The sequence below is a fragment of the Oceanobacillus sp. GQ8 genome (assembly GCF_059758495.1).
In genome coordinates this window covers 172,895-230,565 of record NZ_JCAXEV010000006.1, presented here as the reverse complement: position 1 = coordinate 230,565, position 57,671 = coordinate 172,895, and the positions used below count along the sequence as shown (strand labels likewise).

The following is a 57,671-nucleotide window of genomic DNA, read 5'->3' as shown; positions in this document are numbered from 1 at the left end:
TAATTTGCGTGTGTCATTTTTTGAAAAGATAGAACCACTCGCACCTGGTATTTTTCAGAAATATCGAAGTGGAGATTTACTTGCAAGGATAGTGGGCGATATAGAAAGCCTGCAAAACTTCTTTCTGCGCGTCTTCTACCCACCTATTGTGCTTGTCTTGGTCTTTTTAAGCACGATATTTTTTACCGCATTCTTTTCAATTTATGCAGCATTTGTCTTATTTTTAGGTCTTGTCATAACAGGATTTGTAGTCCCTGCCATTTTTGCCATAAAACAGCGAAGGATCGATCAGGATATTCGAGAAAATCGGGCAGTACTTTCGACAGATGTGACAGAATACCTCTATGGATTCCGTGATCTAAAAGTATATCAGCAGCTTGAGAGTAGAGAAGAACAGCTGTTACAATCCTCGGATCAGTATATTAAGGAACAAGAGGTAGAAGGAATTAGTAAACTGTTTAGCCAATCATTAAATACACTTGTTTCTCATATCATTACAGCCATTGTGCTTGGGCTTGGTGTCTATTTAGTTGCAAACGGGAGCCTGGAAGGCGTATTACTGGCAATGCTGGTAATGATTTCGATCACTGTTTTTGAGGATGCTTCCCCGATGGCAGCTTTTCCTATCTACTATCATGACAACCAAAGAGCAGCACGTAGGCTGTTTCAAGTTGTAAAAGAAGACAAAACTTCTGCAAATGAAACAAATCTTCCTTCTATTCCTGATGAGGTGCCCTCTGTAAGCATGGATAGTGTGACGTTTACCTTTGAGGACGAATGGAGACCAACGTTGAAAGATATTAGCTTTGAACTGGAAAAGGGAAGTAAAACGGCCATAGTCGGTCCGAGTGGTTCTGGTAAATCAACGATACTTCAGCTTATTTTAAAGTTGTATGAACCCGTGCGGGGAGACATTCAACTAAATAATCTCTCTCTTGCATCATCTAACAAGGAATCCATTTGGAGTATGGCCAATGTTGTGTTACAAGAAAATCACTTTTTCTTTGGTACCATCAAGGAAAATCTATTGTTGGCTGGCGACGATCTAACAGATGAACAATTAACGGAGGCATTACAGAAGGTTAAGTTAGATAGATTTTCCTTATCTGATGATGTACTTGAAAAAGGCGCTAACCTTTCCGGAGGGGAGAAGCAGCGACTCGCTATTGCCAGAGCTTTGCTTAAAAAAGGTAAGTTGTGGCTTCTAGATGAGCCTACATCTTCCGTGGATGCACTTACAGAGAAGTCGATCTATGAATGTATTTTGCGGCAAGCAGAAAAGGATACTCTAATCCTTGTGAGTCACCGCTTGGCTGGGATGGAAAAAATGGACCACATCCTCGTTATGGACCAAGGGGAAATTGTGGAATTCGGCTCTTACGAGGAGCTCATGGATAAAAAGGGATATTTTTATGAAATGAAGGCAATTGAAAGAAATTTGTTATAGAATAACGTAAAGTCCGGGATACCGGGCTTTTTTGCACATTAGGAAAGATAAAATTTTAGCTAGGGAGAAATGACGACGTAGTTAAAATTTTAAGGACCCAAGTATAAGAAAAACTTACACATTCGCTAAAAGACGAGCGAATGCGGTATTTGACTCATTTTTCTAAGTAACCTTTTTAACTATTAATTGAAAATTAGGCTTGAAGGGAAACGCATCTCATGCTAATATATCGTTATACGATACATCGACTATCGATGTAATGAGGTGAATAAATGAAGCAGCTAGAGGATTTCTTACCATTATCCCAAGCAACATACTATATACTTTTATCATTGAGAGTGGAACGACATGGCTATGGCATCATGCAGGATGTAGAGGGAATCAGTCAAGGTGAAGTGAAAATGGGACCGGGTACGTTATATGGTGCCTTAGGTAAATTAGAAAAGCAACAAGTCATACAAAAGGTTACCGTGGAATCAGATGAACGGAGAAAATACTATGCCCTTACAAAACTGGGAAAACAGGTTTTGCAGAAAGAATATATAAGGTTAAGGTCCTTAGTAAACAATGCTACAGATATAATTGAGAGGTTGGAGGTTGAAGAAGATGGCTATTAGGAAATTTCGTCTGTTCCTTGCTTCTGGACTGGAAAAAGAAGAGCAATGGCTCACAGCAATGTCTGCAAAAGGGCTCCATATGAAAAAATACAAACTAGGTTTTTATACGTTTGAAGAAGATAAAAACAAAGCGTTTGTTTACCAAATAGATTTTCAGAGACTTGCAACAGATGACTATATTCAACTTTATGAGGATGCTGGATGGAATTATGTAGATCATTCGATTGGACTGTTCCACTATTTCCGTACAGACGCTTCAAATGAAGCGGTTCCTAAAATTTATTCTGATTATGAGTCGGTAATGGAGGCCTATAAAGGAATGATACGGTTTTACCTAATCATTTTTGCTTTTTTATTACTATCTCAGGTTGGGGCATTAGTCACCTGGAAGGGATATGCTTTACAAATCTTCACCACGGCATTTGCCGGTGTGGTCGTTGTCCTATATATTTATATGCTTATCGCGCTTAAGCGAAAGATTAATTTTTATAAGAGAAATTGAAAGCAGGCATTCATTAAGGATGCCTGCTTTCAATTAATGGAATAAATTCTTTCCATTCGTACAACCGGATTGCTTGGGTGAATTCTCGGTTATAGGATTGGTCTTTGACTACTAATGTTGTTGGTTCTTCATGTAATGTGTTTAAAACTGCAGGCTTATCATCCACATAGTAATCCAGCTGTAGGTTTTGAATAATGTTTAATTTTTCATGGTCATTCATACCATAGAAGAAAGCATCGTCCTCTACAGGGAAACCTTTCTCTTTCATCCAGGATTTTGTGCGTTCACCATGGACCATAGGTCGTGCTGTAATGTAGTAGATCGTATGCCCTTTTTCTTTTAATTCGTTTAGAACCTCAACAGCACCCGCGAATGCGGGGCAATCTGTATAATAAATAGGCTCTAAAGATTGCTCCCACATTGCTTTACCTTCTTTGTCATTTAAGCCAAAAGGCTCGTGGATCTCCACTCGCTTGAGGTCATGAAATGCTTGGAGGGGTATCTGCTTTCCGAGCCTTTTATTATATAGATGAAAGGCATGTGCTCGTAAGTTAATTAAGGTGTCATCAATATCAAAACCAAATTTCATCCATATCCCTCAGTTCTTTTCGCCATGAATAACTGGGTAGCCGGTAATTTTCAGGTCGCTCCCAATTGTCTCCACCTGGAGGTTGTTTAGCTCGATGGCATCCTGCATCTTTTCCGCACCCGTTCCTCCAAGGAAGGAAGGGGCTTGCTGGCCACCAACTAGTTTTGGTGCCATGTACACGACCAGCTTATCGACAAGCTGATCCTCTATAAAGCTTGCATTTATAGTAGCTCCTGCTTCAACTAACAGTGAAGAAATAGCCTTCTTCCCCATATAGTCCAACACTTCTCCGGGATGAATATAATCCCCTTCTAGCATAATGACGTGAACGCCACTTGCCTCTAGTGACTCTTTTTTTTTCTCATTATAAGGGCTTGTAGTAAAAACCCAGGTTTCCGCTTTGTTGTCTTTTACTAGCTGACAGTCTAGCGGGATTTTTAAGGTAGAATCCAGTACAATTCTAATTGGATTCTTTCCATTTGGGATTCGTGCGGTTAGGGCAGGGTTATCCTCTAGTACCGTATTAATTCCAGTAAGAATGGCCATATTTTCATGTCGCAGTCGGTGGACATCTGTGCGAGCTTCCTCTGATGTGATCCATTTACTGCTATTGGTGTGGGTGGCAACCTTTCCATCAAGGGAGGAGCCAACCTTTAGGCTAACAAATGGCCGTTGAGTAACAATATATTTATTAAAAACTTCATTCATTTTAACAGATTCTTGTTCACAAATTCCCGTTATCACCTCAATGCCAGCCCTTTTCAGAATGGCAACTCCATTCCCTGAAACTACTGGATTTGGATCAAGGGTGGCAACCACCACTTTTGCAACGCCTGCCCTAACAACAGCTTCTGCACATGGTCCTGTTCTCCCGTGATGAGAGCAAGGTTCAAGGGTGACGTACATTGTCGCACCTTTCGCATGCTCACCAGCCATACGTAGTGCATGAACTTCTGCATGCGCTTCTCCAGCTTTTAAATGGCTGCCAATTCCTACGATGCGACTTCCATTAACGATGACACAGCCTACTAGTGGGTTGGGGTCTGTTTGTCCCTTCATTGCTTTAGCTTGGTTTAAAGCAAGCTCCATATAATAGCTATGATCAGTCATTCAAACACGTTCCTTCTTCTAAGTGTCCGGATTTAGTTACCTTGGTCTCTAAATATTTTTTGTTGTATTCCGATACATCTCCCCAAAGCGGTGTTCTACCTGAAAGCGGGAGACCAGCCTTTTCTAATGCTTCCATTTTTTTCGGATTGTTTGTAATGAGCGTAACTGCTTTGCTTCGTAGTTGTTTTAATACATGGATGGCATCATCATAATCCCTGGTGTCATTTTCAAACCCGAGCTGTTCATTTGCTTCCACGGTATCATAGCCACTTTCCTGAAGAAGATATGCCATGGCTTTGCTGAACAATCCTATACCCCGGCCTTCGTGATTGGCCAAGTAAAAGAGCGCTCCTGCTCCGTTTTCTTTGATGCGCCTCATAGATTCTTTTAATTGAAATCCACAATCACAGCGTTTGCTACCAAAGATATCTCCTGTGTGGCAGATAGAGTGCATCCGGATAAGTGCTTCATCTGCATTGGCAAAGTCTCCATAAACCAACACACTTGATTGCTGGTATTCGGCTAGATTAGAGGATGCAAGCTTTTCAATGATATGCTCATAGTCTTCTGTTACTTCTTCTTGGCTCAGCCAGCAATACCATTGAAATACTGTCGTTTCGCCATATAAATTAACAGGCAGCTGAATGGGTCCTACTAAGTAGATTGCCTTATCCTTTTGTTTGATAAGCTGTATTTTGTCTTTCAGTATTGAATAAGCATGATGATCATGTTTCATTTCTTCCATTGTTAAATCTCCCTTCACTTTCAATAAGTATAATGAAATTAAGCGGTTGTATCAATTTTCTGTTCTCGTGTAATTGTTATTGTATGTGAATGGAAGGGCGCCCGTATACGCGAGGGTATCAATCAAATCCCCAAACGAAAAGATGGCGGGAAAAAAGATCTAACGAGCAAAAGGCGTACTAATACCCTAATGATTATAGGAAACTCAGGATTTTGAGAACAGTTATTATTGTTTGGTATTTAGAACAAACTTTAGCGAAGGAGAAATGCGAAGACTCCTTGAAAATACATTCGCATTTTCTGCGTGCGATGAATTACTGACGAAGCCTTACTTGTCCAGTGGGAACAGCACGAGTCCGAAGACCCCGGAGGATAGGGGAAGGAACAAAGGCTAAGAGCGCCACGTCCTGTGGCAACGCCTTCGTGACCAACGTCCTGTTGGCCCGAGACTAAGGCCGTGCCCACGGAAAGCGTAGTATTTTCCGTAGCGGAAATTAAGTAGTCCTTTGCTATCTCTTTTATTGTTCTTATTTTTAAAAGGAATGGAATGTTATGTCCTAGTCTCTTTGTTCCCAACTATGCCGTAAAACAATATCTGCATGATATCTTCTGTCAGAGGTAAGATTTTTGTATAGACGTCTTTTTTTTGCATGTATTCGTTCATCATTTGAATATAGAAGAGAATGGCTTCATTAGAGATGGCGGGATCAACAAAACCTTGAGCTTTCCCTTCATTAAATAAATTCATCATCTTTGGAATGGCTTCTTTGGTCATCAGTTTTGCCATATATCCATCCCCTGCTGTATATGCTTTCATGAAATGCTGATAAAAATTTTCATGGATGTTATTGGCAGACTCCTTTTTATTAAAGATTAATCGTTTAAGCTTTTCTGGGAAAGGGAGATCGCTTGTCAGAATAACATCTGCCTCCTGCCACACCTTGTCCACATAGTAGCGGATGACCTCTTCAACTAATCTATCTTTGTTTTTAAAATAGTTATATATCGTCACCTGGGAGACACTAGCTTTTGTGGCAATTTCATTCATGCTTACCTTTTGAACGCCAAACTCTAAAAATAAGCTTAGGGCAGCCTCCAGGATGCTTTGCTTTTTGCGTTCGCGGCGTCGTTCAAATCCGTCCATTTGTTTCACCTCTTTCTAAAGTGTATAAAAAAATATGTAATAAAACAATAAATATATTTCATAAGTTATTGCAAAGCGGATGTTCTTTATATATTATGAACTATATAAGTAATAATATTTCATAATTTAGTGAGGGAAAGGGAGGCCAAGGGACCATGACCATTCTCGAAGCGAAAAATGTAACGAAGTATTTTGGAAAGTTTACAGCGCTGGATGGCGTTGATATGCAAGTGAATGAAGGAGAAGTTTTTGGATTTATTGGACCGAATGGGGCAGGGAAGTCTACCACCATCCGAATCCTGCTCGGTATCTTGAAGGCATCAGAAGGGTCTGTACAGATTTTCGGAAAGGATGCTTGGAAGGATGCAGTGGCCATTCATGAACGTATTGCATATGTTCCTGGTGATGTGAACCTATGGGCAAATTTAACAGGTGGAGAAGTCATTGACCTTTTTACAAAGCTTCGGGGAAGAGTCGATAAAGGGAGAAGGGAAAAACTGATAGAGCGTTTTGAACTAGATCCGACGAAAAAGTGTAGAACGTATTCGAAAGGAAACAGACAAAAGGTGGCACTTGTAGCGGCTTTTGCTTCTGAGGCAGACCTGTATATTCTGGATGAACCAACCTCTGGACTTGATCCATTAATGGAACGTGTTTTTCAGGAGTGCGTCCTAGAAGCGAAAGATGCAGGAAAGAGTGTTTTATTATCAAGCCATATCCTGTCAGAGGTTGAAAGGCTATGCGACCGTGTTGGGATCATTCGCCAGGGTAAAATAATAGAGACTGGCTCGATGGCCGAATTGCGTCACTTAACAAGAACAAACCTTATCGTCCAGACAAAGCAGCCGATGAGCGAATTGGAACAGATGGCGGGAGTGCATGATGTAGAAGAGAAGGAGGGAGTTCTTTCTTTTCAAGTTGATTCAGAAAAACTCGATGAGATGATAAGGTATATCAGTTCGTTTGGCATTTTGAAGTTGGAGAGTGCTCCCCCTAACCTAGAAGACCTGTTCATGAGACATTATGACGGGGGACGGGTAGATACTGAGGGAGGCAATCATAATGCGTAGTACAAGGAAAGGGACGGCTATACTTCTTCGCTTTTTGGTGAAAAGAGATCGGTTGCGAATACCGGTGTTTGTTCTCGCGCTCGTTCTGATAACTTGTATGACTGCGATGGCATTATCAAACTTGTATTCTACTAGTGAAAGTAGACAAATCATGGCTGAAACCATGGTGAATCCAGCAATGACCGCAATGCTTGGAAAAGGTTATGGGTTGGATAACTACACCATTGGGGCGATGATGGCCCACCAAATGCTTCTTTTTACCGCCATTGCGATGGCGATAATGAATATTCTCCTCGTGGCAAGACACACGAGAGCAGACGAAGAGGAAGGGAGAATTGAACTTATTCGTTCGTTGCCTACCGGTCGTTTAGCAAATTTATATGCAACCCTTACCCTTGCCGGTTTTACTAATCTCTTCATTGGAATTCTTACTGGACTAGGGCTTTTTTCACTCGGTATAGAGAGCATTAACCTGGAAGGATCACTACTTTACGGAACAGCATTAGGCGTAACAGGTTTTTTCTTTGCTACTATTACTGCTATTTTTGCTCAGCTTTCAGAGAACGCAAGAGGCACAATTGGATTTTCCTTTACGGTATTAGGCGTTTCCTATTTACTACGGGCGATAGGGGATATCGGCAATGAGGCTCTTTCTATGGCTTCTCCATTGGGTTGGATTCTGAGTTCGGAGGTTTTAGTTACGAATAAATGGCGGCCAATTATCATTACATTCATTGTTTCGCTATTGATAATGATCATTGCTTGCGTCTTGTACAGTAGACGGGATCTTGGGGCAGGTCTGCTTCCAACAAGACCAGGTAAACGAAAAGCCTCAGCTTCCTTATTAAGTCCATTTGGTTTAAGTCTACGCCTGCAACGAACTGGGCTCATCTCTTGGGCAATAGGAATGTTTCTATTAGGAGCTTCTTATGGGTCTGTACTGGGAGACTTGGATTCCTTTTTTGTTGAAAACGATATGTTCCAGCAATTGCTTAATCCAGAAAACGGGCATTCCTTAACAGAGCAGTTTTTAACCATGATAATGTCCATTCTAGCGATGATTAGTACGATACCGGCACTGATGTCTGTTAACAAACTCATTGCGGAAGAGAAAAAAGGGCGTATAGACCATCTGTTGAGTAAGAAGCTATCCCGTAATAGATTACTTGGTAGTACCTTTCTTCTATCTGTTATTACGAGTTTGATCATGGTTTCGGTAACAGCAATTGGGCTAGGGACTGCAGGAAATATGTCGATGGAAAATGGTATGGATTTATGGAATGTTTATAGTGCGGCGCTTGTTTATCTGCCAGCTGTATGGTTTGTGATAGGGTTGGGCATATTGGTGATAGGCATGTTTCCAAAGGCAACCATTGTTGGTTGGATTTATCTCATGTATTCTTTTTTCGTCGTCTATCTAGGAAATCTATTAGAATTTCCCAAGTGGCTTAGCGGAATCTCACCGTATGGCCATATACCTGAACTGTTAATCGAAGAAATGCGTTATCTGCCGGTTTCCATTCTATTTTTACTTGCAATAGTTTTTGTTATTACAGGGTTTATAGGGTATAACAAACGTGATATTCAGGCGTAAGAGGAATTAGGGAGATTTAGTGTGATACTAGCTATTGGCTGTTTGCCTGATCTATAATTGAAATAGTGAGACTAGATGGGCAGGGTGAGGTATATGGACGGTGAAAAAAGTAATATAAAAGACTTTTATTCTTTAATGCGATCAACGAACATACCAAAGATGGCGTTAACGATTGGCTTAATTGGTAGTGTTCTAACAACGCTAGTAGGACTATCCATTCCTATTTTGACAAGAGAGCTGGTTGATGGTTTTTCACTAGCTTCGTTAAGCTGGTTCCTTGTTGTAACAATAGGGGTGGTTTTCATCCTGCAAGCGGTAATAGACGGGGTGTCTACTTATTTGTTAGCAATGGTTGGGCAGCGCATCGTAGCCAGTTTGCGGGAAAGAATGTGGCGCAAGCTAATCCGGATGCCTGTTAGCTATTTTGATAAAACAAAAAGTGGTGAAACAGTCAGTCGAGTAGTAAATGATACTGGTATTGTGAAAGAGTTAATATCAACGCACTTTCCTCAATTTATTACAGGTATCATTTCTATTATTGGTGCGGTTATCATTCTGCTGATCATGGACTGGAAAATGACGTTGATCATGCTTATATCCGTTCCCGTAACGATAGGCATTATGATTCCGCTTGGCAGAAAGATGGCCAAAATATCACGAGCGTTACAGGATGAAACAGCTACATTTACAGGCGATATTCAGCAGACCCTTAGTGAAGTTCGATTAATGAAATCCTCTACAGCAGAGGGGTTTGAGGAGAAAAAAGGGTATGCTGGGATTAGTAAACTGTTTGCCTTCGGACTAAAGGAATCCAAAATCTTTGCTCTAATTGGACCATTAATGTATCTCATCATAATGGTTGTAGTAGTTGTTATTATTGGATATGGTGGGATTCGTGTGGCAGATGGAACGATGTCAACCGGTTCCTTGGTCGCGTTTCTTCTTTATCTATTTCAAATTGTGATGCCGATCACTTCGTTTGCCATGTTTTTTACTCAGCTACAAAAAGCAAAGGGCGCAACAGAACGTATACAACATATTTTGGAGCTTTCTGAAGAAAAAGGTCAGGAAGGGGAACAAGCACAAGTCGCAAATCAGCCGCTATCGGTTGAAAATGTCTCCTTCTCCTATAATGAGAAAGAACCAGTTTTAGAATCTATCAGCTTCACTGCACAGCCAGGGGAAATGATTGCCTTTGCTGGTCCGAGTGGTGGCGGTAAAACGACATTGTTTGGGTTACTGGAACGGTTTTATGAACCTAGTGAGGGTGAAATTAAAATTGGGGAAACACCAATTCAACATTTATCCTTACATACATGGCGTAGTCAAATAGGTTATGTCTCGCAGGAAAGTGCTATGATGGCAGGTACGATTCGAGAAAATTTGACGTACGGGCTGGAAAATCCACAGGGCATTCCGGATGATAAATTATGGGAAGTTGCAAAAATGTCCTATGCAGACCAGTTTATCAAGGGTTTTTCTGAGGGACTTGATACAAAGGTTGGCGAGCGTGGTATAAAGCTCTCAGGCGGGCAGAAGCAACGGATTAATATTGCACGAGCCTTCTTACGTGATCCGAAAATCCTAATGATGGATGAGGCGACAGCTAGTCTTGACAGTCAATCTGAAAGCATTGTGCAACAGGCATTAAGTCGTTTAATGGAAGGGCGAACGACATTTGTGATAGCACATCGCTTATCTACCATTGTAGACGCAGATAAGATTATCTTTATCGAGGATGGCAATATGACTGGAAGTGGAACACATCAAGAATTAATCTCCACCCATAAATTGTACCGGGAATTCGCAGAGCAACAATTATCATAAATTAGGGTTGGGACATAACATTCCTTTCATTCAAGAATATGAACAATAAGAGAGAGAGCAAAGGACTACTTAATTTCCGCTACGGAAAATACTTCGCTTTCCGTGGGCACGGCCTCGGGCCAACAGGATGTTGGTCACAAAGGCGTTGGCACAGGACGTGGCGTTTTTAGCCTTTGTTCCTTTCTCTAACTTCCGGGGCCTTCGAACTCGTGCTGTTCCCACTGGAGTCTACGCATTTTCCTTCGCTGAGTAGTGTGTCAGGCATCCATAGTGTTATAATAAGTTCTGAACGAATGGCGAATCGTATTCAATACGATTCGCCATTCGTTCAGTTTTTGCTTTACCAAATTTTTTTGTCCCACCCTGTTTAAATTTCCATGAATATCGCTTTCCCGTACCTTTGCTGAGAAACAACTTAGTTGCTGTTCGTAGTTATAAAATTAGCTGATAGGACAAATGATAAGTTTAACCTATTTAAAATTTTCTAAAAATATAATATAATCTCTAATTATGCAACTAAGAGGGGGATTAGCTTGAAAGTTTTAGAAAGAATTAGCAGTTTTGTCGGAAATACATTTGCTATTTGGGTGGTATTATTTGCGGTTTTATCCTTTTTCGTACCTTCAGGATTTACTTGGCTGGCGGCCTATATTACACCTTTAATCGGTATCATAATGTTTGGTATGGGGCTTACACTGTCAGCTAAAGATTTCAAAGAAGCATTTAAACGCCCGAAAGATGTTGCGATCGGTGTAGCTGGCCAATTTTTAATCATGCCATTACTTGCCTTCGCACTTGTAACGATTCTGCCTGTTTCCAAAGAGATAGCAGTAGGTGTTATTTTAGTTGGATGCTGTCCTGGTGGTACTTCTTCTAACGTTATGACATTTTTATCTAAAGGAGATACAGCATTGTCTGTTTCGATTACCGCTGTATCTACTATTCTGGCACCTATTTTAACACCTGCTCTAATTTACCTTTTGGCTAGTCAATGGTTAGAAGTATCTGCAGGGGCTTTATTTGTTTCCATTGTACAAATTGTTTTGGTACCTATTTTACTAGGCTTACTCGTTAAAGCATTGTTAAAAGATAAAGTGGAAGCAGGGGTAAAAGCCATTCCCCTAGTATCAGTTATAGGTATTGTAGCAATTGTTACAGCAGTTGTAAGTGTGAACGTAGATCAAATTGCAAAAACTGGACTATTAATTTTTCTAATTGTTGTGCTGCATAATACATTGGGTTATGTAGTTGGCTTAGGACTTGGAAAGGTCATGAGAATGGGTCCTAAGCAACAAAAAGCGGTGTCAATCGAAGTGGGAATGCAAAACTCAGGGCTTGGTGCAACTCTTGCTGCTGCACATTTTAATCCGTTATCTGCAGTGCCAAGTGCAATCTTTAGTGTATGGCACAATATTTCAGGGCCAATTATAGCAACGGTCTATCGTAAATTACAGGAGAAAGAAGAGAATCGGTAGAAAGGTAAAGCCAGAGCTCCCATATGGGGAACCCTGGCTTATTTCATTCTTAATAAAAGTAGCGTATAAAAAGACGAGCGAATCTAAGTCGCTCGACTCTAATCAATCTGAGTTACTTTATTCTGATCCATCAAGCTTTATAATAGTACGTCCTCGTACGCGGCCTTCAAGGATTTCTTGGAGTGTGCCTTCTACTTCTTCTAAAGAGACTTCATTCACAACCTCTTCGTTTAGGTTTGAAGGCTTAAGGTCATCTGCTAATCGTTCCCACACTTTTCTACGAAGTTCCATTGGACATTGAACGGAATCGATCCCAAGCCAGTTCACTCCTCTGCCAATGAAAGGTAGTACGGTTGTATTCACCTCAATGCCACCAACTAACCCTGAAGTAGCGACAGATCCGCTATTTTTTAGGGTGCTGAGAATATATTGCAAGGTTGACCCACCGACAGGATCTACTGCTGCAGCCCAACGTTTTTCTCTTGTTGGTGTATTATCCTGATCAGTAACTTCTTCTCTAGAAATAATCTCTTTCGCGCCAAGCTTCTCCAGATAATTTTTCTCACTAGAGGAACCTGTACTAGCGGTTACGTCATACCCTTTTTTTGCAAGCATATCAACAGCTAGGCTTCCTACACCACCTGTGGCTCCTGCTACTAACACGGGACCTTGAGATGGAGTAAGTCCATTGTCTTCCAACCGTTGCACAGAGAGGGCGGCAGTCAGACCTGCGGTTCCAAGGATCATAGCCTCTCTAAGGGTTAGACCGTCTGGTAAGGGCACGACCCATTCCTTTGGTACTCGTGCTACTTCACTGAAGCCACCATGATGTCCTGTCCCAAGCTCGTAGCTGGTGACAATTACTTTATCCCCAGCCTTGTATGAATCATCACTAGACTCAATGACTGTTCCCGCAAGATCAATTCCTGGGATGTGAGGAAAAGATTTAACCATCTGATGATGCACGCCAACCATGGCGTCTTTATAGTTAACACTGGAGTACGCAACCTTAATTAATACGTCTCCCTTAGGTAGATCTTGAAGCCCTAGTTTTTTGACAGATAATGTTGCTTCATCGTTTTCCTTTGTTAGTACTAATGCTTGAAATTCATTCATCGTAAATCCTTCCTTTCAACTATAATTTACGAAACTATCAAAGTTTATATATTCCCTTCGTAGAAAAATGTAAACGTAGTAATAAAAAAAAGTCCAGTAATATATTGCATTTTGCAACTAACCCTAGTAGTATGAACTATACTGATATATTGCATATTAAAATTTAAAATACAACGTAGAATAAACACAGGGGGATTATATATGAAGGACAAGCTGTCATTTTCATCGTATGCGGTTGTAGGTTTTATGCTTTTCGCACTTTTTTTTGGTGCAGGTAATTTAATTTTCCCTGCGCAACTAGGTCAGAATGCTGGTACTAATTTTTGGCCAGCAGTCCTTGGGTTTTTGCTAACAGGGGTGGGATTGCCATTACTCGGTATATTGGCAATGAGCTATTCTGGCAGTAAAAACTTGCAGGAACTAGCGAGCCGGATCCATCCTGCTTTTGGCATTACCTTTACTGTTATGCTTTATTTAACCATTGGTCCCTTCTTTGCTGCCCCAAGAACGGCAACAGTGGCATATGACGTAGGGTTCTCTTCTTTTATAAATGAAGGGTCGCAGCAAACAGGTTTGCTAATATTTACGCTAATATTTTTCTTGGCAACCCTGTTTTTCTCGTTAAAGCCAGGGAAGCTTATAGACTATATCGGTAAGCTACTGGCTCCGAGTATTGTCGTACTACTTTTAATACTGCTTGGTATGGTAATTGTAAAGCCAATGGGCGACATTCAAGCACCATTAGGAGACTTCCAAGGGAACGCTTTTGTTCAGGGCTTTCTTGAGGGATATAACACGATGGACGCTCTAGCTTCTTTAGTTTTTGGCATTATTGTTATTAAAACCATTCGGTCATTAGGTGTCACTTCAACCAAAGGGGTTCTTGCGGCAACGGCGAGCTCAGGTTTGGTTGCTATTACACTTCTGGGTGTGATCTATGTTGGGATAGCCTATTTAGGTGCTGTGAGTACACAGGAACTTGGTGTTTTCACTACTGGAGGCCCTGTGTTGAGCGGTGGGGCTGCGTATTACTTCGGGAAAACTGGGACGATTTTGTTAGCTGTCATCCTTACGCTTGCTTGTTTAACAACCAGTATCGGGTTAACCACAGCATGTGCAGAATATTTCCAAACCCTTTTCCCGAAAATAGGATACAAAGCTTTTGCGATTTTCTTTACAGGGATTACTTTTATTATAGCTAATTTCGGGCTCGCTAATATTATTACCTATTCTGTTCCTGTTCTAATGCTTCTTTATCCACTAGCAATTGTGTTAATGCTTTTAGCATTCTTATCAGGTTTTTTCCGGCACAAGAGAGTCGTTTATGCTATTACCATCGCTGTAACGTTTCTAATTAGTGTTACAGATGGCCTGAAGTCATTATGTAATTCGTTGGGTATAGAGTATTTTGACTGGTTAACGCCAATTCTATCCTTCTATGAAAAGGTATTGCCATTATACAATCAAGGGCTGGGCTGGTTGCTACCTGCCTTGGTGATTGTACTCATTGCAAGTGTAGCTTTACGAGGTTTCCATGTTAGGGCGAAAGCGTCAGTGAAATAAAGGTTTCAGCTAGTTTTGTTTTACCATACCTATTTTAAAAAAATAAAAAACGCCGGACGATGGCTGAAAATCGTCTGGCGTTTTCCTATTCCTTGTCATGCAGTGCTTGAAATTCATCAATCGCCCGAAGCCAATTTTCTTTCATGATAGGAGCGATAGCGTCGCTTTTACCTTCTCTCATTAATTGGATAATGGCGTGATGCTCCTCAACAGATTTCTCAGTTAAGATAATGGAGTTATGAAAGAATTGCCTTCTAACATGCGCTTGTAGGGAGGAAATAATAGAATGTATATAAGAATTATTTGCTGTATTAACAATAATTTGGTGAAAGTCCTCATCTATTTTAAGTGAAGCATAGTAGTTCTCAGATCGAATAGCATTGGCAAATTGCTCGTTTGTACGCTCCAGCAGTTCTAAGACGTCTTCGGTAATATGGGAAATAGCTAGTTCTGCGGATAAAGCCTGTAATGCGGCAAGTGGTGGCAACAGGTCAAGAATAGCATCCTTTTCAACCTCTGTTACTTGTGTCGCCTTCCCTGGATACATTTTAACAAATCCCCGCATCTCTAACATTTGTAATGACTCCCTAATTGGAGTTCTACTCACACCAAGCGCTTTGGCAAGCTCTGTATCATTCAACTTTTCACCGGGCTGTAAGGTTCCATCAATAATCCATTGTTGAATTTGCGTGAAGGCATTCTCTTTAGCAGTCTGACGGACAGGCTTGGCATGATTAGCTGGAATCGGCATATTGGTTCACCCACCTTTTTTGTTATCGTATACTATTAGTATACATGAAAAAGCTTGCGAATAAAATATCCAATATATCGCTGGGTTAATAGAGAGGGAGGTGTCGTGTTGAATCACTATGAAAGAAAGGCGTATGAGGAATTAATGGAATGGAAATGGGAGCTATTCTCTAAAACAAGCTTGTTTAAAAAGTTCTCAAAAAAAGCCCAAACAAAAATAAACGGTATCATCCCTGAAAAGGTGCACCAAGTTATGACTGACGGGATCCAGCAAATGGTGAAAATGACCTTATTTGGTTCCGATTTAACCACAAAAAAACCAGAGCTTGCCTATGCAAGCCTCCAGGAAAAGGATGAGCTTGTTAGAGAAAAGCTAACTATATATAGAAGGACTGCAACAGTGGAAGGTGCGGGGACAGGAGCAGGCGGTATCTTTTTAGGAATAGCGGATTTTCCTTTGTTACTGTCAATAAAAATAAAATACCTGTTTGAAGTTGCTGCGATTTATGGTTTTGATACAAAGGATTACTCTGAACGATTGTTTATTCTGCACGTGTTCCAGCTTGCTTTCTCAGATGATAGAAAAAAGAGGGAGACATTCCACACGCTTGATAATTGGAATGAAAAAAAGCATGAGATAACAGAAATGGACTGGCGGGAATTTCAGCAGGAGTATCGAGATTATATTGATTTAGTAAAGTTACTGCAACTTATCCCTGGGTTTGGGGCGATTGTCGGGGCATATGCCAATTACAACTTATTGGATCAGCTTGGAACGACAGCTATACATGCTTACCATCTTAGGTTGTTTAAGGAAAGCCCGCTTGATTATGTGGAAGAGTAGGGTATGGAAGCATAAAAACAAGAGCCAATCATAGGAAAGTGTGATTGGCTCTTTGTCTATTCAAAAGAAAACTTACTGCTCAACCTTTTTAATAAGGATCTGCTTCATGTCCCTTTTTAATCGCTTGTTCAGGTGCTTTTTCACTGTCCTTATTACCTAATGGGTTCATGCTAGATCCGTCTTTCTTAGCGTTAGCAAGACCTTCGCGAAGACGACGGCCATATTCTTCATCGGCCTCTTCAGCAAGGGCGACCATTTTATCTTGGATACGCTGGTCACATTCAGCTAGATCACCAACCATATTGCCAATTAATTCGTCTTTCTCCCAATCTTCAAATTGGCGGTAGGTCTCTCCGGCTTGCTTTGTGTTATCATTTCGTTCAATAGACTCCCTGACTAATTTCCCTTGGACTTTAGGAGTATGCTCTTTTCCGGTTTGTTCTGCTTCCTTCAACCCGCCAAGTGTAGAAGGCTCGTAGTTAACATGAGGATTCTGTCCCGGTGCCTTATCATTTTCGTAACGTAGTTGACCACCTTCTTGATTTGTGGCCACGCGTTTTTTAGCTGCGTTAATTGGTAGCTGCAGGTAGTTAGCTCCAACGCGATACCGCTGTGTATCTGAATAGGAGAAGGTACGACCTTGAAGCATTTTATCATCGGAAAAGTCAAGCCCATCGACTAAGACACCAGTTCCAAATGAAGCTTGCTCCACCTCGGTAAAGTAGTTTTCAGGGTTTTTATTTAAGACCATCTTTCCAACTGGAAGCCATGGGAATTGGTCTTCAGGCCAAAGCTTCGTATCGTCGAGTGGGTCAAAATCAAGCTCGGGATGCTCTTCATCGCTCATAATCTGTACAAAAAGCTCCCACTCAGGATAATCGCCCTTTTCGATAGCATCATACAAATCCTGGGTTGCATGATTAAAATTCGTTGCCTGGATTTCAGCAGCCTCTTTCATGGTAAGGTTTTTAATACCCTGTTTCGGCTCCCAATGATACTTAACCAGCACGGCTACACCTTCCTGGTTAACCCACCTGTACGTGTTTACGCCAGAACCTTGCATCATACGGTAATTTGCCGGGATCCCCCAAGGAGAGTAAACAAACGTAACCATATGAAATGATTCAGGAGAGTTGGAACAAAAATCAAAAAAACGCTGGCTGTCTTGAATGTTGGTTACAGGATCTGGGCGAAAAGCGTGAATCATATCCGGGAATTTCATAGCATCGCGGATAAAAAAGATTTTAAGATTGTTTCCTACAAGATCCCAATTGCCATCTTCGGTGTAGAATTTAACTGCAAATCCTCGTGGATCGCGGACGGTTTCAGGCGAGTGATTACCATGTACAACGGTAGAAAAACGTACAAATACTGGTGTTTGCTTGCCTTTATCTTGAAATACCTTTGCACGAGTGTATTTTGAAACAGGATCGTCTCCAGCTGTCCCATAGGTTTCAAAATAGCCGTGCGCTCCTGCACCACGAGCATGTACAATTCGTTCCGGTACTTTTTCTCTGTCAAAGTGACTTATTTTCTCGATGAAGTCATAGTTTTCTAACGTAGCTGGACCGCGGTTCCCTACTGTGCGTATGTTTTGATTATTCGTGACGGGATGACCCTGTCTGGTGGTTAATGTGTCTTCGTTTTCTATGTTCGTTTGTCCAGTCCGTGATTCTTTTTCACTCACAATATCAACCATCCTTTTTAAAATATTTCATTCCCTATTAGCTTTCCCAATATTGCTTGAAAAAACTCCCTTTTTCCGGCGAAAATTTTAAAAATGAATAACCGTCGAAGTAGCTACTACAATCATAAAAATACAAGGGAGCAAAAGGAGGAATTTAGACCATAAATTTTTATTCTAAAACGACTATTTTAGTAATGATGGGAGGAGGTACAAATTAAAAAAAGCACTCCAAAAGTCAGATTTTACTCTAACTTTTGGGGTGCAGTACAAAAAAGGAATGTTTTTAATTTGTTCTTCATATTAAGTTAGATTGCTAATGTTCGTTACTTACTAGTTCGGCTTTTGCTATTAATAGAACCGCTACTATTAATAGGATAATAGAAATAGCGGTGGCAATAATGATCATCATTATATCTGGCTGGCCTAAGAAAAGGCTGCGAATTGCCGTAACTTGGTACGTTATCGGGTTAAACCAAGATATGAATTGAATATACACCGGCGCGCTTTCTATCGCGTAAAATGTTGGAGCTGTAAACAAAATTGGCAATGTCATTAAACCAAGGACAATGTCCCTTTGATGATAATCATTTATTCTTGTCGTTATGATAATACCTAAAGAACACCAAAATATAATCCCTACTATTCCAAGAGATATGGCAAGTATTAAATTCGTCATGGAACAGGTTATTCCATAGAACAAAGAAAGCACGGCAAGCAGCACTCCTTGAATTAAAAACACAAAAAATGGGTAAACCATCAATCCGGTTACATAACTAAGGGGCGATATGCCATTCATAAATTTGTACCCAAGCAGTCCCCACCGCTTATCAATGGTACTTCTGTATACGGTGTGGCTCATTAAGCTGATAACTAACATCATAAGAATACCGGGGAGTGTAAAAGCTAAGAAATCTACTTCCGTACCATTTACAAGTATTCCACCAGTCATTCCTCTTAATCCAGCCATGAAGAATACGAGGTACAAAATAGGGTTTAGAAATGCGTTCACGAGTAAAGGTTTATTGTGCCATACTGCTTTTAGCTCATTCTCTGCCAGAATAAAGGTTTTTGCCCAGTGAAAGCGGGTCCCTTTGCGAAACGTTCTAGTATTTACAAAATTTGTATCACTTCTCAACATCATCCTTCCTCCTTTGCTCTTGCGACTTCTAGATATGCTTCTCGAAGCCCAGGAGAAGTCCGATTTATGTCCATTACGAATACAAGTGTATCCAGTGTATTTATTATCTGGCCAATTGCTGTATTCCTTTTAATTTCTATAGCTAAAGGCTTTAAATCGTTAATCGTAACGACACCTTCAATTTCTTCTAACTTCAATTTATCTAGCTCTGCTAGCTCTCCCTCATATTCAATCGTGAGTATCTCTTTATCACGATAATGAGAAATGAATTTCGTTTTAGGCTCATAAGCTACAATACTTCCTTGCTTTAAAAGCAGCACGCTATCACAATAACTGTCCAATAGATTTAGATCATGTGAAGATACGATTACTAGGCCACCTTTATTTGCTTTATCTTTTAAATGGGACAGTAATTTCTCTGATGATTCAGCATCAAGTCCGGTAGTAGGTTCATCCAATATCATAATGTCTGGATGGTGGACGAGGGCTCTAGCAATTTGAACTCTTTGTTGCTGACCACCTGATAATGCATCCACATCTCGATCTTTATATTCTAATAAACCAACTAAATCAAGCGCTGCAAGTGTATCTATTTTTGAGACTTTCCTATTTTTCCCTGCTAATCTTGCGCTAACGATAACATTGTCAAATACAATTAAATACCAATCTATTGCATGTGTCTGCTTACTCCAACCAATGTTATGGAAAGGGGAGTTACGATTTATGAGATTTTTATTGAAAAATACGTCACCTAGTGTGGGCATCATTAGTCCGCAAAGTGCGTTCAAAAAGGTAGACTTACCAGCACCATTTGCACCGACAAGCGCTATTAATTCACCTTTTTTAAATGTCACATTAATATCTTTAATTCCCCAAACTTTATTACCATATTGAACACCAAGTTGAGATACTTCAATTACATTATCGTCTGATTTTGCCACTTAATAATTCACTCCTTATTTTATAATGTTATAAAATAAGGTTTGGTACAATTTCCCTAATTCCCATATAAATGCTCCTCACATTAGTAAATCGTTTCCAATTTCATCTTCAGTATAACGTACTCTTTAGCATTCAAGCAATTAATAGTCTGATTAATAGGAATAATATGAAAAGAGCGTGGACGTTTGCATATATAACCCGGAGCTTTTCTTAAATAAATTTGCCTTTTTATGACTATTCTTCCAGGACAGGCTATATACATAGTAATAGAAAAACTATCGGGGGTAGCTATAAATGTTTTGGGAGCTTGTACAACAATATGAAAACCAATTAAATATTGCACTGTCTATTGTTATCCTTGCAGTGTTTTTATTACTTAGAATTCGATTCACAACAACGATTTTTCGTTTGTTGCTGAAAGTAAGCAAGAATACATGGAATGGCTTTTTTGCGCAACTGCGTACCTCTTTTGAGAAGCCTTTACAATTATTAATAGCCGTGATTGGCATTTACTTCGCAGTCGATGTGTTTCCTTATTTTAATGAAAGCAATGCACTATTTAACCATTTAGTTCGTTCATCGGTAATTTTTGCGGTGGGATGGGGGTTGTATAACCTTTCTTCATCATCCTCTTTGTTATTTTCCAAGATTAATCATAAGTACAATGTAAAAATTGATCACATCTTAATTCCGTTTTTTTCTAAAGCACTGCGGCTCATTATCGTAGCCATCGGTATTAGCGTTATTGCTCAGGAATTTGAGTATGATATTAACGGCTTTGTTGCTGGTCTCGGCATTGGGGGACTTGCCTTCGCTTTAGCGGCAAAGGATGCTTTAGCAAACTTATTCGGTGGGATCATTATTATTACAGAAAAGCCATTTACCATTGGAGATTGGATTAAAACACCAAGCGTTGAAGGAACAATTGAAGATATAAGCTTTCGCAGTACGAAAGTACGAACCTTTGCCCAAGCGCTTGTCACTGTACCCAATGCCACACTTTCAAATGAGGCAATAACAAATTGGAGCAAAATGGGGAAGCGCCAAATCACATTTAAATTGGCCTTAATGTATGGGGCAAAAAGAGAACAATTGGAAGGAATAGTAAAAGAGATTCAAGTTCTCCTAAGGCATCATGACGCCATAAACAAGGAAACAATTCTAGTAAACGTGGATGCATACGGCGAAAATGGCTGGGAAATCTTTCTTTATTTCTTCACAAATACTACAGATTGGGAAGAACACTTGAAGGTAAAGCAAGAAATTAACCTTGCTATTCTAGCTATTATTGAAAGAGAAAAACTTGAAATTGCCATCCCTACAAGGAAGTTATATGTAGAGCCGGAAATGGTGCAGGGGAAGCAGAGAGAGACGTTATTAGGACAGGAAAGCTAACAGATTCTAGCTTTCCTGTTTTTCTTTAATTTGAATAGTGGTTTGTTTAAATGGTGCTTCTGCATAACTGTTAAGCAGGCCATTTTTACGTATCTGGTATTTGGGGATTTGTTTATAATCGTATGTGACGGAGAAGGGATTGTTAAATGGAAATTCCTTTATTACCATTGTTTTATCATTTACCCATGTTACGGCCATCTTCTCCTGGGAAAAATGAGGAAGCGTACTGGAAAGCGGTATTCCCTTGGTGAAGAAGGGATGGCTGTTTTCACCAGGCTCATTTAGGCATAGAAACAATGATAAATTATCGCAAAACTGAAGTAATGCATAGTGGTAGGAAAAAAGTTTCTCATCAAAGGAAGCGAGTGATGAATGGATTATCTCCTGCCTTTTCTTTTCCTGCGCTACAAAATTCCTACCTGACTCCGTATCGTCCTGTTGGAGGAAACGGACATAATGCTCACTACATAATAACGCGGCGTATAAATCAGTTGTTTGAACCTGATCAATTCCATGCGAATAGAGTAATGTTTTCATTGGCGCAGGAAAGTCAATAAAGCTATACGGCATTTCTTTGGCGTCATTCCAAAATGGTTGTTTATCTGCTGGGATCCAACCAGCATCATGTTGCTCAATGGCAAAAATAACAGCCGCTTGTAAAGGTGAATTAATGAATGGCTCCATCTTCCACTGTTTGATAAGCTCCCCCGCGACAAGCGCATGATTATGCTGTTCGATAAAGATAAAGTCATGCTCGCGTTCTCGAATGATCACATTTAGGCATCCTCTCTTAACAAAGAAGTTTTATAATTCCATTATATCATTTTGGATGTTTCACGACACAACTCGAGTGATAGTAGCTCCGTTAGTTGTTGTGCTAAGGTGATGTTGTTGTTCTGTTGTCAGTGGTCTTCGGCTTATATGGCTGATAATTTCCGGAACAAAAGCGATATTCTCTCTATTACGGCTGATATTCGCCGAGATAAAGGCGATATTCTTGGCTATGCGGCTGATGCTCTCCAAATCAAAGGTGATATTCTCATCCAAAGGGCTGATGTACTCTGATCAAGGCTGATAACCTAGCTTAGATGGCCAATAACATAACCTAAGTCATTTCAAGTATGCTATACTAATTAGGTTACGAAAAGTAATCTAGTTTTATAAAGTTCCTCTTTTATAAAAGAAGATATATAGGAGTGATTTCGTGGAAAAGAAGTTTTTTACTGAACCGGCAACATATGTTGGGGAGCTCTCCCTCAATGTGACAGACCTTCATCAAGCTATAGATTTTTATCAAACCGTTATAGGATTTCAGGTTTTGGAGAAGACTGAACGAGCAGCAAGGCTTTCTGCTAATGGAAAAACAGCCATGTTAACGCTTGAAATGCCAGAAAATGTAACGGAGAAAGAGCGGAGAACGACCGGACTTTACCATTTTGCTATCCTATTACCGAACAGAGCTGCACTGTCTTCCTTTCTGGAGCATGCTCTCAAACGAGGAGTACAGCTTGGTGCTGCTGATCATGAGGTGAGTGAAGCACTCTATCTCTCAGATCCCGATGGCAACGGGATTGAAGTTTATTGTGATAGGGACTCAAGTATGTGGAATTGGACTGGTGATCAGGTTAAAATGGGAACAGACCCACTAGATGGTGACGGTCTTTTAGCGGAAAAACATAGAGTATGGAGCGGATTACCAGAGGAAACAATTCTCGGTCATGTCCATCTACATGTTGCTCATTTAGAAGCATCAGAGGCTTTTTATTCTCAAGGGTTAAACTTCTCCGTGGTAACGCGATACTCAGGAGCACTATTTATTTCAACAGGCGGTTACCATCATCATATAGGGTTAAATATCTGGAATGGAGAGGGGGCTAAAGCGCCACGGTCAAACGGGGTTGGACTAAATTGGTTTACTCTTGTGTTTCCTAACGAAATCGCTAGAACCGAGGCAGTTAACCGGCTTATAGAAGCACAAGTAAAAGTGAAGACATACCCTGAATATAGCGAGGTGAAAGATCCTGCAGGAAACACGATTCGCCTCACGCTATAGTCACTAACAAATAGCAGGGGGGCTCATATTTTCAAGTTGAAATAAAATCGAAAACTTTCAAAGACGGGAATTGGGGTATGGTTTTCTAGGGGGAAAATTCTCATTTCAGAAAAAGGACGTGGAAGAGCTTGGCTTATTTACTTTTACTGGTAGGATTTGTATTACTAATTAAAGGAGCGGATTTGTTTGTTGATGGCTCCTCCAATATTGCAAGGCTTCTTAGAGTGCCACCCATCCTTATTGGTCTAACCATAGTTGCTTTTGGAACAAGTTCTCCAGAAGCAACCGTAAGTATTATTGCAGCAATGGAGGGGAGCTCCGATGTTTCTTTGGGTAATGTAATCGGAAGCAATATATTCAATCTCACACTTGTCGTAGGGATAGCGGCTATTATTTTCCCTTTAAAGGTGGAAAACGAAACGATACGTAAGGAGATTCCCTTTACATTACTAGCAGGCGGTACACTTTTAGTAGTCATAAATGATATCTTTTTACAGGACCATAGCAATAATCTGATAACCCGTAGTGATGGTCTGATTTTCCTCTTATTTTTATCTGTTTTTATGTACTACGTTATTGAAGTGGCGCTTAAAAGTCGCCAAGACAGTCAAACAGAGGCTATTCCAGATGAGATTAAGTGGGGTAAAAATATTGGGCTGACTATTTTGGGGCTTGCTGGAATCGTTTTTGGTGGGGAGCTTGTTGTTAGTAATGGTACAGAAATTGCTTATGCAGTCGGGATGAGTGAAACGTTGGTCGGCCTCACGATCATTGCGATAGGTACCTCGCTTCCTGAGCTTGTAACATCCATCACGGCAGCCTTGAAAAAGCAAAGCGATATTGCGCTTGGAAATATTGTCGGTAGTAATATCTTCAATATTTTGTTTGTGCTTGGTGCTTCGTCTGTTATCACACCACTTTCTGTTAGCAGTAAAGTAGGGATAGACGTTGTGATCATGCTTCTTTTAACGATATTATTGCTCGTGTTTTCGCGGACGAATTTCCGTGTTGGAAAGCGGGAGGGCGCTGTACTAGCAATTTTCTATGTAGTGTACCTCGTCTATATTATACTGCGAAATTAAAAAGCCACATAGGAGGGCCCTATAGGTAAGGAGCCTCTTATGCGGCTAGCACTTTTTTAGAATCTCTTAACGGTCGCTTGAGCTTTTGTTTTGATACCAAGCTGCTGCGGCTTCTACTTCGCTGAATGTTAGCTGGTGTCCGTGGTTTTCCCAGTGTACTTCTACATCTGCGGAAGCCTCTTGTAATAGTTGTTGTAAATCTATTGATTCTTGCGACGGGCATATTGGATCATTGGTTCCTGCTGTAATCAAGATCCTCTTGCCACTTAAGTCAGGTAGACTAATTCCTCTGCGTGGCACCATAGGATGGTGCAGAATTGCAGCGTTTAATGCGTCCTTATAATGAAACATTAAACTTGCGGCAATGTTAGCACCGTTGGAATACCCAACTGCGGTAATTGCGCTTCGGTCAAATTCATATTTCTCGGATGCTTCATTCAGAAATTGATTTAATTCTTCTGTACGAAAAATGAGATCCTCTTCATCAAATACGCCTTCAGCTAAGCGTCTAAAGAATCTAGGCATTCCATTTTCTGAAACGTTTCCTCTTACACTTAATACATTCGCTTCAGGATCAATTTTATCAGCTAATGGCAGCAAATCCTGCTCAGTACCTCCAGTACCGTGTAGCAGTAGTAGAGTAGGTCTTCGCGGATCACTGCCCTTCTTAAAGATATGTTTCATTCCCCATGCTCCTTTCCGTGTTTTAGGCTTTGAGGCCCACCTTTTTCAATGTTTCTATTACAACGCGCATATCCTCTTTACTAACTCCTTCGAATAAATCCTCAATCACTTGTTGATGCTTTGGAAAAATTTCCTGCATTAACTGCGTTCCTTTGTTGGTAATCTGGATATAGACAACACGGCGGTCTTCCTTACAATGCTCTCTTTCTAGTAAGCCTTTTGTCTCCAGTTTATCAATAACGTAGGTGATGGAACCGGTGTTAATTAGGACTGCTTCAGATATTTGCCTAACCGTTTGGCGCCCCTTGTGAAAGAGTGTCTCCAGGATGGCAAATTCAGATGTTTTCATACCATAACTCTGGATATCTTGTTTTACTCGCTCTTGTATTGTTTTAGAGGATTTCATTAATACAACGAATGCTTTTAATGAAAGGTTATCGGCCACTATGCTCATCCTCCTTATATATATTTAATTAATGTATTATTAATTAAATATATATAACAATCTCTTCAAAGTCAATGGAAAGCAAAACACAGCTATCTTTATACCGGCTTAACTGGCAATAAAACGCCGACTTAAAGAATGTGAGAAGTTAAGCACCCTAAGTGGGGGATCAACTGCCAGTATCGGCCCGATTCGTTCAACTAACATTTGATGGGGAAGAGGGAACCCCCACCAAATGAAATTTCACTTTATTGGAGCTTTTTTTGCAGCGCTCTTTTTTGCTGTAAAAGGTTTTGGAAGGTACTGTCCAATTCCTCGGAAGGTTCTATACTTAGCCTGCTTAATGTCTCCGTTATTCTTGTTTCAATGACGAAAAGCTCTTCTTCAACTTGGCTTGGCGATTCTGAAGCACTGTCATTTTTATAGGTTTGATAATCTCCTTCTACAATGTGAAGGGTACTGTCTTCAATGGAAAAGACGCGACTGGCAAGATGCTCTATAAAGCGTCTATCATGGGATACCACAATGATAGTACCTTCATAATCTGACAGCAAATTTTCTAATGCTTCTACAGCTTCAATATCTAAATAGTTAGTTGGTTCGTCCAAGACTAACGTATTAATATCATTTAGGAGTAGTTTCGCGAGTGCCACTTTAATGCGCTCACCACCACTTAAGATATCCACTTTCTTATACACATCATCACGAAAAAAACGTAGCCTTGCAAGAACAGTACGGATGATTGTTTCCTCTTGATTGGATGTTTCACTAACATTTTCTAAAATGCTTTTTTCCTTGTCTAGAATATCAAGGTTTTGGCTAAAGTAACCAATTTTTATGGCAGGGGAGTGTGTGACTCCTGGAGCTTCCTTAACAAGCTTTTTTATAAGTGTTGTCTTTCCACTGCCATTTGGCCCAATAATGGCTACTTTATCACCACCAGATATTGTAAAGCTCACATCCTTCCACAGTGTACGTTTCCCTGCTTTTGCGGAAAGTTCTTCGACACGTAGAATGATGCGGTTTCGTATGCGATCTACATTCGGTATTTGCATTTTAATTGGAGCCTTTTCCTTAACCTTATCAACCTTTTCTAATTTATCTAATCTGGTTTCGATGGCTTTTGCAGTTTTGCGTAGTTTCTTTTGTTTGTTTGCAAAATACGGCTTTGCACCCGTAATCCTCGCCTCTGAATTACTTGTGTGTTTCGGCTTCTTTGTTGCTCGCTGGGCTTTTTGTTCTTTAATCTCAAGCGCTTCTTCCAGTTGTTTCTTCTTTTTTTCATACTGTGCGTGAGCCTGTCGCTTTTGTTCTACTTCTTGTTCCTTCTGTCTTGCATAATCAGAATAATTTCCTTTGTATTCTGTTATGGTTCCTCCATCTAGCTCCCAAATTTTATTGCAAAGTGCATCAAGGAAGGCCCTGTCATGCGAAATAACCACCATGGCCCCTTGTCGTTTTTTTAGTTGTGTTTCCAGCTTCTCGATATGGGTTGTATCAAGATTTGTTGTAGGCTCATCAGCAAAGATTAGTCCAGCGTTTTGGGAAAAAGCATCGTTAATATATTCCTGGGTCACTTCACCACCACTCTTTACCGTATCTGTTCGTTTTAATTGTGGGATGTGAGCGATAGATGTGTGGGCTGTTACGAGCCCATTATCAGGTGCTTTTTTACCCGCGAGGACCTCAAGTAATGTTGTCTTTCCACTTCCGTTCTTCCCTACAAGGCCAATACGATCCTGTGCATGTATGGCAAGGTATTCTAGCTGGACTAAACGACGATCCCGGGCATCAATGTTTATATCGCGTGCTTCTATTAAGCGCATAATATCCTCTCCGTTCCAATTGAGATTGGAGACAAAAAAGCCTCCTATTCGTTTTTAGAATAGAAGGCAGCATGCAAGTGTAGCACAAAAAAGGATACTTTCCCCTTGTGCAGCTATCCAAATACATGAAACAATCCTATTCTAAAAACATTCATAAGTGGCATGTTAGAAAAACTCGCATTCGCTTGTCTTTTAGAGAATATGCACGTTTTTCTTATACTTGGGTCTTCAAAATTTTAACTAAGTCGTTATTGCTTCCTAGCTAAAATTTTATACTTCCCAACGTGCAAAAAAGACAGACCTTGTCTGTTTTTCTTCTCATACCTATGCAGATGTTTTTTTGTGAAATAGGATTATAACTTCATGTACCCGGGTCACCCTTTCGTTTTAAGTTAGTGCTATTATATAAGAAACAAGGTTTGCTGTCTAGATTGAAAGGGGGAATGTTCCATGCTTATATGGATTAATGGAACGTTTGGTTCAGGGAAGACAAGCACTGCTTACGAATTAAAGCGGAGGTTGAAACAAGCCTGTGTCTATGATCCAGAGCGATTCGGATTCGCTTTAATGAAAAATGTTCCTAAAAAACTTGCAAAAAGTGATTTTCAGGATTATCCGCTATGGCGGGAGGCAAACAGAACGTTACTAAGAGAGCTTGCTTCTGACTATAAGGGTATTATAATCATTCCAATGACGCTAACAAACAAGGCTTACTTTGAAGAAATCGTCGGAAATTTAAGAGAAGATGGCATTGAGGTAAAGCATTTTACCCTTATGGCGTCTAAAGATACAGTAGCCAAAAGACTGCGAAAAAGATTTGAAGGAAGAAAGTCATGGGCGTATCAGCAAATGAAAGAAAGAATGAGGGAGTTGGAAGATAATATGTTTGCTACACATCTTGATACAGATAACTTGTCCATTGAAGGTGTAGTAGAGACAATTGCTAAACGGGCTGACATTTCACTTTTACCTGACAAGCGCTCACGGATAAGAAAAAAGATGGACCGGTTAAAAATTATGTTCCAGGAATTGAGATAAATGCTTTACAAACAGAAAATAATTTTATATAGTGAACATACCTAATAATTCTAGGTAGGTGAAAAAATGTTTAATCGGGAGCTAGTGAAAGGCAGTACCTCTTTGCTTGTATTACAGTTGTTGGATGAACGGGATATGTACGGTTATGAACTTGTAAAGGAAATGGATCAGCGTAGTGAGCATAACCTGCAAATTAAGGAAGGTACCTTGTATCCGGCGTTACATAAGCTGGAGAAGCAGGAGTATATTGAATGCTATTGGCAAAACCAGGAGAAGGGGCCTGCTCGTAAATATTATCGGATTACCGATCAGGGGAAGGCAATGCTTGAGGAAAAGACGAGTGAATGGCATCGTTATGTTCAAGTAATGAATAACCTGATTCGGAGAAACGAAACATGAATGAGGCAGCAAAAACCTTCCAAGAGAAATTAGCAGATGAGCTTGATGACCATCCGGATAAAGAGTCGATTCTGGCTGAATACCAGGCCCATATTTATGAATTAGAACAAGAAACGGGAAAAAGCTCTTATCCCATATTAGTGGAAAGACTTGGGGAGCCGGAGGAAATAGCCTCGTTATGGAAACAGGAGGCAGCGATTACGCCTAAGAAAACACAGTGGCTTTTTGTAATCTTAAATGTGGCAATTTTTTTAGGTGGCGCTACCTTAACTATTATTTATCATCTATTTGATTGGAATTGGACAGATATTCTTTGGGAGGGTCTCACGAAAGCAGCGTCCCTCATAATGGTGATCTACACTTTTTTCTGGGGATTGCTTGGCTATGAGATAGGCAAGGAATTTGGTGAAGCAGGAAGAAAACTGTTGAAAAAAACATTTCTTATCTGTTTGATCCCCAATCTGGTCTTAATGTATTTGGTCATATTTAAATTTATTCCACATAAATGGTTTGAACCATTGATAAGTTTGCCGTTTATTATGGCGTGTATCGGATTTACGATCGTATTATATCCCGTCAGTCGACTTGGGTATAAATGGGGACGGAAGAAATCTGTGTAAGGTATTTCCTTCCTTCTGTCCCAAAACGGATATTTTTTTACCTATATACATAGAATTACTATGCATATAGAATTACAAAGTATGCTTGGAGGAAATTCCATGAAAGTAGAAGTAACAAGAAAAGATTTTCTGTTTTTAGTTGTGTGCATAGGGTTAGGGGTGTTAGCGGAAATTAGCTTTTTCCATGGTCGTATCGGCGTCTCGTATTTATTGTTTGTTGCCGGATTTTACAGCGTTCTTTTTTATCGCACTGGCTTTGCATTTTATCATAGGAGAATTGGCTTGCTCTTAATGCTTATGATTTGGATATTGGCAGGGAGTTACCTCTATTATGATTCGATTTTGTTCTATAGTCTAAACTTAATTGTTATCCCTTTATTGATGTACTTACATGTCATTTTAATTACAACACCAGAAAACTATAACTGGGCATCGAGTTATTTTATCGCGATATTAAAATCAAAACTAGAGCAACTGTATCAGTATATTTCTGCCTTTTTTCGAAGTATCTTCAACCGAGTGTTTAAGAATGTGGAGGATGGAACATCTAAAGTAATGATTCGCATTTTGATTGGGATTGGTTTTAGCTTACCGCTTCTGTTTGTTGTTGGCGCTCTTTTAATGTCAGCTGATTCGGTATTTGAGGAGATGCTCGTTTCCTTGCCAGCGTTTCTGTTGCAATTAAACTTTCTTGAAGGCTTCTTCCGAACGTTATTTGTCATTATAGCTGCACTCTTGTTTTTCGGTCTTTTTCAGGCGATTCGCATGAAGCGGTTCCCGAAACAGTCTTATGATCCCTATAAAAAAGTGACCGAATGGGAAGGCGTTACATCGGTTACCATTCTTTCAATTTTAAATCTCTTGTACGGCCTTTTTGCAGCTGTTCAGTTTACCTATTTCTTTGGGGGTAGCTTGGAGGAAGGATTCACTTATGCAGAGTATGCAAGAAGAGGGTTCTTTGAATTAAGCATGGTCACATTAATCAACTGGACGTTGTTAATCAGCTTTTTGACCTTTGTTAAAGCATCCGTAAAGGTTAACCGTGTACTAAAGATCCTTTATACTTTGTTAATTGTATTCAGCGCCATTTTGCTCGCATCTGCTTACCAGCGATTAAGCATGTATGAAGCAGCCTATGGTTACACCATTGATCGAGTATTGGCGCATGGGTTTATGATACTGCTTATGGTCATTTTTGCGTATACCTTAATAAAAGTATGGCTTGAAAAAGTCTCTCTGTTACATTTTTATTTGATAGGAGCCATTCTGTTTTATACAGGGCTGAATGCAGTCAATGTAGAGCAGGTTGTAACCAAACAAAATATAGACAGATATGAAATGACAAAGAAAATAGATATTGATTATTTAAATTCACTATCTTATACAGGCTGGGATGGATTATTGGAAATTTATAAATCAGACCCGAATTACTTGGGATTGAAACCAATGCTGACGCAAATAGGGGAAAGGCTACGCCAGAAAGAAGAAGCACCGTGGCAATCGTATAATTTTAAACGACAGGAAGTCATGCAAAAGTTTAAGGAAATGGGTTTTTAATAAAATGAAAGGTAAGGAGATGTTTTCGATGGGTAAAAGTGTCCCAAAGCATGTAGCGATTATGATGGATGGAAACGGAAGATGGGGAAAACAACGAGGCCTGACGCGAAGTGAGGGCCATTATGCCGGCGCGAAAACGATGGAAAAAATTATTGATGCCAGCATTGACTTGGGTGTTGAAGTTTTAACACTCTATGCCTTTTCTTCTGAAAACTGGTCAAGGCCAATGGAGGAAGTAAACTACTTAATGCATTTGCCTGTTAAGTTTTTTAAACAGAAGCTTCCTGAGTTTCAAAGACGTAATATTGTTGTGCGTATATCCGGTAATTTAGAAGCACTCCCTATTCGTACAAAAACGGCCTTAAAGAATGCGGTAAACGAAACAGCGGACAATACAGGATTGATCGTAAATTTCGCTTTTAACTATGGCGGGAGGGACGATATTTTGCAGGCGGTACGACATATTGTTAAGGAATTGCAAGACGAAAAAATGGATCTCACGCAGCTAAATGAACAAGTTCTCCAGCAATGTTTATACACAAAAGAACTTCCAGATCCAGAGTTGGTTATACGAACTGGCGGAGAAAAGCGGATGAGTAATTTTCTGTTATGGCAGTCTTCTAGTGCGGAGCTTTACTTTACAGACGTCTATTTCCCTGACTTTGATGGTCCATTATTAGAAAAAGCAGTTCGTTTTTATCAAGGGAAAAACTCCGAGCTTATTGTTTAAGTCGTATAGTAAATAAAAATACCGTTAGTGGCGGATAATGCCACTAACGGTAAAATAACGGAAGTCTCCCTTTAAGGGGAGCAAAGATTACAATAATCTACCAGAGTGCATGGCACTAGGGTGGATTATTTTTGTTTAGCAGCCTCTGTCATTTGATGCCAAATCGATCCTTTGGCACGCTCTCCGCCTTGGATTCGAGCCAATGCTATTTTAACTTGCATTCTTACCTCGAACTCCGGATCCTGTAACGCGTCATTCAGGGCGGGGATTACTGTTTCATCACCGAGTTCGTAAAGGAACATGGCTGCCCGCCAACGGACAAGGCGACTTTTGTCGGTCAAGGAGTTGACCATTTCTGGCATCGCTTCTTTAAAGCCAAGATCAGACAGACAATCTCCAGCCGTTCTTCTAACGTTAACTGCCTTGTCTCTCAATGCTTTGTATAAATATGGCAATACCTTTTTCTCTTCAATCATACCGAGATAGGCGGTGGCTAGTCTTCTAATTGAGGCCTTTTCATCATCCAAAGCTCTATCTAGCACAGGTAAGTCAGCTTCAGTAGGATCCATTCTATCTAGCGCTGCATAACGATCCTTCCAGTTAGGAGCTTCCATCATTTCTAAAGTTACCTCGTGATAAAATGTTCGATTTCCCGTTGCTTCATTATTTAAAGCAAAGTGTACGAGTTGATCGAGGCGTGTCTCATCATAGCTGGCGTTTATTTCCTCCACCACCTCTGAACCAATCTCTTTGAGGTCGCCATAGCGAGGCGATTGTTCAACCCACTTTCGTTCCATCAACATATTATCAGTAGCTTCAGAAGCCTTCATGGCAGCGTTCATGAAACGTTCTGGAAGCCCAAACCGTTCCTCTGTATCGCCTTCTTCCAGTTTTACCTGCATAGGAATATAGCGGAACATTTGAATATAGACTTGTACCTCTCCAAAAGCCTCTTCCTGTTGCTCGCTGTTTGCTTCTTGCTGTTCTTCAGTTGGCTGCTCAGAAGAACCTAATGTTTGCCGAACTGCTGGAAGAATCTCCTCCCATGGCGTTCGAGGGTTTCTTTCCAGTGCAATAAAATCAACAACACGGTAAAGCCCTTTAACCCCATCTATTTGAAATAAACTACGGACATAATCTGGAGCATCAACCATTATATCTTCGCGCTTATAATTCTCTGTTTGGCCATCAGGCATTTTTTCATCCACATTTATTTTCATAGAGTAGGGGCTTGGTGTCGGTTCGATCGAAATAATTTTCATGTACTAACTTCCTCCTCTGCACGTCCTTATACTGTCTATATTTTAACAAAGGACGGGAGCATTATCCAATCGGTCAGTCCATCTTTTGGTTGCCTATATCCCGAGCATTGCAATATTTGGGTTTAAGTCACTATTACCTATTGGAGTAGGAATGGGCAGCGCAAGGTTACAGATTTTGAAATCCTTTTATGGGGGTGGAATCTTATCCGTTGCGGTTGTGGTATTTAATTTGAATGTGCTCCAATTCAGTCTTGTCACACTAAGTGATTGGAAGCTCCATTTCAGGGGAGTTTTACATACTGGAGAAATCTTTTATGAAGACTATCATTTCTTGTGCAATCTATGGATCGATATGATGACAGTTCTCTTTCTATTTGGAATGGCCTTTCTCTTATTTAACCTATTATACCGATTAGGATTGGTAAGATTAACTCTATGCTTTATGGCTATCGTTATTCCTGTTAGTTTCTATATTATGGTGGCGTGCTAGATCCTCTTATAGAATAGCTGACATCGTTTGAATTGCGCGGGAGTGTTGTTGCCATTATATTTGGCGCATTTGGAGCTGTCGGGCTAGCTATCACATACCCAATGATGCGAATCGCACCACTAATACCAAGATACCAAGATCAGCAAAAACTTAAATACGTGTTTTAAAAAAAAGGGCTGGAATTCCTATGACGGGTCTTCCAGTTCCCTCATTTTTTGCGTGAAAAGGGTAGCAAATTTTTCTCTATCCTCATGCGTAAATGGCTTTGGCCCTTTTGTCCGTTTTCCGCTTTTTCTTTCCATCGCACTAAGATACCGTGTCTGGAGAAGCTGATCAATATTATCATTGGTATAAGCAAATCCTTTATGATGAAGAACATGGCACTTTTTGGCAAGTGCAAGGGAAGCAAGTCCGTAATCTTGTGTGACAAGTACATCTCCGTGATCTGCTAGTTTCATGATCCGGTAATCCGCTGACTCAGCTCCGGTATCAACATAAATATTTTCGACTCCTTCAGGGTGTTGTTCATTCGAATAATGTGCAAAGCTAGAGACGAGGATAACGGGAGTCCCTTTTTCTAATGAAATGTTAATAATGGTATCTTTTACTGGACAAGCATCTGCGTCTACAATCACTTTCATATAATCACCTCCTATGTAACCAAAATTATAGCACATCAAAGAACAGCTGAACTATTCTGAAAAAAACACTTGCAATTTTAGGGTATGTTTATATATGATGTTTTATAATCATGCGCCTAAAGGGGGGATTTGATGAGGTTAGTACGCCCGTCAAATGAATGGAAAGAAGAGCATCGGCAATATGTGAAAGAATGGGGTCCATCTCGCATGATCCCCAGTAGTTTTAACCTCACGGGGCACGATACATACGAAGATTATTTAAATGCCCTGCATGTGAGGGAAAGCGGGCAAGGGAAGTGGGTACCAAGCTCTAATTACTTCCTAATTAACGAAAATGATAGGATAGTTGCAATGGTGGATATCCGGCATGAACTGACAGAGTATTTATGCAATGTGGGTGGACATATTGGCTATAGTGTAAGACCCATCGAAAGACGTAAGGGTTATGCGACACGTATTCTCGCGGAGGCTTTGTTGAAATGTAAAGATCTAAAAATTCCGCGCGTCCTTGTTACTTGTGATGAGGATAATATTGGGTCTGCCAAAACCATTCTAAACAATGGTGGCATAGAAGATGAAAGCATTCTTGATACAGATGGCACGATAAAACGGAGGTTTTGGATTGTTAATGAGTAGGGATGTAAATGACATCGTTATGGATCAAATGGTCACATCAGATTGGCCAGAAGTAAGATCCATATATTTAGAAGGAATTGAAACAGGAAATGCAACATTCGACACAGAGGTCCCAAGCTGGGAAGAGTGGGATCAGAAGTATTTACAGGATTGCAGATTGGTCGCGAAAATTGGAAAAGATGTTATTGGTTGGGCAGCGCTTCTCCCCACTTCAAGTAAAAAAGCATACGCAGGAGCTGCAGAACTAAGTATTTATTTGAGTAAAGCAAGTACTGGAAAAGGAATTGGTACAAAGCTAATGACCTATATGATTGCTGAAAGTGAATTAAAAGGGTTTTGGACATTGCAGTCGGGGATTTTTCCAGAAAATAAGGGAAGTATTCGGCTCCATGAAAATGCTGGGTTTGTAGAAGTGGGGGTTCGTGAGCGTATTGGTAAATTGAATGGTGTTTGGCGCGATGTAGTTCTTTTGGAAAGAAGAAGCCGCGTTGTTGGATTAGATTAATAGAGGTATTTAAATTAATGTCTGCTATGCAGGCATTTTTTTAATTGTTAAAAAAAGGGGGATTTGCTCTTGTTTTTTTATTGAGAAAATTATATACTACATTACACGACTAATGCACTAAGTTAGCTGAAGGAGGTTGCTGGTTTGCATTTACTTTCAGATGGCACGAAGCCCATCTATATCCAAATTGCTGAATGGATTGAAACAGAAATACTCAATGGAAATTTTCAAACAGATGACAAGGTTTATTCCCAATACAAGCTTGCAGAAATATTTACAATCAATCCGGCAACTGCAGCAAAAGGGCTAACGATCCTTTCTGATGAAAAGATTCTATACAGCAAGCGTGGCTTGGGGAAGTTTGTTACCCCAAAGGCGAGACAGTTAATTTTAGATAAACGAAAAAACCATACATTAAAAGGATTATTGGATGAGGTGGCATTAGAGGCAGCACGATTAAGTGTAGGGGAATCGGAGCTACAAGAAATGCTTCGGGAGAGCATGGAAAAGATAGAGGGGGAAGAGAAATGAATGTAGTGGAATGCGAAAAGGTCACAAAGAAGCAGGGCAGTGTAGTTGCATTAAATGAACTGAACATCCAAATAAAGAAAAATACCATTACTGGGCTGATTGGCCGAAACGGAGCTGGAAAAACAACCTTATTAAAGATTCTCGCTGGTCTTTGGAGGCCAACATCCGGCCATGTAGAGGTTTTAAATGTAAACCCGTTTAATAGTCTGACTGTTTCTGCCAACGTTGCCTATATTGATGATTCAATGGACTTTCCGAATACTCTTACCTTGTCAGAGATATTGCAGGCGGGTAAACGTTTTTACGGCAATTGGGACAGTCAGCTGGCAGAACGCTTATTCGAGTATTTTTCCTTCCATCCAAATCAATTACATACCCATCTTTCAAAGGGAAAAGCGAGCACCTTCAATATGATCTTTGGATTGGCTGCACGTTGTGAAATTACCTTGTTTGATGAACCAACTAATGGGATGGATGCTTCAGTAAGAAAGGACTTTAACAGGGCCTTACTAAAGGATTATCTTGCACACCCAAGAACGATGATTATTTCCAGCCACCATTTGGAAGAACTGGAGGAGTTATTAGAAGACATACTTGTAATAAAAAACGGCAAGGCATTACTTCATGAGCCAATTGATGAGATTCGTAATTATGCAATAGGCTTAACTGGCAGATCCGAATTGGTTAGACAATGGGTAACAGATAAGCAAGTATTGTATACAGAAGAGGTTGGGGCAAATACCTGTTATGCAGTAGTGAAAAGTGAAGGGATACCCTTGGAAAAAGCGAAGCAACTCGGTATGAAAGTCACACCAGTATCAGCAAGTGATGTCTGTGTCTATCTAACAAACCGCACAACAGGGGGGATCGATGATGTCTTTAAATAATATGTCACTTGGTACATTGGTTGGAAAGCAATACCTCTTTAAATGGAAGGCATTTGCAGGTGTGTTTAATTCAATGGTAGCCTTACAGTTGCTTGCGATTGTTTTTACGTGGGGTGGGAATGGCCAATCGGGTACAAGTATGGGTAATGTTTCATTAAGCATGAACTTTTACTCTACAGATGGGACCATCGGGCTAACCTTAGTATGGGCCTTCTTCAGTTCTATTTTAATTACAACCAAATCTTATCGAAACGATGATTATCTATTTATTACGAACAGACTTAGTAGCAACTTAGCTAATATGGCCTTCTTGCTGACAGCCAGTGTGGTTGCAGGGCTAACTGCTATTTGTTCGCAGTATTTGATTCAAATGATTCAATATGTAAGGGGGAACACCCTCTTGACAGAAGCATTGCCTTTAACGTTAGGTGAATGGGCCAGTGGCGCAGTAGCAACTATACTATATGTTTTATTTATAGCTGCAATTGGTTACTTGATCGGATGCGTTGTGCAGTTGCATCGTACTTTGGTAGTCATTATCCCTGTTGCACTTATAGGATTTCTTTTTATTTATGATTTTGATGAACCTGGTTTCATATCATTGTTTGAATTTTACTTTCAGGAAAATAGTTTTTGGTTATTTTCCGTTAAGATTCTAGGAACCGTTTTATTACTATTTGCAGCAAGTATTCTTGTTTCCAATCGTCAGGAGGTTAGGAAATGATGGTTTTCGGGGATATACTTTTTCAATTTTTATTGCTGGCTATTCTTATTGGTGGAACGATCTTTTTAGTAAGATTAATAAGTAAACATTTTCCTGCGATGCAACGAAAAGAAAGATGGCTGTTACCTCTGTATGGATCCGTTTTGATTATTTGTGGAATTATTCTTTCTATTTTGCAGCCGTTTGAAGAGCGCCAAGAAAGTGGAAAAGAAGAAAGATCTAGCATTCCATCACTTTATAGTTATATGAATTCTGGAAATACAGAGGAAATTGATCCGGAGTTCCTTCGCAAGGAATGGGGGTTTACCTATTCAGAAGGGGAGCTGCAGATCACTTCAAGTCCAAGTGATGAATTAATGGCTTCCATCTTTGTGGAAAAGGTGGCGGGAATGGGAGACGAAGTCGAGGCCTTTTACTATGAAACTCCCCTATATATGGATGGAGAGGATATGAGCGAGTATATTACCCCGCCAGACGTAACGCTATCCGAGGGTATTTTGAATATCATAAACCCAGGTGGAAATGGGTATCAGGAAGTTGAAGTGAATACCTTTAAAGATCCATTTACATTTAACCAATTTACAGGAAGATCGTTTATGGGGGATGAAAATGAGTCAACCATACAGCACGGCGAAAATATCATCTTAATCCGGGTAGGGGAAGAAAAGACACTTGATCTTGATCCAGACTCTTATATCGAATACGTAAACTAATAAGCCAAGCTTTATAGGATTAAAGCTCCTTACAGAAAGAAAGTTAAAAAACCCGAGCGACGTCACGTTGAGTCTGCTCGGATTTTTGCCATATTTTTAGCTTTAAAATAGATACTTAGAACCCTAGTTTCCCTGCATACTCTCCCATTTCAACTAACAATCAGTGGGGGAAGAACGAAAACCCCCACTGATTGAAGTTTCACTTTATAAATCCCATCATACCACACTCCCTAACCGTTATTTGCAGAAAAGTGATTTTTTTCCACAGGGGATAGGGAATAATGAAATAATGAGAGATAATCGGTCTTTACTTTCGCTTTTATAGACCACATGCGATAATAAGAAAAAAAGAGTTAAGGATGTCGAGATGCAAAAAACGATTGAACTAAAAGTCAAAGAACCATTTATACAGGATTTTCAAAAGGGTGTTCCATTAGTTAGTAAGGAAGCGATCGCGAACGAATCTGCCTTGAAAGAAGAGGGGGCCATTATTGATTTATTCGACTCCACTCACAGCTTTCTGGGTAGAGGCTATTATGGGCGGCAAAACAAGGGAATTGGCTGGGTGTTAACAAATAAGCAGGATGAAGCAATTGACTTCTCCTTCTTCCAGCGAAAAATTCTTAAGGCGATAAATAAGCGCCAAGGCTTCTATCAGGATGAAGAAACGACCGCATTTCGTTTGTTTAATGGCGAAGGAGACGGAATCGGCGGACTTACTATCGATTACTTTGATGGCTATTACCTGATCAATTGGTATAGCGATGGAATTTACACGTTTAAAGAACAAGTTATCCAAGTACTGGACAACCTCGGTGATTATAAAGCTATTTATGAAAAGAAGCGTTTTGACACAAAGGGAAAATATATGGAAGATGATGACTTTGTTAAAGGTGAACGTGGTGAATTTCCACTTATCATTAAAGAAAATGGCATGAGTTATGCTGTCTATTTAAATGACGGGGCCATGGTAGGGATATTCCTGGATCAAAGAGAAGTCAGAAAAGCCATTCGTGATAACTACGCAAAGGGCAAGCGTGTGTTAAATACATTTTCTTATACAGGAGCCTTTTCTATAGCAGCAGCATTAGGTGGAGCAGATAAGACGACGAGTGTTGACCTTGCTAAACGTTCTAAAGCAAAAACGATTGAACAATTTAGCGTTAACGACATTGACTTTGAACAGCATGATATCCGGGTTATGGACGTATTTGATTATTTCCAGTATGCACAACGTCATCAATTGAAATTTGATATGGTGGTGCTTGACCCACCAAGCTTCGCAAGGTCAAAAAAACGTACGTTTAGTACCGCAAAGGATTACCCAAAGCTTCTAATGGATACCATATCTATTACAGAGAAAAATGGCGTTATTGTCGCATCGACAAACAATGCCAGTTTTGGAATGAAAAAGTTCAAGGGCTTTGTGGAGAAGGCCTTTAAGCAAATGAATACAGGCTACAAAATTTTAGAAGAATACCATCTTCCGGCTGACTTTCAGGTAGATCGTAAATTCCAACAAGGAAACTACTTAAAGGTGCTGTTTATACAGGTAAAATAGTATTAATCGCTTTGCTAGCAAAATTAGCAAGGCGGTTTTTTTACACGTTAGGGAAGTATAAAATTTCAGCAAGGAAGCAAAATCGACGTAGTTAAAATTTCGAGGTGCCAAGTATAAGAAGAACTTTCACATACGCTTAAAGGACGAGCGAATGCGAATTTTTCTAAACAAAGTTATTGTATATTTATTCTAAATAATGCATAATAATTCATATACATTCTGAAGGGTGGAGATGGATGGTGACGATGCATTTAAAAGAAGCGCCAAATAGTATGAAGTCTTTAAAAGGCCGTGATTTCTTAACATTAGGCGATTTTAAACAGGAAGAAATCAACTACTTACTTGAATTAGCAGAACAGCTTAAGGCCAAAAGGAAGGCTGGACAGGAGGAATCCACTCTAAAAGGGAAAACGCTTGGTATGATTTTTGAAAAAGCATCGACTCGAACTAGGGTTTCTTTTGAGGCCGGGATCTATCAGCTCGGAGGAAATGGAATATTTTTAAGCACAAAGGATTTACAAATTGGCAGGGGTGAGCCAATTGCTGATACTGCCAAGGTGTTATCAGGATATCTTGATGGAATTATGATTCGTACTTATTCTCAAGAGAAGGTCCAAGAGCTTGCTGCAAATGCCAGTGTTCCTGTTATAAATGGACTTACTGACCTTTATCATCCCTGTCAGGTGCTTGCAGACCTGTTAACAATCAAAGAGCAAAAAAATGTACTTGAAGGAGTCAACATTACATACATTGGCGACGGGAATAATATGGCGAATTCACTCATGATTGGGGCAGGTTTAATGGGGATGAATCTTACAGTTTGTGCTCCAGGCGGCTATCTCCCAATGAAGGAAGAAATAGACAAGGCAAAAAAGCTTGCAGCAATCTCGGGTGGAAAGATTGTGGTGGAGGCTAATCCGAATGAAGCTGTGCAAGATACGGATATCGTATATACAGACGTGTGGGCGAGCATGGGGCAGGAAAAGGAGCAAAAACAAAGAATAGAGGCATTCCAGCATTACCAGGTTACATCCGAGCTTCTCTCCTTAGCAAAGCCGGACGTTTCATTTATGCATTGCCTTCCAGCACACAGAGGAGAAGAGGTAGATGCAGCGGTCATCGATGGAAAACAATCTGTTGTATTTCAGCAAGCTGAAAATAGACTTCACGCGCAAAAAGCATTGATGAGTTCGATTATGAAATAACTAAAAAACGCTGAGCTCGCTACAGTAATCTGTAGCTGGTCTCAGCGTTTTTTGTCCAGTCTTAATGGCAATAAGATCCCACTAAATGAGTTTCAGTTTATTTGAATGCCCTCCTGATCGATCTGGGCAACTTTCACTTGAAAGTCGGGGAATAGTTCTTGCAGGTGTCGAGCTAAGGAGCGGCCAGTCCCTTTTTGCGCAAATGAGATCATAGAGGGACCTGCCCCGCTTATAACAGTGCCATAGCTCCCAGCCAACTTTGCTTCTCGCTTAATTATCTCGTAATGGGGGAGTAACCCGGCTCGGTATGGCTCGTGAAACAAGTCCCTCTCCATCATTTCTCCCGCTAGCTTAACGTTTCCTGAGGCTAATGCAGCAATTAGTACATTGCTAAGACTGCTTGCTGTTGCTGCTTGTTTTCGAGTGAAGTGGTCTGGCAATACATTTCTGGCTTCCTCTGTTTTTAACTCAAAGGAGGGGATACTTATAACAACCTCTAGTTCGGAAAGGGGAAGCTTGACGTAATGTACCTCCTCCTCTTCTAAGGTGGAGATGACTAATCCTCCCAATAAGGAAGCAGCTATATTATCTGGGTGGCCTTCCAATGCAGTGCCAAACTTCAGTATGGCTTCACTGGGCAGATTGAGATTGCAAAGTTGGTTTGCTATTTCGACTCCAGCGAGGGCCGCTGCAGCACTGCTGCCAAGGCCACGAGCTAATGGAATGTCACTCGTGACCCTCACCTTACAAGGCGGTAGTGCCAAGTTAAATTGGTCTGCCGTTTGCTTGGCAATTTGGTAGATAAAATGCTCCTCGTAGGTTGTAATAGTTGGAAGCAGGTCGGAAACGTGGATAAATTCCCATTCATCCTGTGTTTCAACTTCCAGTGTTAAATATAAGTTCAGCGCAATTCCTGCTGAATCAAATGCCGGCCCTAAGTTTGCGGAGCTGGCAGGAACGCTAATACGAAAAGCTGTCATACTGTCACCGTACTTCCAATATAGCGTAGCAGGGAGTCTGAATTATTCGGAAGGGCAACAGGCTTAACCTCCATCTGTTCAATAGCAGTCTGTGGATCCTTTAGACCATTTCCTGTTAGAACGGTAACCACCTTGCTGCCCTTAGGAATAACGCCTTGCTCACATTGCTGGATGACACCTGCAACAGAGGCGCAGGAGCCTGGTTCAGCAAATATTCCCTCTTGCTGGGCTAATAGCTTAAAAGCTTTTGTAATTTCCTTATCCGTAACAGAACCAATTATTCCAGCCGATTCGTCTCTTGCGGCAACCGCGAGTTTCCAGCTTGCTGGATTACCAATTCGAATTGCTGTTGCAATTGTTTCAGGATCTTTAATAATTTGATCCTTTACGATAGCTGCTGCTCCCTCAGCTTCAAATCCGAACATTTGTGGCAGGCCGCTATCTGTCTTTTCGTTATACTCCTTAAACCCTTTCCAGTAGGCACTAATATTCCCTGCATTCCCCACAGGTATAGCAAGAATGTCAGGGGAGGTCCCTAATTGTTCGCACACTTCAAAAGCAGCTGTCTTTTGTCCTTCTAGTCGGTACGGATTGACGGAGTTAACCAGGGTGACATCTGCTTTTTCACTAATTTCCCTCACCATTGAAAGGGCTTCGTCAAAATTCCCGTCAATCTCTACAATTTCTGCTCCGTACATAATAGCCTGCGCGAGTTTCCCCATTGCTACCTTCCCTTTTGGGATAACAATAATAGCCCGGATGCCAGCTTTAGCCGCATATGCCGCAGCGGAAGCCGAAGTATTACCTGTAGACGCGCATACAATGGCATTACTTCCTTCCTCTACCGCTTTTGCCACAGCCATCACCATTCCTCTATCTTTAAAAGAACCAGTCGGATTTGCGCCTTCTATTTTTCCATATAATTCGATCCCAAGCTGTTTGGATAAATTTTTAAAATGGACAAACGGAGTGTTTCCTTCCCCTAGACTGATATCTGGTGTGTTTTCGGTTACAGGTAAATATTCTTTATAGTGTTTTAGTAACCCCTGCCATTTCACGCTCAACATCTCCCTCAACTTTGTAGTAGCTTTTTACTTCCATAACCACATCTAAATTCTTTAAATCATGTAAGGAATGATTAAATGTTTCTAAAGACGTTTGGTGTGTGACTAAAATAATTTCTGCAACTTCATGTTTCTTAACCGGGGTCTGTAAAATCCGCTTGAAACTAATATTAAACGTATTAAAAAGAGAAGAGATAGTGGAAAAAGCTCCTACTTCGTCTTTTACATGCAAACGGATATAATATTGGCCGAGTCGCTTATCTGCTGTTTTCAACTCTTTTTTAAAGCGTGGTTTAACGGCACTGTGACCGCTCACTCCTAGCTTCATGTTTTTAATAACTGTTACAAGGTCAGACACAACAGCAGTGGCTGTTGGTAAGCTACCAGCCCCTGGACCATAAAACATCGTTTCGCCGACTGCTTCTCCATATACATAGACTGCGTTATATTCATTCTTCACATCTGCTAGTGGATGGTCTTTGGATAGCAAGGTCGGTTGGACATTTACTTCGACTTGGCCATCCTCACAGCTTGCAAAGCCAATGAGCTTCATGGTATAACCTAGGCGCTCTCCGTATTTCAAATCTTCTAGATCGAGATTTTTAATCCCTGCTACCTCCACCTCTGACAATTCGATGTCCGTGGAAAAAGCTAGTCTACCAAGGATCGCCATTTTTCTTGCTGCATCAAGTCCTTCTACATCAGCGGTGGGATCTGATTCAGCGAATCCCAGTTCCTGTGCTTCCTTTAAGGCATTCTCATAAGAGACTCCTTCGTTATTCATTTTGGTTAAAATATAATTTGTCGTACCGTTTACAATCCCCATTACTTGTTGAATGCGATCGGAAGAAAGGCCATCGGTGATTCCCCTTAAGATAGGGATACCGCCAGCAACACTTGCCTCATAATAAAAGTCGCAATGATTTTTATCGGCAGCTTGTTGAAGCTCTGGACCATGTAAAGCTACAAGATCCTTATTTGCCGTAACAACATGTTTCTTAGCTGAAAATGCGTCCAAAATGTGCTGGAAGGATTCCTCGATACCCCCCATTACCTCCACCACAACGTCCACTTCGGGGTCTTGTAATATATCATTTGGATCTGTGGTGAGAAGTGTCTGGTCAATCGAAACATCACGCACTTTTTCAATATCCCGTACTAAGATACTTTTTACCTGTACGCTACAACCTAACCGATGTGCTAATTCTTCTTGATGGTTCTCTATGAGCTTTACAACACCTGAGCCAACTACCCCTAAACCAAGTAGACTGACAGAAACTTGCTCTCCCACACAATCACCTCTTCGATTTTTTTGGTTACTAGATATTTAAACACGTATAAAGAAGTATAGCAATAAGGAATTTTCCGAATATAACGTGAAGCGATTACATATATATTTCATTTTGTAGTGCTTTGGTCCTTGAATTAACCAAACGAAAGGATGCTTAATACACTACATTATAGATTGGAATACGGAGGTGTCTTAAATGAGTGAAGCGGGTGTAGGATTAACCTTTATTACTTGCTTATTAGTGGGCTCGGGCGGTGGATTGCTGTTGGGGAATCTGGAAGCCGGCGGAGCGGTTGGTTTATTAACAGGGGTATCATGTATTGTTTTGTTTCGAAAGAATAAAAAGTGAAAAGGCAGGCTGTTGTTAATTTAGTAGGTCCAATTTATCTGAAAGAGTATTGCTTTTTTGAGAATCCATAAAAAAGAAAAAACTTTTCGAGAAATAGGTTTTCTCCATTTAGTAACAAGTAACAAAACAATGCGATTTTATTTTAATTGATACTCTAAAATTAGCCAATTAGGGAGGCAAAATTTCTGAGTTTGAGGTTCCATTGACAAAAGAGGATCAACTATAGAATAATAAGTAATAAATTATTTTTCAATCATAATATGAAGAATATAGACACAAGTAAACTGATATCTCGTTCAATCTGATTATTCCAATTTTTTTAGGTGTTATTGGGGCACAACTGCCTTTTCCCTTTTTGATAAACTATTACTAATTCCCTATAGTAGCTAATATATCTTTTTCCCATTTAAAAATTAAATGCCATGTAATTCAGCGTGCCTATATAACAAGGAGTATAACTAAATACGTAATTAAACTACGTGCGCCGTGCTACCTAAACTAGTTATTAGTGTACTTTTTAAGTTGTAAGTTTTGGGACAATAAGTAAGGGGTATAGATAAGAATGAGTCTTAGTTAGAATTCATTCCTAATACAATAGAAAAGTTAGTTTGGTAATTTAGGAACCTCTCTTAGGTGCTATCTTTAATATTAAAAAACAACCTGCTTAGAATTACAAATACTGCTACACTGCACAGCCTATATTCTGTTCCATCTCTTCAATGGCAATATGTAAAGCTGGCTACCTTATAATACGTTATTTACAACTAGGTAGTTCTTTGTGACTCGTTAAGTAAAGTCCTATGTAAATGAAGATGTTTATTTATACGTTTTTAGCTGAAGTCTATATCATCCCAAGGTATGTTAGACAATGGAATATTTAAAGCCTGAGCAATTAATAAGATGCTACGAATAGAAGGCACTGATTTCCCTTGCTCCCATTCACTAATGGAGGCTAGTGAAATACTAGTTAATTTAGATAGATGTACCTGAGATAGGTTATGTATTTCTCGTTGTTTCTTTAACCATTCAGCAAAGGAGAATAGATACGGCATTTTATCACCTCCATATTGGAAACATTTTATCAGAATTCTGATATTAGTCAACGAAATAATTGTATAATTTTCAAACAACTATTTATTTCCCTTACACAGGGGTTATTTGTGTATGTTAGGGTATTAAAATCCATAATATACAAAGAATAAGTTTAAGCCTAATAAATTAGAAATTATATATATGCAATGAAATGATATTGCAGTTTATAGCATGAGATTCTTATATTTAAACATGATTACTGTACGTTTTAAAGGAGATCAATCTAATGGATATTAATGAATCACTATCGCGGAGAATGAAGCAACTTGCTGAAGAAAGAAATGTAACCATTAATCAAATTGTTAAACGTGGAGGCATTAATCAATCTACCATATCTGAAATTATGAGTGGTCGATCCAAGCATCCTCGAGTAAGTACAATACAGGATTTTTGTAAAGGTTGTGGCATTTCCTTAAGTGAATTTTTTTCAAGTGAATTGTTTGACATGAATTATGATGAAGAGGTTAGGGAAAATTCATTATAAGTCTTTTCCACTGAATTGTTTCAGAAATTCTAATACTACTATTTTAAATTTACTTTCTTAGTCTTGGTAGACCAAAGAAAGTGTGATTTGTTTACCTGCATAAGTAATCCTCATTTTAGTTTTATTATCCCATAGTGAATATTCCTTAATTTAGAAAGTGGTTTAACCCTCTCCTTATAGGTTTCCTGATTTGCAGAGCTTGAACTTTTTGGTGATTCCTTCATCTTGTACAACACTTCTTTAAGTATTTATATTGGGTGATTTTAAGTCCGAGGGGAGAATGTTATGCATTCTCTTTACATAGAGATAATTTAAATTTCATTTGGTTGCAAATAAGATTTGATTATATACAGCTTTTAGTAGTCCCTCTAATATACTTGATAAAAGCGTTTGATAAATTTAAAATCCAAAAAATAGGCTGTTGAAAAAACTTTTAGACAGCCTATTTTTTTGTGTGCTTGTAAGCTTTCAAATATAGGGGGAGAGTTTAGCAAGGAAAGCATAGATAACTTAACGAAATAGAGTCTTGGGGACACGAAATCTTAGTAAGTGATCGACAAACCTTAGGCCGAGAATTACGAATCTCACCAAACTCGATCCCTCTAAATTAATATGCGGGTGCAAGTCTATATTCTAATACTAAATATATGTAGCAAAAGGGAAAAACTGCATCTATACCAAGGAAGAGGTACTTATAAAGATTAGGTCTCTTGGTAACTGTTAAGGGGACATTGCTGTGTCAAGAAGTGGTCTGCTAAATATAGTTATTGGCTAGTTTCATAGTGAGATTGATTTACAAATATAAATTGCAAAGAAATCCATCATTTGAAGGTAGGGATCAAAAAGATAATCTCTGAACGAAACGGATTTTAAAGGAAGAGTGTGTGGTTATTATAACCACAATCAAAGTATTGAATATTGGAAGGGATGGGGAATGTGCGTTCTTGGGTAGTCTAGTTTAAACTTTAGTTCATCTATAATTAGTTAGTCCCCCGACTAAAGTTGTGTTTATTAGAATCTATATAATTATTCTAAAATTCCTCTTTTATCCATATCAGAATTCTGATATATTTAAGTGGAAAATGTAGAGTTAAGGTGAAAATTGCCGAAAAAGGGAGATGTTAAATAGATTAACAATACTTAATTTTAAATCATCAGGAGGTCATAAATAAATTTTTAGTAGATTTTAAGTAATGGCGTTTTTGTAATAGTTTTCTACCTTTTGCTCGAAGTCTATTTAGATTGTTAAGGACACGAGGATTTCACAAATAGTTGATGGGCTTATCTAAAGGGTCGCGAAAAAGCAATTACCTGTAAATGTTGTAAAGGTAGTAGAAGGCTATAAAGATTTATATATTTATAATCCTGACAATCATTTAGCTGACCGGGATACAAAAGTGTTAATCCATGAAAGTGTAATCAGCATTTATTAACTAGAAGTGTAAGTCGAAAGTTCCTTCACGTGAATAAAGCTTACTGGAAAATACTAAGGCTAAAGTTTACAACAAAAATAAACGGTAAACCTATAATATCCAAAATATTCCCAAAATTATTGATTGTGTTAATTATCAATTAAAGGTGGATACTGCTATCTTACCAATTTTTAAAAAGCATATATCAGTAGAGGATGAAAGTCAGAACATAAAGTCCCATGAATTTGAGAAAGGAGTGGAAAGGGGAAAAGGAAGCGAGTACATTATATAAATAAATTTAGAGCATACAAATTTGATTTTTGTACTTTATCTTAAATTTTAATTGGGAGGAACGATAAGTGAAGTCTAAGCCTAAGCGTTTTATTAATAAGAAAATAAAATCCAGATTACAGAAACCCTTCATTCTATTCATGGCCACACTAGTAATCTTAAGTGGTGCCTCACCATATATGACACCTCTAGCGTCTGCAGAGGGTGCTGATATTCCGGAACCAGTTGTGTCAAAAAATATTGATGGGGAAGAGAGTAAAGAGGTAATCATAGGAGAAGAACACCTATATAATATAGACGTTGTCTTGCCGAAGGATCTATCTAATTATGAAACGATGAAGATCTCTGATGAGCTTGATACACGATTAGATGTTCAGGAAACATCGGTCCTTATCGACGGTGAATTCAATGAGACATATCCTGTAGAGGTAGATGGGCAGAATGTATCCTTGGAATTGACAGCGGAACAAGTAAGAGAACTTCCACAAAAGGAAGTAAGATTACAAATTACAACAGTGATAAAAGAGGAAGCAACACCCGAAGAGAAAATTGAAAACATTGCTCAAATTATAATTAATGATGATACTCTTCTAGAAACGAACGCTGCCATTGTTATACCTGTTGATGCGGAGAAAGAGGATGTATTAAAGCCGAACGAATCAAAAGAGGAAGACGGTGAGACCGGAAACGACGAAGGCGGTTATTCAGATAGGGAGAGCGATGGCCAACTCGTTAATAAAAACGATAGTTCTGTTTCTAGTGAAAACTCAGATGTATCAATAGATCAAGATGAAATATCCGCGCAGTCAATTACCCTTAATGAAGTTGATTCATATGGTAGTGCTTCTAATGGAAAAATATACCAAATAGATAGTAACGATCCAACCGTTGTAAAAGGAACCGTTACAATTACAGGTATACCTTACACGTCTTTTAATGGATTAGCTATATCGGAGAATGAAGATTTTTTGTATGCAGCTAGGGCTACAAGCCTTTATAGAATTAGTCCTGATGGATCGGCTGAACCTGTGGATACGCTAGCTGGGAGCGCTACAAATGCGGTAATTTACAAAGATAAATATTTTCATTCGTATTTAAATAACGATGACGGGAAGTACTACCTAGGCACTTATGATTTAACCACAGGGGAAAAATCATCTAAGGAAATTATTGGTTATGATCCTGGTAGTAGTGTTGGTGGGGACCTGGTAGTTGATAGTGATGGTTATTTATGGTTTGCTGCAAATCAATCTGATTCTCAAGATACCTATATTGCACAGATGAATCCTGAAACTGCTGAAGTTATACGTGTTATTCCTATAACACAGGCAGATGGTACACCACTAGAGGGGGGGGTCAGAGGAATTAGTTTCTTACCTAGTGGTGAGATGTTACTTAATTCTGGTCCTACTAATACCTATTTTACATTATTCATACTTGATCCTGTAACTCTTAGTACAACTTACTTGACGTCTGTGAATGATGGAGGTCTATCTGTCGACTTAGCTTCACGAGTTACACCACAATTCGATCCATTTCCACCCGTACTAGAATCAGAGAAACAAGTGGAAATTTTCGAAAAATCGTTAGGTAATACGGATGTAAATAATCCTGAAGAAGGAGATATCCTGACTTATACGATTCAAACGAGAAACACTGTAGAAGAATACAGCATTGTAAAGAATCTAGTTATTTCTGACACAATACCAGAAGGATTGGAATATGTGACAGGAACACTATTGGTAGATGGAGAAGCTGTCACTGATGAAGAAGATGAAGATAAAGGACAATTTGTCGATAATGAAATTGTTGGAGAATTAGGAGACATAATTGATAACGACTGGCATACGCTTGAGTTCCAAGTAACTGTACAGCCAGGTCAAGCTGGTGAAACAATCGAAAACATTGCAACTGTCGATGCATCGAATGCGGAACCAGATAATCCAGAGGCAGAAGTCGATATTTATCCACGTCTTCCTGTTCCTAATGCTTGTGAAGCACCGGTAGCGTTAATTAATGGTAGTTTTGAGGAAGGGCCAGAAAGAGGTTCTTATCAATCTTCAGGAATCTTCTTTTATGAAAATGAGGTTCCGGGATGGTCAACAACAGACGATTCTCAAGGAGTAAAGCTTATAGAGCAATGGAATTATAAATTGGGAATGCCTGCAGGTGTAACCAATTTCCCACCTCCACCCGATGGTGACAGATGGGCAGAATTAAATGCTTTTGATAATGGGTTACTATATCAGGATGTAGCGACTACCCCAGGACAAACCATCTATTGGCGCTTGTCTCATATGGGACGTCAAGGTGTCGACAAGATGCAGGTTCGAATAGGATCAGCTACAGATGACCCTTATGATACAACGGTACAAACGCAAATGTCTTCAGGAAATTCGGCATGGGAAACATATACTGGCTCCTATACAGTGCCTGCAGGGCAAACCATAACACGGTTTGGTTTTGAAGCAACAAGTACTGGTGGTGGTAGTTTAGGTGCTGGAAACTTCTTAGACGAAATCTTTTTAGGAACAGAGCCATGTGTGGTTGCAGAGAAAAGTGTTTCTCCAGAAGGAGAGGTAGTAGCTGGGGATGAACTAACGTATGAAGTAACCGTGAAAAACAATGGCGGGGATGTTGCTGCCAACACGGTATTTGAGGATGCCATTCCAGAAGGTACCGAATACGTTCCAGGCTCATTAAAAATTATCGATGGCCCTGATACGGGAGACTTGACCGATGAAGAAGGCGATGATGTGGGTCATTTTGATGGGGAAAAGGTCATCGTGGAGTTAGGCAATCTGCCAAACATTAATGATTTGCCAAATGGAGTTACCGTTCAGTTTAAAGTAAAGGCTTTAGTAAGTAACGAAATTAATGAGATTGTCAATCAGGCTCAAGTAGGTTATGACAATCTGTTAACGAATGAAAGAAAAGAGACAGAATCGAATGAGACAAATACACCACTAAGATATCAAAATCCAGTATTAGAGTCGGATAAAACGTCGGAAATCCATGAAAAGGCAGAAGGGAATACCGATACAGAACATCCGGAAGTAGGCGATATTCTAACGTATACGATTCAAACACGCAATACGGTAGAAGATAGCTTAGTAGAAAACCTGACGATTCGTGATGAGATCCCAGAAGGATTAGAATATGTCGAAGGTACGTTAACCGTTGATGGAGAAGCCGTCACGGATGAAGAAGGCGATGATGCCGGACATAATGTAGATGGCGACATCTTCGGAGAATTTGGAGATATTACCGATACCGAGTGGCACACGTTAATCTTCCAGGTCGTAGTCGGAGAAGGTCAGGCGAGTAAAGATATTAAAAACATCGCAACAGTAGATGGAGACAATATCGGCGACCCGGATAAGCCGAGTGAAGAAGTGCTCGTTTATCCACGAAATCCATTACTAGACTCCGATAAGTTTTCTAGCATTGCTGAAAAAGGTGAAGGAAATACCGATCCGGACAAATTTCAAGTCGGTGATACGATTAAATACACCATCCAATCCCGTAATACGGTAAAGGAGAGTGTTGTAGAGAACTTCGTTATTTCTGACGTACTACCAGAAGGCCTTTCCTATGTAAAAGATAGCTTAGAAGTAAGCCATGAAGGAACAGGAACGATGGAAGCTGGAACACTAATGGCAAGTTTTGGAGATGTCACCGATAACGAATGGCGAATCGTAACGTTCCTAGCAACCATTGATTCTGGTCAGTCTGGTCAGACCATCGAAAATACGGCAACCGTGGATGGAGATAATATCAATGATCCAGATAAGCCAAGTGAAGAAGTTTTAGTTGAACCACGTGAACCAAAATTAGAATCGGGGAAAACGTCTAATATTACAGAAAAATTAGAAGGGAATACCGATGCGGAACATCCGGAAGTTGGTGATATTCTAACGTATACGATTCAAACACGTAATACGATAGAAGATAGCCTGGTGACCAATCTTACGATTCGTGACACCCTTCCAGAAGGATTGGAATATGTGTCAGGAACGCTCACCGTAGACGGGGAAGCCGTTACGGATGAGGAAGGTGACGATGCCGGACATAGTGTAGAAGGTGACATCTTCGGAGAATTTGGAGATATCACCGATACCGAGTGGCACACGTTAACCTTCCAAGTCGTAGTCGGAGAAGGCCAGGCGAGTAAAGATATTGAAAACATCGCAACAGTAGATGGAGACAATATCGGCGACCCGGATAAGCCGAGTGAAGAAGTGCTCGTTTATCCACGAAATCCATTACTAGACTCCGATAAGTTTTCTAGCATTGCCGAAAAAGCTGAAGGAAATACAGACACGAAAAAATACCAAGTCGGTGATACGATTGAATATACGATCCAATCTCGAAATACAATAAGGGAAAGTGTCGTGGAAAACTTCGTGATTTCCGATGTGTTGCCAGAAGGATTGGCATATGTAGAGGGAAGCATGGAAACAAGCCATGAAGGAACAGCCGACATGGAGGAGGGAACGATAACCGCAGTTTTTGGAGATGTTAAGGATACTGAATGGCGTTTGGTAACGTTCCAAGTTGTCATCGAATCCGGCCAATCCGGCAAGACAATTGAAAACATGGCAACGGTAGGTGGAGATAATATCGATGACCCGGATACACCAGAGAATGAAATTATCGTGGATCCGAAGGAACCGAAACTAGAGTCGGAGAAATCATCAGAAATCCATGAAAAAGCCGAAGGAAACACGAATGCCAACCATCCGGAAGTGGGAGACATTTTAACGTATACGATTCAAACACGTAACACGATAGAAGATAGCCTTGTGACCAATCTTACGATCCGTGACACCCTTCCAGAAGGATTGGAATATGTGGCAGGAACGCTCACCGTAGACGGGGAAGCCGTTACGGATGAAGAAGGTGACGATGCCGGACATAGTCTAGATGGGGACATTTTCGGACAGTTTGGAGATGTCACAGATACCGAATGGCATTCATTAACCTTCCAAGTGGTAGTCGGAGAAGGCCAGACAAGTAAAGATATTGAAAACATTGCAACCGTCGATGGAAATAATATTGATGATCCGGATAAACCGAGTGAAGAAGTGCAGATTTATCCACGTAAACCAAACTTGGAATCCGAAAAAACATCGAGCATCGTAGAAAAAGGAGAGGGTAACACGGACGCGGAAAAATTCCAGGTTGGGGATACGATTGAGTATAGAATCGAATCCCGTAATACGGTAAGTGAAAGTGTCGTGGAGAACTTCGAGATTTCTGATGAATTACCAGAAGGGCTGACGTATATAGAGGGAAGTCTCGAATTAAGTCATGAAGGAATAGCCGATATGGAGGAAGGTACGATAACCGCAACCTTTGGGGATGTTACGGATACAAAATGGCGTACGATAATATTTCAAGTAACTATTGCTCCCGGTCAATCCGGCAAGACAATTGAAAACATGGCAACGGTAGGTGGAGATAATATTGATGACCCGGACACACCAGAGAATGAAATTATCGTGGAACCGAAGGAACCGAAACTAGAGTCGGAGAAATCATCAGAAATCCATGAAAAAGCCGAAGGAAATACGAATGCCAACCATCCGGAAGTGGGCGACATTTTAACGTATACGATTCAAACACGAAATACGATAGAAGATAGTCTGGTGGCCAATCTTACGATCCGTGACACCCTCCCAGAAGGATTAGAATACGTGACAGGAACGCTCACCGTAGACGGGGAAGCCGTTACGGATGAAGAAGGTGACGATGCCGGACATAGTGTAGATGGGGACATCTTCGGAGAATTTGGAGATATCACCGATACCGAATGGCATTCATTAACCTTCCAGGTGGTAGTCGGAGAAGGCCAGACAAGTAAAGATATTGAAAACATCGCAACAGTAAATGGAGACAATATCGACGACCCGGATAAGCCAAATGAAATAGTGCTAGTCTATCCACGTCAGCCCAAAATAGGGTCTGAAAAAACGGCTAAGAATTTAGAAGATAATAAAGAGATTTATGAGGTTGAAGATACGGTTGTTTATACGATACGGGCACGTAATACAGTGAAGGAAAGTGTACTAGAAAACCTAGTCATTTCCGATGTATTGCCAGAAGGATTGACGTATGTAGAGGGAAGCCTTGAATCAAGTCATGGAGGAACAGCCGATATCGAGGATGGGACGATAACCGCAGCCTTTGGACATGTCACAGATACGGAATGGCGTACGGTAACGTTCCAAGCAACAGTACAATCTGGTCAGTTTAGCCAAACGATTGAGAATGTGGCAACAGTAGAATCGGATAATTTGGAAAAGCCAGAAAAGCCGACAGCGGAAATTGTCATTGAGAAAGAAAAAGCTTCCACACCAGAGAAAGTTGGGGAGGATCAGCCAAAGCAGCCAAATCCAGAAAATCCAAAACAAGTAAACGACGAACCAGTAGAGGGTAAAGAATTACCTAAAACAGCTACGAATAATATGAATTTAATATTGGCGGGTCTCTTGTTATTAATGGTTGGGTCTATAATCTTATATTGGAGAAGAAAAGAGAGAGCGTAAAGTAATTGATATTAAAAGAAAACCTTTCCTTGCTGAAGTGATCCCTAAAGCTTCATCAGGCAACTTGGATAAAATGAGTTCGGTATTGCACCGGACTCATTTTAAATTTTGCCTTCATCCATTTCGTATTGTAGTATTCAATATATTTTTCTTACTCCTTTTTAAACGGCAAAACTATTGTCGTTGATGGAACCTATATTAGTTTCGAAGCAAGTCCTTTTGGATTTCTAGATTTTTCCAACGTATTCATACGGAGGTGGGCCAAGTCCTCCCATGTTTAATGATAAATTCCCCGTTACGGGCAGTCATCTTTTTGTTAACCTACAGTAAATTGTTAGCAGACGTGTCAATCCACAGCAGGCTGCCGCTTTAACAGTAGGTTCTTTTGTGAGTGGAGAAGCAACCAATGTTATCCCGGATACTGCTGTAATCAAAGGGACAGTACGAACCTATGACGAGGAAGCGCGGACTATAATGGAACAAGCTATGAAACAAATGACAAAATCAACATGCGAAGGACAGGGATATGTGAAAGATTGTCCTTCCATTTGGATAGAGATATTTGGCAATGACTATTCCATTCAGCATAACCCGATGATGGGGAGTGAGAATTTTTCGTTCTAGCAAAAAGAAGTTCCTGGTGTTTATTTTACTGTAGGGGGGAGGAAATCCTGAACTTCAAGCTACGTATCCAAATTATCACCTGCAATTTGATGTGAATGAGCGCGCAATGCTTGATTGGAAGAATGTTTATTCGGCTTGTGTCTCGAAAATGGTAACTAAATAAATGAGGAGCAGGCTCCTAGATTGCATTCTTTTATGCATCGATCTAGGGTCTTTTTCGTTCGTTTCTGTAAAGGCTGGGCTCAAACACGCCATTTCTTAAAAAGATTAGCATAAGCCAAAAATTGGGCACTTTCTCCTATGGATAGTTGAATTTTTAGTATAATTAGCATAGTATCATAATGAGAGAGGTGGGGACGTGAAAGCGAGATTCCGATTAAAACTATTTGTTACTATGATCACCTTTGCTCTGATTATTTCCTTCAGTATTGCCATTATTGATTACATAAAGCTGAAGGGGGAAGCTATCACCAATAACCAGGTGCAAATTCAACAGACAGAGGATATTGTAATGGACTCTCTGAGTAACCTAGATAAAGCTTATAGCATTTTTGATGATGATACGACAGAGGAAATGAAGGAACGAACAGAAGAATTGGTAGAACGCTATCAAACTAATCCTTCTTTCAAGAATTGGGATTTTGCTGCGATTAAAGAAGAAATAGGAATGGATCTCTATATTATCAATGAACATAATGTCATCATACATACAAGTTTTCCAGAAGATCAAGGTCTGGATTTTTCAGCGTGCTGTAGTGATTTTTCAAGCCTGTTGGACGAGCGAAGGCAAGCTGGTGAATTTGCTGTGGACGAATTGGATGTGCAACAGAAGACTGGGGATTTAAAAAAGTTTAGTTATATGCCGACTCCAGACAAGAAGTACATCATTGAATTGGGGTATTCGTTAGCTGACAAACGTATTTTTAATGAGTTTAATTTTCTTGAAGTAATACGGGAATTGGAGGATAAGTATGAGGCAATTAATGAGATAAATGTATTAAATATAGATGGGTATAAGCTTGGGGCGCCAACAGACAAGAACCTGCTCACTGGGGATAGACAAGAGGCATTTAATCAGGTTATTCGTTCGGGAAGCACAGCTGAAGTGGAAGGGGAATGGGGTGGAAACCCCGCTTTATTTCGATTTATCTACTATTCAGCTGATAATACGCAAGGTATTTCTACCAATCGGGTAGTGGAAATTAGTTATAATCATGAAGGACTAGGGGCGATTTTAGAAAGAAACCGAACGATTTTTATTTGGCAGCTGGCGATCGTATTTGTAGTGACCATCATTCTCGCTCTGCTCATTTCAAAATGGGTGGCAAGGCCAATGTATATGGCGTTTCACGATCAATTGACAGGATTAAAAAACCGTACTGCATTTGAGGAGATTATGGAAAAGAGAATAAAGGATAGACAAGAAACGGCAATTCTAATGGTTGATTTGGATCATTTTAAAAATGTAAATGACATATTGGGCCATGACAAAGGAGATGAATTGCTGATTAAACTAGCGTCCTGCATTCGCAATAACTGTCGTCAGGAAGACACAGCAATTCGTATGGGTGGAGATGAATTTATTATTGTATTGCCTAATACAAATGTGAATGATGCAAGCAATGTTGCTGAAAGACTACTTCAATCAATTTCAAACCTATTTCAGTCTGTTACAGAAGAAAGCGGTATTTCTCTGACAGCAAGTATCGGGATTAGCGTGACGCCGCAGGATGGGATTGATATTGAAACATTATATAAAAAGGCAGATATTGCCTTATATGGTTCAAAAGAAAAAGGGAAAAACCAATACTGTGTGTATGATGCCACGAAATCATATGCGAAAAATATGTAGAGCTGTCAGAAGACTATTCCCCTTTTGACAGCTTTTTTCATGCGGGCACGCTGCGCTTTTCTTTACTTCTGGGTAAAGTAGTCAAAGGTGTCCATTGCTAGGGTCACGCCTTGAGAAAATGCAGCTCCGCCACCTACTGCCGCACTTACGGCAATGGCTTCCATAAATTCTTCTTCTGAGGCGCCATTTTCCACGCATCCTTTTGTATGGTACATAATGCAATATTCATCTTGGGCATAAATACTAATGCCAAGCGCTATTAGCTGCTTTTCTTTCTTTGCAATAGCTCCTTTATCAAAGCATGCTTCTGTAAATTCGAAGTATCCCTTTGTCACTTTAGGAAGTTTTGCTTCAAAGCGACTGGTTCCTTCTTTAAACTCTAAAATTGATTGATCAAAATAATTTACGATTTCTTCTTCGCGTGAATCCATGTGATTCCCTCCATCTCAAATGGCAATATTGCTAACTAAAAGCTTAATGGTAAAAGAATTGTTCAAACATAATAAGCCAGTTGCAAAAGGCCCCGTTTTTTTATAGC

General features: G+C 40.0%; 52 protein-coding genes and 1 pseudogene (1 of these 53 cut by a window edge). 32 read left to right on the top strand and 21 right to left on the bottom strand.

What is annotated here, in order from left to right:
* The 3 genes from cydC to AC6CHS_RS18250 form a co-directional block, all read left to right on the top strand.
* A protein-coding gene (gene cydC / locus AC6CHS_RS18260) for a thiol reductant ABC exporter subunit CydC (RefSeq protein ID WP_498238149.1) crosses the window boundary here: on the top strand, positions 1-1,447 show its 3' portion. 266 nt of this gene lie to the left of the window's left edge; the window shows 1,447 of its 1,713 coding nt (coding positions 267-1,713); its start codon lies off the left edge, out of view; its stop codon occupies positions 1,445-1,447.
* 272 nt (positions 1,448-1,719) lie between these two features.
* A complete protein-coding gene (locus tag AC6CHS_RS18255; RefSeq protein WP_498238148.1) occupies positions 1,720-2,064 on the top strand; it encodes a PadR family transcriptional regulator in 345 nt (114 codons plus the stop codon).
* Positions 2,054-2,566, top strand: coding sequence for a DUF2812 domain-containing protein (locus AC6CHS_RS18250; RefSeq protein WP_498238147.1), 513 nt, complete (start codon positions 2,054-2,056; stop codon positions 2,564-2,566). The genes AC6CHS_RS18255 and AC6CHS_RS18250 overlap by 11 nt, the downstream gene beginning before the upstream one ends.
* Positions 2,567-2,579: 13 nt before the next feature.
* Here the strand turns inward: AC6CHS_RS18250 and AC6CHS_RS18245 are convergent, their stop codons facing one another.
* The 4 genes from AC6CHS_RS18245 to AC6CHS_RS18230 form a co-directional block, all read right to left on the bottom strand.
* Positions 2,580-3,155, bottom strand: coding sequence for a 5' nucleotidase, NT5C type (locus tag AC6CHS_RS18245; protein WP_498238146.1), 576 nt, complete (start codon positions 3,153-3,155; stop codon positions 2,580-2,582).
* Positions 3,156-3,164: 9 nt separating this feature from the next.
* Entirely contained in the window at positions 3,165-4,265 is a 1,101-nt protein-coding gene (ribD, locus tag AC6CHS_RS18240) for a bifunctional diaminohydroxyphosphoribosylaminopyrimidine deaminase/5-amino-6-(5-phosphoribosylamino)uracil reductase RibD (RefSeq protein WP_498238145.1), read from the bottom strand.
* Positions 4,258-5,010 carry a GTP cyclohydrolase II gene (locus tag AC6CHS_RS18235; protein WP_036576971.1) on the bottom strand — a complete coding sequence of 251 codons (753 nt, stop codon included), beginning with the start codon at positions 5,008-5,010 and terminating at the stop codon, positions 4,258-4,260. Before AC6CHS_RS18235 ends, ribD begins: the two co-directional genes overlap by 8 nt.
* 549 nt (positions 5,011-5,559) lie before the next feature.
* On the bottom strand, positions 5,560-6,153 hold the full coding sequence (locus AC6CHS_RS18230) for a TetR/AcrR family transcriptional regulator (protein ID WP_498238144.1): 594 nt from the start codon (positions 6,151-6,153) through the stop codon (positions 5,560-5,562).
* Between the two features lie 155 nt (positions 6,154-6,308).
* On the opposite strand from AC6CHS_RS18230, the gene AC6CHS_RS18225 reads away from it, so the two are divergent.
* The 4 genes from AC6CHS_RS18225 to AC6CHS_RS18210 all read left to right on the top strand — a co-directional run bounded on the left by AC6CHS_RS18225 (position 6,309) and on the right by AC6CHS_RS18210 (position 12,119).
* Positions 6,309-7,223 carry an ABC transporter ATP-binding protein gene (locus tag AC6CHS_RS18225; RefSeq protein ID WP_498238143.1) on the top strand — a complete coding sequence of 305 codons (915 nt, stop codon included), beginning with the start codon at positions 6,309-6,311 and terminating at the stop codon, positions 7,221-7,223.
* Positions 7,216-8,817, top strand: coding sequence for an ABC transporter permease (locus AC6CHS_RS18220; RefSeq protein WP_498238142.1), 1,602 nt, complete (start codon positions 7,216-7,218; stop codon positions 8,815-8,817). Before AC6CHS_RS18225 ends, AC6CHS_RS18220 begins: the two co-directional genes overlap by 8 nt.
* A 135-nt stretch (positions 8,818-8,952) precedes the next feature.
* On the top strand, positions 8,953-10,644 hold the full coding sequence (locus AC6CHS_RS18215) for an ABC transporter ATP-binding protein (protein WP_498238141.1): 1,692 nt from the start codon (positions 8,953-8,955) through the stop codon (positions 10,642-10,644).
* Between the two features lie 533 nt (positions 10,645-11,177).
* Positions 11,178-12,119 (top strand): bile acid:sodium symporter family protein, encoded by a 942-nt coding sequence (locus AC6CHS_RS18210; RefSeq protein ID WP_498238140.1) that lies wholly within the window; start codon positions 11,178-11,180, stop codon positions 12,117-12,119.
* Between the two features lie 117 nt (positions 12,120-12,236).
* Here AC6CHS_RS18210 and AC6CHS_RS18205 read toward each other — a convergent pair whose 3' ends face one another.
* A complete protein-coding gene (locus tag AC6CHS_RS18205; RefSeq protein WP_498238139.1) occupies positions 12,237-13,235 on the bottom strand; it encodes an acrylyl-CoA reductase family protein in 999 nt (332 codons plus the stop codon).
* Positions 13,236-13,436: 201 nt separating this feature from the next.
* Here AC6CHS_RS18205 and brnQ point away from each other — a divergent pair, with 201 nt between their 5' ends.
* Positions 13,437-14,798 carry a branched-chain amino acid transport system II carrier protein gene (gene brnQ / locus AC6CHS_RS18200; RefSeq protein ID WP_498238138.1) on the top strand — a complete coding sequence of 454 codons (1,362 nt, stop codon included), beginning with the start codon at positions 13,437-13,439 and terminating at the stop codon, positions 14,796-14,798.
* 85 nt (positions 14,799-14,883) lie between these two features.
* Here brnQ and AC6CHS_RS18195 read toward each other — a convergent pair whose 3' ends face one another.
* Entirely contained in the window at positions 14,884-15,549 is a 666-nt protein-coding gene (locus AC6CHS_RS18195; protein ID WP_498238137.1) for a GntR family transcriptional regulator, read from the bottom strand.
* Positions 15,550-15,657: 108 nt separating this feature from the next.
* On the opposite strand from AC6CHS_RS18195, the gene AC6CHS_RS18190 reads away from it, so the two are divergent.
* Positions 15,658-16,392 (top strand): EcsC family protein, encoded by a 735-nt coding sequence (locus AC6CHS_RS18190; protein ID WP_498238136.1) that lies wholly within the window; start codon positions 15,658-15,660, stop codon positions 16,390-16,392.
* 88 nt (positions 16,393-16,480) lie between these two features.
* On the opposite strand, the gene AC6CHS_RS18185 is transcribed toward AC6CHS_RS18190, so the two are convergent.
* The 3 genes from AC6CHS_RS18185 to AC6CHS_RS18175 all read right to left on the bottom strand — a co-directional run bounded on the left by AC6CHS_RS18185 (position 16,481) and on the right by AC6CHS_RS18175 (position 20,158).
* Positions 16,481-18,091 (bottom strand): catalase, encoded by a 1,611-nt coding sequence (locus tag AC6CHS_RS18185; protein WP_498238135.1) that lies wholly within the window; start codon positions 18,089-18,091, stop codon positions 16,481-16,483.
* A gap of 301 nt (positions 18,092-18,392) precedes the next feature.
* On the bottom strand, positions 18,393-19,217 hold the full coding sequence (locus tag AC6CHS_RS18180; protein WP_498238134.1) for an ABC transporter permease: 825 nt from the start codon (positions 19,215-19,217) through the stop codon (positions 18,393-18,395).
* Entirely contained in the window at positions 19,217-20,158 is a 942-nt protein-coding gene (locus AC6CHS_RS18175) for a metal ABC transporter ATP-binding protein (protein WP_498238133.1), read from the bottom strand. The genes AC6CHS_RS18180 and AC6CHS_RS18175 overlap by 1 nt, the downstream gene beginning before the upstream one ends.
* Positions 20,159-20,453: 295 nt before the next feature.
* On the opposite strand from AC6CHS_RS18175, the gene AC6CHS_RS18170 reads away from it, so the two are divergent.
* Complete coding sequence (locus AC6CHS_RS18170; protein WP_498238132.1) at positions 20,454-21,554, top strand: mechanosensitive ion channel family protein; 1,101 nt, start codon at positions 20,454-20,456, stop codon at positions 21,552-21,554.
* A 6-nt stretch (positions 21,555-21,560) separates the two neighbouring features.
* Here the strand turns inward: AC6CHS_RS18170 and AC6CHS_RS18165 are convergent, their stop codons facing one another.
* The gene (locus AC6CHS_RS18165) at positions 21,561-22,328 is read right to left on the bottom strand and encodes a DUF3891 family protein (protein ID WP_498238131.1); all 768 of its coding nucleotides are present in this window, start codon (positions 22,326-22,328) and stop codon (positions 21,561-21,563) included.
* A 147-nt stretch (positions 22,329-22,475) separates the two neighbouring features.
* On the opposite strand from AC6CHS_RS18165, the gene AC6CHS_RS18160 reads away from it, so the two are divergent.
* The 3 genes from AC6CHS_RS18160 (at position 22,476) to AC6CHS_RS18150 (ending at position 24,689) form a co-directional block, all read left to right on the top strand.
* Positions 22,476-22,619: a hypothetical protein gene (locus AC6CHS_RS18160; RefSeq protein ID WP_498238130.1), complete on the top strand. Its 144-nt coding sequence runs from the start codon at positions 22,476-22,478 to the stop codon at positions 22,617-22,619.
* A 139-nt stretch (positions 22,620-22,758) separates the two neighbouring features.
* Complete coding sequence (locus tag AC6CHS_RS18155; protein ID WP_498238129.1) at positions 22,759-23,607, top strand: VOC family protein; 849 nt, start codon at positions 22,759-22,761, stop codon at positions 23,605-23,607.
* 128 nt (positions 23,608-23,735) lie between these two features.
* On the top strand, positions 23,736-24,689 hold the full coding sequence (locus tag AC6CHS_RS18150; protein WP_498238128.1) for a calcium/sodium antiporter: 954 nt from the start codon (positions 23,736-23,738) through the stop codon (positions 24,687-24,689).
* A gap of 66 nt (positions 24,690-24,755) precedes the next feature.
* Here the strand turns inward: AC6CHS_RS18150 and AC6CHS_RS18145 are convergent, their stop codons facing one another.
* From AC6CHS_RS18145 to AC6CHS_RS18135, 3 genes are all read right to left on the bottom strand, one after another.
* Positions 24,756-25,373 (bottom strand): alpha/beta hydrolase, encoded by a 618-nt coding sequence (locus AC6CHS_RS18145; RefSeq protein WP_498238127.1) that lies wholly within the window; start codon positions 25,371-25,373, stop codon positions 24,756-24,758.
* A 22-nt stretch (positions 25,374-25,395) separates the two neighbouring features.
* On the bottom strand, positions 25,396-25,818 hold the full coding sequence (locus AC6CHS_RS18140) for a MarR family winged helix-turn-helix transcriptional regulator (RefSeq protein ID WP_058949233.1): 423 nt from the start codon (positions 25,816-25,818) through the stop codon (positions 25,396-25,398).
* 248 nt (positions 25,819-26,066) lie between these two features.
* Positions 26,067-27,644: a Vga family ABC-F type ribosomal protection protein gene (locus AC6CHS_RS18135; protein ID WP_498238126.1), complete on the bottom strand. Its 1,578-nt coding sequence runs from the start codon at positions 27,642-27,644 to the stop codon at positions 26,067-26,069.
* Between the two features lie 450 nt (positions 27,645-28,094).
* Between AC6CHS_RS18135 and AC6CHS_RS18130 the strand changes: the two genes are divergently transcribed.
* The 5 genes from AC6CHS_RS18130 (at position 28,095) to uppS (ending at position 31,988) form a co-directional block, all read left to right on the top strand.
* Complete coding sequence (locus AC6CHS_RS18130) at positions 28,095-28,682, top strand: AAA family ATPase (protein WP_498238125.1); 588 nt, start codon at positions 28,095-28,097, stop codon at positions 28,680-28,682.
* Between the two features lie 66 nt (positions 28,683-28,748).
* Entirely contained in the window at positions 28,749-29,081 is a 333-nt protein-coding gene (locus AC6CHS_RS18125) for a PadR family transcriptional regulator (protein WP_036576991.1), read from the top strand.
* Entirely contained in the window at positions 29,078-29,701 is a 624-nt protein-coding gene (locus AC6CHS_RS18120; protein ID WP_058949237.1) for an HAAS signaling domain-containing protein, read from the top strand. The genes AC6CHS_RS18125 and AC6CHS_RS18120 overlap by 4 nt, the downstream gene beginning before the upstream one ends.
* Positions 29,702-29,800: 99 nt before the next feature.
* A complete protein-coding gene (locus AC6CHS_RS18115) occupies positions 29,801-31,258 on the top strand; it encodes a DUF4153 domain-containing protein (RefSeq protein WP_498238124.1) in 1,458 nt (485 codons plus the stop codon).
* Positions 31,259-31,286: 28 nt separating this feature from the next.
* Positions 31,287-31,988, top strand: a complete 702-nt coding sequence (gene uppS, locus AC6CHS_RS18110) for an undecaprenyl pyrophosphate synthase (protein ID WP_498238123.1) — start codon at positions 31,287-31,289, stop codon at positions 31,986-31,988.
* A gap of 125 nt (positions 31,989-32,113) precedes the next feature.
* Here uppS and AC6CHS_RS18105 read toward each other — a convergent pair whose 3' ends face one another.
* Complete coding sequence (locus AC6CHS_RS18105) at positions 32,114-33,250, bottom strand: conserved virulence factor C family protein (RefSeq protein WP_498238122.1); 1,137 nt, start codon at positions 33,248-33,250, stop codon at positions 32,114-32,116.
* Positions 33,251-33,335: 85 nt separating this feature from the next.
* Here AC6CHS_RS18105 and AC6CHS_RS18100 point away from each other — a divergent pair, with 85 nt between their 5' ends.
* Positions 33,336-33,740 (top strand): hypothetical protein, encoded by a 405-nt coding sequence (locus AC6CHS_RS18100; protein ID WP_498238121.1) that lies wholly within the window; start codon positions 33,336-33,338, stop codon positions 33,738-33,740.
* A 185-nt stretch (positions 33,741-33,925) separates the two neighbouring features.
* Here the strand turns inward: AC6CHS_RS18100 and AC6CHS_RS18095 are convergent, their stop codons facing one another.
* The gene (locus AC6CHS_RS18095; protein ID WP_036576996.1) at positions 33,926-34,381 is read right to left on the bottom strand and encodes a YaiI/YqxD family protein; all 456 of its coding nucleotides are present in this window, start codon (positions 34,379-34,381) and stop codon (positions 33,926-33,928) included.
* A 132-nt stretch (positions 34,382-34,513) separates the two neighbouring features.
* On the opposite strand from AC6CHS_RS18095, the gene AC6CHS_RS18090 reads away from it, so the two are divergent.
* From AC6CHS_RS18090 to argF, 8 genes are all read left to right on the top strand, one after another.
* On the top strand, positions 34,514-35,017 hold the full coding sequence (locus AC6CHS_RS18090) for a GNAT family N-acetyltransferase (protein WP_498238120.1): 504 nt from the start codon (positions 34,514-34,516) through the stop codon (positions 35,015-35,017).
* Positions 35,010-35,522, top strand: a complete 513-nt coding sequence (locus AC6CHS_RS18085; protein WP_498238244.1) for a GNAT family N-acetyltransferase — start codon at positions 35,010-35,012, stop codon at positions 35,520-35,522. The genes AC6CHS_RS18090 and AC6CHS_RS18085 overlap by 8 nt, the downstream gene beginning before the upstream one ends.
* 144 nt (positions 35,523-35,666) lie before the next feature.
* On the top strand, positions 35,667-36,053 hold the full coding sequence (locus tag AC6CHS_RS18080; RefSeq protein WP_498238119.1) for a GntR family transcriptional regulator: 387 nt from the start codon (positions 35,667-35,669) through the stop codon (positions 36,051-36,053).
* Positions 36,050-36,940: an ATP-binding cassette domain-containing protein gene (locus tag AC6CHS_RS18075; protein ID WP_498238118.1), complete on the top strand. Its 891-nt coding sequence runs from the start codon at positions 36,050-36,052 to the stop codon at positions 36,938-36,940. The genes AC6CHS_RS18080 and AC6CHS_RS18075 overlap by 4 nt, the downstream gene beginning before the upstream one ends.
* The gene (locus AC6CHS_RS18070) at positions 36,927-37,664 is read left to right on the top strand and encodes a hypothetical protein (protein WP_498238117.1); all 738 of its coding nucleotides are present in this window, start codon (positions 36,927-36,929) and stop codon (positions 37,662-37,664) included. The genes AC6CHS_RS18075 and AC6CHS_RS18070 overlap by 14 nt, the downstream gene beginning before the upstream one ends.
* Positions 37,661-38,377: a hypothetical protein gene (locus tag AC6CHS_RS18065; RefSeq protein WP_498238116.1), complete on the top strand. Its 717-nt coding sequence runs from the start codon at positions 37,661-37,663 to the stop codon at positions 38,375-38,377. The genes AC6CHS_RS18070 and AC6CHS_RS18065 overlap by 4 nt, the downstream gene beginning before the upstream one ends.
* Positions 38,378-38,744: 367 nt before the next feature.
* Positions 38,745-39,938 (top strand): class I SAM-dependent rRNA methyltransferase, encoded by a 1,194-nt coding sequence (locus AC6CHS_RS18060; RefSeq protein WP_498238115.1) that lies wholly within the window; start codon positions 38,745-38,747, stop codon positions 39,936-39,938.
* Positions 39,939-40,174: 236 nt separating this feature from the next.
* Positions 40,175-41,143, top strand: a complete 969-nt coding sequence (gene argF / locus AC6CHS_RS18055; RefSeq protein WP_498238114.1) for an ornithine carbamoyltransferase — start codon at positions 40,175-40,177, stop codon at positions 41,141-41,143.
* Between the two features lie 92 nt (positions 41,144-41,235).
* On the opposite strand, the gene thrB is transcribed toward argF, so the two are convergent.
* From thrB to AC6CHS_RS18040, 3 genes are read right to left on the bottom strand one after another with little or no spacing between them, the layout of a single operon-like run.
* Positions 41,236-42,123 (bottom strand): homoserine kinase, encoded by an 888-nt coding sequence (gene thrB, locus AC6CHS_RS18050; RefSeq protein WP_498238113.1) that lies wholly within the window; start codon positions 42,121-42,123, stop codon positions 41,236-41,238.
* A complete protein-coding gene (gene thrC, locus AC6CHS_RS18045; RefSeq protein WP_498238112.1) occupies positions 42,120-43,190 on the bottom strand; it encodes a threonine synthase in 1,071 nt (356 codons plus the stop codon). Before thrC ends, thrB begins: the two co-directional genes overlap by 4 nt.
* Positions 43,150-44,478, bottom strand: a complete 1,329-nt coding sequence (locus AC6CHS_RS18040) for a homoserine dehydrogenase (RefSeq protein WP_498238111.1) — start codon at positions 44,476-44,478, stop codon at positions 43,150-43,152. Before AC6CHS_RS18040 ends, thrC begins: the two co-directional genes overlap by 41 nt.
* A 196-nt stretch (positions 44,479-44,674) precedes the next feature.
* On the opposite strand from AC6CHS_RS18040, the gene AC6CHS_RS18035 reads away from it, so the two are divergent.
* Positions 44,675-44,827, top strand: a complete 153-nt coding sequence (locus AC6CHS_RS18035; RefSeq protein WP_498238110.1) for a hypothetical protein — start codon at positions 44,675-44,677, stop codon at positions 44,825-44,827.
* Positions 44,828-45,657: 830 nt separating this feature from the next.
* On the opposite strand, the gene AC6CHS_RS18030 is transcribed toward AC6CHS_RS18035, so the two are convergent.
* The gene (locus AC6CHS_RS18030; RefSeq protein WP_498238109.1) at positions 45,658-45,879 is read right to left on the bottom strand and encodes a helix-turn-helix domain-containing protein; all 222 of its coding nucleotides are present in this window, start codon (positions 45,877-45,879) and stop codon (positions 45,658-45,660) included.
* A 266-nt stretch (positions 45,880-46,145) separates the two neighbouring features.
* Here AC6CHS_RS18030 and AC6CHS_RS18025 point away from each other — a divergent pair, with 266 nt between their 5' ends.
* Together AC6CHS_RS18025 and AC6CHS_RS18020 are read left to right on the top strand one after the other, a co-directional pair.
* Positions 46,146-46,403, top strand: coding sequence for a helix-turn-helix domain-containing protein (locus AC6CHS_RS18025; RefSeq protein WP_498238108.1), 258 nt, complete (start codon positions 46,146-46,148; stop codon positions 46,401-46,403).
* 1,771 nt (positions 46,404-48,174) lie between these two features.
* On the top strand, positions 48,175-54,657 hold the full coding sequence (locus AC6CHS_RS18020; protein WP_498238107.1) for an isopeptide-forming domain-containing fimbrial protein: 6,483 nt from the start codon (positions 48,175-48,177) through the stop codon (positions 54,655-54,657).
* A gap of 55 nt (positions 54,658-54,712) precedes the next feature.
* Here the strand turns inward: AC6CHS_RS18020 and AC6CHS_RS18015 are convergent.
* Positions 54,713-54,808 (bottom strand): annotated as a pseudogene (locus AC6CHS_RS18015) (IS3 family transposase); the annotation flags it as partial.
* 236 nt (positions 54,809-55,044) lie between these two features.
* Here AC6CHS_RS18015 and AC6CHS_RS18010 point away from each other — a divergent pair.
* Both AC6CHS_RS18010 and AC6CHS_RS18005 read left to right on the top strand, forming a co-directional pair.
* Positions 55,045-55,281 carry a hypothetical protein gene (locus AC6CHS_RS18010; RefSeq protein ID WP_498238106.1) on the top strand — a complete coding sequence of 79 codons (237 nt, stop codon included), beginning with the start codon at positions 55,045-55,047 and terminating at the stop codon, positions 55,279-55,281.
* Between the two features lie 358 nt (positions 55,282-55,639).
* Positions 55,640-57,133, top strand: coding sequence for a GGDEF domain-containing protein (locus AC6CHS_RS18005; protein WP_498238105.1), 1,494 nt, complete (start codon positions 55,640-55,642; stop codon positions 57,131-57,133).
* Positions 57,134-57,195: 62 nt separating this feature from the next.
* On the opposite strand, the gene AC6CHS_RS18000 is transcribed toward AC6CHS_RS18005, so the two are convergent.
* The gene (locus tag AC6CHS_RS18000; RefSeq protein ID WP_379554866.1) at positions 57,196-57,564 is read right to left on the bottom strand and encodes a carboxymuconolactone decarboxylase family protein; all 369 of its coding nucleotides are present in this window, start codon (positions 57,562-57,564) and stop codon (positions 57,196-57,198) included.
* Positions 57,565-57,671: the final 107 nt, after the last annotated feature.

Coding starts and splice junctions, on each gene's coding strand:
- AC6CHS_RS18250 (WP_498238147.1), top strand. CDS start 2,054: ATGGCTATTAGGAAATTTCGTCTGTTCCTTGCTTCTGGACTGGAAAAA.
- AC6CHS_RS18230 (WP_498238144.1), bottom strand. CDS start 6,153: ATGGACGGATTTGAACGACGCCGCGAACGCAAAAAGCAAAGCATCCTG.
- AC6CHS_RS18135 (WP_498238126.1), bottom strand. CDS start 27,644: ATGCGCTTAATAGAAGCACGCGATATAAACATTGATGCCCGGGATCGT.
- thrB (WP_498238113.1), bottom strand. CDS start 42,123: ATGACAGCTTTTCGTATTAGCGTTCCTGCCAGCTCCGCAAACTTAGGG.
- uppS (WP_498238123.1), top strand. CDS start 31,287: ATGGGTAAAAGTGTCCCAAAGCATGTAGCGATTATGATGGATGGAAAC.
- AC6CHS_RS18125 (WP_036576991.1), top strand. CDS start 28,749: ATGTTTAATCGGGAGCTAGTGAAAGGCAGTACCTCTTTGCTTGTATTA.
- brnQ (WP_498238138.1), top strand. CDS start 13,437: ATGAAGGACAAGCTGTCATTTTCATCGTATGCGGTTGTAGGTTTTATG.
- AC6CHS_RS18035 (WP_498238110.1), top strand. CDS start 44,675: ATGAGTGAAGCGGGTGTAGGATTAACCTTTATTACTTGCTTATTAGTG.
- AC6CHS_RS18060 (WP_498238115.1), top strand. CDS start 38,745: ATGCAAAAAACGATTGAACTAAAAGTCAAAGAACCATTTATACAGGAT.
- AC6CHS_RS18115 (WP_498238124.1), top strand. CDS start 29,801: ATGAAAGTAGAAGTAACAAGAAAAGATTTTCTGTTTTTAGTTGTGTGC.
- AC6CHS_RS18130 (WP_498238125.1), top strand. CDS start 28,095: ATGCTTATATGGATTAATGGAACGTTTGGTTCAGGGAAGACAAGCACT.
- AC6CHS_RS18025 (WP_498238108.1), top strand. CDS start 46,146: ATGGATATTAATGAATCACTATCGCGGAGAATGAAGCAACTTGCTGAA.
- AC6CHS_RS18120 (WP_058949237.1), top strand. CDS start 29,078: ATGAATGAGGCAGCAAAAACCTTCCAAGAGAAATTAGCAGATGAGCTT.
- AC6CHS_RS18220 (WP_498238142.1), top strand. CDS start 7,216: ATGCGTAGTACAAGGAAAGGGACGGCTATACTTCTTCGCTTTTTGGTG.
- AC6CHS_RS18235 (WP_036576971.1), bottom strand. CDS start 5,010: ATGGAAGAAATGAAACATGATCATCATGCTTATTCAATACTGAAAGAC.
- AC6CHS_RS18030 (WP_498238109.1), bottom strand. CDS start 45,879: ATGCCGTATCTATTCTCCTTTGCTGAATGGTTAAAGAAACAACGAGAA.
- AC6CHS_RS18095 (WP_036576996.1), bottom strand. CDS start 34,381: ATGAAAGTGATTGTAGACGCAGATGCTTGTCCAGTAAAAGATACCATT.
- AC6CHS_RS18075 (WP_498238118.1), top strand. CDS start 36,050: ATGAATGTAGTGGAATGCGAAAAGGTCACAAAGAAGCAGGGCAGTGTA.
- argF (WP_498238114.1), top strand. CDS start 40,175: ATGGTGACGATGCATTTAAAAGAAGCGCCAAATAGTATGAAGTCTTTA.
- AC6CHS_RS18215 (WP_498238141.1), top strand. CDS start 8,953: ATGCGATCAACGAACATACCAAAGATGGCGTTAACGATTGGCTTAATT.
- AC6CHS_RS18160 (WP_498238130.1), top strand. CDS start 22,476: ATGGCTGATAATTTCCGGAACAAAAGCGATATTCTCTCTATTACGGCT.
- AC6CHS_RS18090 (WP_498238120.1), top strand. CDS start 34,514: ATGAGGTTAGTACGCCCGTCAAATGAATGGAAAGAAGAGCATCGGCAA.
- AC6CHS_RS18000 (WP_379554866.1), bottom strand. CDS start 57,564: ATGGATTCACGCGAAGAAGAAATCGTAAATTATTTTGATCAATCAATT.
- AC6CHS_RS18145 (WP_498238127.1), bottom strand. CDS start 25,373: ATGAAACATATCTTTAAGAAGGGCAGTGATCCGCGAAGACCTACTCTA.
- AC6CHS_RS18245 (WP_498238146.1), bottom strand. CDS start 3,155: ATGAAATTTGGTTTTGATATTGATGACACCTTAATTAACTTACGAGCA.
- AC6CHS_RS18085 (WP_498238244.1), top strand. CDS start 35,010: ATGAGTAGGGATGTAAATGACATCGTTATGGATCAAATGGTCACATCA.
- thrC (WP_498238112.1), bottom strand. CDS start 43,190: ATGTTGAGCGTGAAATGGCAGGGGTTACTAAAACACTATAAAGAATAT.
- AC6CHS_RS18180 (WP_498238134.1), bottom strand. CDS start 19,217: ATGTTGAGAAGTGATACAAATTTTGTAAATACTAGAACGTTTCGCAAA.
- ribD (WP_498238145.1), bottom strand. CDS start 4,265: ATGACTGATCATAGCTATTATATGGAGCTTGCTTTAAACCAAGCTAAA.
- AC6CHS_RS18070 (WP_498238117.1), top strand. CDS start 36,927: ATGTCTTTAAATAATATGTCACTTGGTACATTGGTTGGAAAGCAATAC.
- AC6CHS_RS18065 (WP_498238116.1), top strand. CDS start 37,661: ATGATGGTTTTCGGGGATATACTTTTTCAATTTTTATTGCTGGCTATT.
- AC6CHS_RS18195 (WP_498238137.1), bottom strand. CDS start 15,549: ATGCCGATTCCAGCTAATCATGCCAAGCCTGTCCGTCAGACTGCTAAA.
- AC6CHS_RS18225 (WP_498238143.1), top strand. CDS start 6,309: ATGACCATTCTCGAAGCGAAAAATGTAACGAAGTATTTTGGAAAGTTT.
- AC6CHS_RS18105 (WP_498238122.1), bottom strand. CDS start 33,250: ATGAAAATTATTTCGATCGAACCGACACCAAGCCCCTACTCTATGAAA.
- AC6CHS_RS18205 (WP_498238139.1), bottom strand. CDS start 13,235: ATGAATGAATTTCAAGCATTAGTACTAACAAAGGAAAACGATGAAGCA.
- AC6CHS_RS18170 (WP_498238132.1), top strand. CDS start 20,454: ATGTTTTGGGAGCTTGTACAACAATATGAAAACCAATTAAATATTGCA.
- AC6CHS_RS18255 (WP_498238148.1), top strand. CDS start 1,720: ATGAAGCAGCTAGAGGATTTCTTACCATTATCCCAAGCAACATACTAT.
- AC6CHS_RS18185 (WP_498238135.1), bottom strand. CDS start 18,091: ATGGTTGATATTGTGAGTGAAAAAGAATCACGGACTGGACAAACGAAC.